Origin of the sequence: Paenibacillus sp. NPDC058898, from assembly GCF_049316025.1 — a bacterium.
In the GTDB taxonomy this organism is placed as follows: Bacteria; Bacillota; Bacilli; order Paenibacillales; family Paenibacillaceae; genus Paenibacillus_AQ.
The window spans coordinates 318,424-376,094 of the sequence record NZ_JBMOSM010000006.1 but is presented as its reverse complement, the minus strand read 5'-3'; the positions used below and the strand labels follow the sequence as shown (position 1 = coordinate 376,094).

Below are 57,671 nucleotides of genomic sequence, written 5' to 3'. Positions count from 1 at the left end.
CTTCCGCCGTTCAGGGGCCTTCTCCATCAGTGCCTTGATTTGGTCCAACGAAAAATCCATTTCCCTGTAAAACAGAATGTGCTGCAATCGCTCTAGTTCGGCAGTACCGTACAAGCGATAACCCGCTTCGCTGATCTCGGCAGGCAAGAGCAGGCCGATTTTATGATAATGATGCAGCGCTTTGATGGTCACCCCGGACAGCTCCGAAACCTCTTTTACCGTGTATAACATACGCTGGTTCCCTCCTTCGACTTCCAGTCTAAGGTCTCCCCTTGGAGGAGAGTCAACCCGCTCATCCGACCGGAATATACCGACTTTCCCGAATCGTTTTTCCGGGAAAATATGATTTTTGCTCATTATTTTGCTAGAATGGTCAATTATGCAGTAGAACAACAGAAAGGATGTTATAGGAACTATGAAAAGGAAATGGTTAAAATACACCATGCTCTTATTATCCGTTGGAATCTTGGGGATTATCTCGTACTATACCTACGCTATTATACAATTCTCAAACCAAATTTCGACCGCTTCGAATTCGGCGGAGCAGGCGGATACTTCGGGCGCCGCGTCGGAGGAAATCATCGAGATACCCAAGTGGGAGGGTAAAGAACGCATTAATATTCTCCTGATTGGAGGAGACTCCCGGGGAGACGATGCCGGCAGATCCGACACCATGCTGGTTGCCTCCATCGATCCTGTTACGAAAAGAGCCCATTTGTTCTCGATTTTGCGAGATACCTATGTGGACATCCCCGGCCATGGCAAAGGACGACTGAATTCGGCATTTGCTTACGGCGGAATCGAGCTGACCAGACAAACCATCAGCGATTTGTTGGACATGCCCATACATAAATATGTTTACACCGATTTTGTCGGATTCATAGCCCTGGTCGACGCCATTGGCGGAGTCGACATTCAGGTTGAGAAAGATATGTATTACACAAGCAAAGCGGACAAGCATATGTACGACATCGATTTAAAGCAAGGGCTGCAGCACCTCGACGGCAAGATGGCGCTGCAATACGTCCGGTTCCGGCACGATGCGAAGTCCGATTTTGCCCGTACGGAACGACAACGGATTCTTATGACGGAAGTCGCCAAAAAGATGCAGACCACAGGCTCTTTGTTCAAGCTGCCCAGCATCCTGGATTCAATTGCGCCATACATCGAAACCGATCTAAGCCCCAAAGAAATGCTGAAGCTGATGGCTCTCGGTTTTGACGTGAATCTGGATAAAATCGACCAGCAGCAGCTTCCGCCGTTCTCGCTGCTGACCAACGAGAAGGCCGGACGGGCACAAGTGCTCGGCGTAGATAAAACGAAACTGCGGCAGTATGTGAAGCAGTTATTCGAAAATGACGCTGCTCAATAACATAACGATCATCAAAGAGGGCATATAGATAGCCCTCTTTTTTTTGCGTTAAATCTCCTATACGGTTCGTGGACGCTCATGCAATAAATCCGAAGGAGCGCTGCCCGTGACTCGTTTATAAATTCTATAGAAATAGGAGAGGTCCTGATATCCGAGAAATACGGCAATCTCCTGTACTGTCAGCTGCGATTCCGTTAACAAATACACTGCCCGTTTGATCCGCTGGGCGTGCACGTACTGGCTGATGGTCTGCCCCGTAACACTCTTAAAGAGTACCGCTGCGTAATTGGGGGTTTTGCCGATGGCATCGCCCAGCTCTTCTTTCGTTATTTTCTCACGGTAATGCCGCTCAATATAAGACTTCATCCGTTCCACATGCAAGTGCTTCTCCGGCGTGATGACGCCCTTGTCCAGCTCACGACTGATATAAATCAACACTTCTGTCAATAATGCTTCTATCATCAAGACATAATAAGATGGGCGTTCCTGCCACTGCTGATGGATCACCTTCAACCGTTCGCGGATCAACTCATAACAGCCGGGTTTATGTTTTAAAGCTTCTTCTCGTTCAATCACCGATAATCCCGTCGATAACTGGTCTGTCCACTCAACGGCGATTTGCGTGTGCGTCACGGTAGGGATGCTTTTGCCATAATACGGAACATCGGCTGGAATAAGCAGCAACTCCCCTTTCTCCATAATCTGCTTATCGCCATTCACCCAATATACACATTTTCCATATGTCACAAGGCTTAAGCGCCATGCTCGCTTCTCATGGTCAGCTTCTTCATACCAATCGACACCGCTAATTTGTTTTACTTCTACCGGAGTGATCATAACCCACCTCAAATACGATACTATAATCCATCCATTGTACTATAGTTCATATCATGATTCGACAAGACAGGCTACAATGTGATCATTAGGGTAGTTTGAATGAGCTCGAATGCTGCAAAAAAGCTGAAGAGTGCAAATACAAAGGAGGAACAAACAGCCATGCTAAAAACCAAAATCATTTGTACGATGGGACCCGCATGCGATTCCATCGAGCTGTTGAAAAACATGATTCAGGAGGGAATGACCGTTGCCCGTTTGAATATGGCACATGGAGAGCCGGAGGATCACGTGACCCGGATTCGGAACGTTCGCCAGGCCGCATCCGAATTAAACACGTATGTACCCATCATGATGGACATTAAAGGACCCGAAGTACGGATCGGCAAGCTGAAAGAGGCTTCCTGCACGCTCAAACCAGGTGAGGAACTGATCCTGACTACCGAAGAAATTCTGGGAGACGCCCAGCGCATCTCGGTTAATTATGCCGAGCTGAATCTAGTCGTGAAACCGGGCGACCGCATCTTGATCGATGACGGCCTCGTGGACCTGAACGTTCTCCGTGTCGACGGACCGGACATTCTTTGCAAAATCATCAGCGGCGGCGTGCTTAAACCGCGTAAAGGCGTCAACCTCCCGGGAATCAAAACGACACTCCCTGGGGTCACCGAACGTGACGTCATGCATATCGGCTTTGGTCTGGAGAACAACATCGAGATCATTGCCGCTTCTTTCGTGCGCCATGGCGATAATATCCGCGAAATCCGCAGCATTCTGAAGGAACGCGGCGCAGAGCATGTGCAGATCATCTCCAAGATCGAGAATGAAGAGGGCATGCAGAACCTGGACGACATCATTGAAGCCTCCGACGGCATCATGGTTGCCCGCGGCGACCTTGGCGTCGAAGTGCCGATCGAAGAAGTGCCTATGATGCAAAAAGAAATGATCGATAAATGCAACCTGGCCGGCAAACCGGTAATCGTCGCAACGCACATGCTGGAATCGATGCAGGTCAATCCCCGTCCAACCCGCTCCGAGGTGAGCGACGTGGCTAACGCGGTGATCCAGGGAGCTGACGTTGTCATGCTCTCGGGGGAATCCGCTGCGGGCAAATATCCGGTAGAATCCGTGCGCACGATGGCCGCAGTCGCCCGCCGTGCCGAAACGATGATCGATTATAAAGACCAATTCGCTTTCAAATCCAGACAGCAAGTAGCCGATATTACCGAGGTTATTAGTCAGGGGGCGGTTAGCTCCTCCCTCGTGCTGAATGCCAAAGCTATCATTACGTCAACGGAGAGCGGATTTACGGCGCGGATGATTTCGAAATATCGGCCACAAGCACCAATTATCGCGGTTACACAGCATGAAGAAGTGCTGGCCAAAATCTGCTTGCTCTCCGGCGTCATTCCGGTAAAAGGCGACAAGGTCACAACGACGGACGAAATGTTCGAATCCGCGACCCGCAATGCCATCAAGACAGGTTACATCGAAAAAGGCGATATTATCGTATTGTCTGCAGGCGTGCCGATCGGTCAATCCGGTAACACGAATCTGATTAAGGTTATGCAAGTGTAACGGGTACTCTGAAAAAAGACCTCTTCGTAAATATTTTCGGTGCCAATCCATCCCTCTGGGCATATAACTAACTCAGAGGAATAAGCGCGAAGGAACAATTTTCGCTGCCGTAATGGATGAACCGAGCATGTTATTGGGAGGTCTTACAAATATGCGTACACCGAATCATTCCATGGAGGGCCAGTGGCAGCAGCCTGCCGCCCCTCATGACAAGCAGGCCCATAGCTATACAAGTCCGTACCAGATCCTCTTCCATTGGAACCGCCTGGACTGGAACTTCCCGAATGCTGCGATGAAGCAGCGATTCGAGGAGCATCAGTATTGGAAGCATTGCATGCCCGCAGGCGTCAAAGTGGACCTAAAGGGACGCTTCTATGTATCGGTTCCGCGCTGGGCGGAAGGGATTCCCGCTACGCTGAACACCATTGTGATGGTGAACGGCAAGCCCGTACTGGAGGCTTTTCCAAGCTGGGAGTGGAATACACCGGGGGATGTGCGAATGCTGCAATCCGTCCTTGGCTACGAAATTGATGAGCATCATCGGATGTGGATTCTGGATCAAGGAAAAATCGCATACGATACTTCGCCCGAAGGCTCGCAAAAGCTGGTCATCTGGGATCTGAACGCTAACCGCCTGCTCGATTCCATTGTCATTCCGGATGATATTGCCCCACCCCGAACGTCGTTCCTGAACGACATCGTGGTGGATAACCGAAACGGCTATGCCTATATCACCGATTCGGGCTCCGGCTGGCCGGACCATCCGCTGTATGGCGGAATTATCGTCTACAATATGAGAACGAAGAAATTTCGGCGCGTCCTCGACAGTCATTACAGTACGCAGGACGTGCCCCGATTCCGGTTTGAGATTGATACCGAGCCGGTATACCGCGACAAGCCGATCCGGATCGGCGCCGACGGCATAGCATTATCCGCGGATCGCGGAACTCTATTCTACTGCCAGGTAACGGGGCGCAATCTGTACGCTATCGATACAGGACTGCTGCGGAATTTCAATATTCCCGATTCGATCATCCGGAATTCCGTTCAGACCCTGGGCAGCAAAGGAACGACAACCGACGGCATGCATGCCGACAATCAAGGCCATATATTCTACACCATGCTCGAAGGCAAGGGGATCGGTTACTATTCACCGTACACGCGCTCGTTCAACAAGCTGCTGTCCGACGACAGGATGCTGTGGGTAGACGGGGTGGCTTTTGATCAATGCGGCTCCATCATCTTCAACAACAACCGCCTGCACCGCATGTTCGAGGAGCCGCAGAACATCGACTGGGACGATCCTTACAATCTGATCATATGGAGAGCCTACCTTGGGCGGGACGTGAAGTCGTACTTATATGGTTGAGGGTTGTGAAAAAAAAGGGTTAGGCAGATCTGGCACTCATGCCCTCTGCCTAACCCTTTTGTATTATAGCTGCAACTGCAACGCCTGCCGCAACCATCATCAGGCGGGAACACGGGCGAACTTGGGCGAGCCGTTCGCTTGGAAGATCTCCTCAGGACGTACAACAGCCCAACTGCGGTCATGGCCGCCCAGGTATCGTTGACCGAACGGACAGCAAAGCTCTGACCCACAGAACAGCCAGCATGCCTAAGTCGTATGCTCCTGCAAGTACATCCGAAGCCTACAGGATCCTCTCAATCGCGGCTGTGCAACAGCCTGCGGTCTCAATTATAGCGGGTTATCCTTTTCTGAAATCCCCCTACTGGGGGATGGACAGGTAGAACAATCAAAAGAAAGCCTGATCCATCCCAGGCTTTCCAAGTGATCGGTTAGAAGAATATTGAAATCCCGACAGCAACCAGCAGAACCCCGCTAATGACGGTCCCGAACTGGCCGAGGGAATAGGAACCGATGCGAATATTTTTGAGACGCAATCCTAAGGCGGTCCCTCCCCATACGCAGATCAGGCTTCCCGCAGCAGCAAGCAGGGAAATGCCTAGCGGTGGAAATCCGAGAAGCCCTGCTCCGACACCATTGGTTAACGCATTGGCCGAAAGCGCAATACCGAGCATGATGGCTTCCCCGATGCCTATACTTGAAGTGATGTTCGGATCGTTCGTGCTTTTGGCCAGAAGCACGATACGCAGACCGATCAAGAACAAGAAAATAGCGCCTAACACGGCCGGCAGCACGCCAGGAAGTATAGAGGACAACCACAGTCCAAAATAGATTCCAGCCATGCTGAAGATAAATCCAATCAACGCAATTCCCATGTTCGTGATAAACGGAATCCGGATGTTCCGGATGCCATAAGCCAGCCCTGCCCCCAAGTTATCGATGCTCGAGGACAACGTTAGAAGGGCAACGATGATCCATGCCGTCATGTTTCGACCACTCTCCCATAATTGTTCTGATTCCATGTATCTATATGAGAGGTGTTGCAAGGATGTGCAACAATATAAATAAAATGATGTTTTTTGTTGCACGCGAAAGCCGCGATTCCGCTATTCCATCGCGATGATCTGATCCAGGGCCAGCTGAATGGCCAGGGCGTCGTCGATGAATCCCAGCGGAAACAGGTTATCGGGGATAATGTCTTTCTCCAAAATAAAATAGAGCAGCGCACTGCCGACTATGGGGGAAGCCTCTGGCGACAGGGAGTTGTTAAGGTATTGCTCATGCATCTGCTCGATTTTCTCAATAAAGGGCCCCTGGCCATTGATCCTCTGCAGTTTGGCTTTCAGCTCCGTTTGAATAATCCGTTCACCCTCCGGTGTCTTGGCGAATTCTCTGTATTCTGCCAGCGTGCTTTCGATTTTCTCTGTCGTGGCCACCCAATTGATGGTTGTGGACGATAGCAGTACCCGGACCATCTTCTCAATCGACTTATAAAATTGCTTAAGCTCATCTTGACCGTACCCTGCTGCGACAAACAAGGTGAGGGGATCGAGCTCCAAATGGAAGGCGATTTGATCCAGGAGCTGCTCTTTCGGTCTCGTTTTCCCATTAATGATTCGAGATATGGTCGCAGGGTCCACATTCGTCAAGGAAGCCAGCTTCCGCATGGATATCCCGCATTCTTGCAAACGACGCGTGAGGATTAAACCTAGTGTGTTTTCTTCCATCTGAACGCTCTCCTTTGTTTTTATATATATGTATGCAAGCCCTCCCTTGTCCCACGTTCAAAGCGATGAAATAAGCCTGAAAAAGAACAAGAAAACCACATCGGATTTTGAACTGCACCCAATTGTCAGACACCATCTAACATTGGAGGTGCGGTTTTTTCTAAGGCTAAGCTTAGTTCATACGATAAAAATGCAAGCAGTTATACGTTATCAAAATGGATCGGAAAACATGAAATCGATTACGAAATCCCTGGGGCTCCATCATACCGCGTGGTTTTCTTCAAAAATGATTAGCATGATTAGAACACCCGGTCTCATGGTTCATCAACATCTTGAGCAGGATTTCTCCTCCAAGATCAAGTCAGGAATGAGAAAGTAACCCACTTAGGCGCCAACCTTAGGAGTGGGTTACTTTCGTTGTTTATCGTTTGTAACATTATATTTTTATCTCTCAGAGAGAGATTTCTTTATTCTAATTGATTTATTAGCTTTTTTAACCCTCTTTATTTCTCCCGCTCCCAGCCTTCCTCAAATTACAATCGCTCCCCTTCACCATGGAAAAAGAATAGCTGTAGCCTGCTTCGGATCTACCTGCGCTTATCAACGTGACCTTATTGGACTCTTCCTCGATGAGGACAAGCGATGAACGGGACCTTATCCTGCATTCGCCCGCCCTGTCGGCGTGAATCTTCACCTCGGTCAGTTCGCTTTCCTCCCAGTGCATGTTGACTACAAAGCCGCCGCGGGCACGTAGCCCCTTCACCTCACCGCTGTTCCACTGCGGGGACAGGGCCGGAAGCAGCCTTAACTCGCCCGTATGCGACTGCAGCAGCATTTCGGCAACGCCGGCAATCCCGCCGAAATTACCGTCGATTTGAAAAGGCGGATGGCAATCCAGCAGATTTGGATAAGTTGAGGAAGCCAGCAGATTCACCAGATGCTCATGCGCTTCCGCGCCCCGCTGCAGCCTGGCATAATAATTGATGATCCAGGCCCGGCTCCAGCCGGTATGGCCGCCGCCATTGGCAAGTCGTCGCTCCAAGGTCTTGTTCGCTGCCTCGGCAAGCTCAGGTGACTGAACGGGATCAATTTGCTCTCCCGGATACAGGGCGAACAGCTGCGAGATGTGCCGGTGTCCGGGATCGGCCTCCTCGTAATCATCCAGCCACTCCATGATCCCTCCATGCCTTCCAATCCGCGGTGCCGGAATTTCTTGCAGCGCCGTTTGAAGCTCTTCAAGGAAGGTGTCCTCATCTCCGACAAGCTGGCCTGCCGCAAGACAGGCCCGAAACAAGGCCGTCGCAATCTGCGCATCCATAGCAGGTCCCATGCAGAGGCTGCCGACGGCTCCGTTCGGAAGCACAAATCGGTTCTCCGGCGAAACGGAAGGTCCGGTTACTTGTCTCCCTTCCTCATCCACAGTCATATAATCCAGCAGGAATATCGCCGCTTCCTTCATGACCGGATACGCTCGTTCCCGCAGGAAATCCGCATCCCGGCCAAACCGGTAATGCTCCCATAGATGAAGGCACAGCCAGGCGGCTCCCATCGGCCATATGGTACAGGTCATCAATATTCCTTCAGGCCGGGTCTCTCCCCAAAGATTTGTATTGTGATGCGCTGCGAAACCACGGCAGCCATACATCTCGCGAGCCGTGTCCCGGCCATTCGGGAGCATGCGGTGAATCAGGTCGAACAGCGGCTCGTGGCATTCCGCCAGGCTCAGCAGCTCTGCCGGCCAATAGTTCATCTGAATATTCACATTGATCGTATACTTCGACTCCCAGGGCGGGGTGAAGCTGTCATTCCATATACCCTGCAGGTTCGCTGCGAGAGATCCGGGTCTGGAGCAGGAGATGAGTAAATACCGCCCGTACTGCACGTATAGGGCAACCAATTCGGGATCTCTATTCTCCGCAGAGGCACCTTCAATCTTCACTCTTTCTTGCAGCAGTTTCAGCCGCTGATCGGTAGGCAGGGATAACAAATCGTCTTCTGCTCGATTTAAAACTTCAACTTGATCTGGACCGACAACGCGATCCATCCCATTCGGAATGTCAACTTCTCTTTCGGTTAAGCCCGCTCTATTCGCATCCTTCTTGCTGGAACCGAGAGTTAGCGAGAACCGCTCAAACTTCTCACGATACTCCTCCAGATGACGGCTTTCCAGCTGTTGGAAAGACATGCCTGCCGCACAATCCAACTGCTCCAGACATACCTGGCCCGGCTGCTGATACCGAAAGCTCGTCTGGGCTGACAGCAGCAGCGTAACCGAGTCCGCGCCTTCAACCGAGAGAAAATCACCGATGGTTCGTACGCTTCCTCCCACAGCGACAGCACGCAGTGCCGTGCAGAAGGAAATGCCGTCTGCGCCGCATTCGCCCTTCATCAGCAAGGTATCGTGCCCTAACGACTCTGTTCCGCTGTCAAAAGGACGGCGCATCAGGTTTGCCGCAAACGTCAGCGCCCCGGGCCGATCGGCAGTTAGGCGAATCACCATCACGCCATCCGGCGCACTGACAAAATACTGCCTGCGATAGCCTATGCCGCTCGAAGAAAAGGATACGGTCACCATGGACCGCTCCAAATCCAGCTCTCGCTCGTAATGCTCCACCGCTTCCTCGGCATCCAGGAATTTGAGAAGCAGATCGCCCAGCGGCTGATAAGGCTGCTCGTATTTCGGGGATGAAGTCATCGCCATCCGGGCTAGATGCTCGGCCTCGGCCTGACGTCCATCCCGCAGCATCTGTCTGATCTCGCTCAAATATTCGGTGGCGTCAGGGTTGGCTCCCCTTCCCGGACCACCATACCAGAGGGAGTCTTCGTTGAGCTGCACCCGCTCAAGCGAGGTCTTGCCAAAAACCATTCCGCCCAAGCGCCCATTCCCGATGGGCAATGCCTCATTCCACTCCGCAGCTGGGGAAGCGTACCATAACCGCAAGCGCCGATTTGCAGATGTGTCAGGCTGCCGCCATGCGGTTTTATCACCTACTGCTTCGATCTTGCCGTACTGCCCTGCACAATCAAGCTCCACATGATGTCTCCCACGAGAACGTTCCGTATCTCTTCCTGTTGTCTCCCTCTCCACCCTCATACACGACTCCTTCTTCGCGAAGAAGGGGACAATCGGCGTTTCCCCTGATAATCCCCTGTTCGCTATATATAATTAAGGCTGCTCCGGTATATCGATCGCACCGCCGCCCACAGGCGTACGGGCCAGATTATCTACCGCTTGCTGACCCAGACGATCCTTCAACTGCTGGACGAATAGGCTCTGGAGCGCTACATACCGGTCGGCGTATTCCCAATAGCCGTCCTCACGCGGTCTTGAATCATAATCATTCGGAACGAGCGGTTTCACGTTCAAACCGTCTTCAGTCGGGATATGGCCGATGACATAGTTTTGTGCCGTTGGAGGCTTCTGCGCAACAAGCCCGCCCTCGGTATTCCACATGACGTAATTCGCTCCCGCCCAGCCATGTCCGCTGCCAAGCCATCCGCGGTCGCGGACGCTGATGCGCGCATTGACGTTGTCGTACAGGCCGCCGGTGGACCAGCGGTGGTGCGGCTCGCTTGTATTGTATTCGCGAGTAGCCTTATTGTCGTACATGACATTCGGTCCTTGTACGCGGCTCTCAATGACATAAGCATGACGTGAAGTTTCCGTATAATTGCGCTGTACCAGATTTAATTGCCCCTGGATGAAAAAGCTGTAACGACGACCGCCCGTAATCACGCTGACCATGTCGTACGTTTCGCTGTCCTGTACGGTGACCCATTTGGCCTGCCGCCCGACCTGCACCAAGGCGTAGGAGAAATGGTAGCCGTCCACCTCGCGCACCCAGGCATTCTTCACGCTGTTCATCATAATGAAGCGCTCCGCGTGTGCCTCATCGGAATAATACGGGGTATCCAGAACATCGTTATCCATCTTGGTATCGGTCTTGCTCGGATCAAAATCGGATATGGCGCGCATGTTCTCGATCCCTACCTGTTCGATTCGAGATTCATCCGTCGCCTTGAACAGCTTGCCTCCACCCCATTGACGTTCAATGGCATTCGCTAATGGAGCATCCACCGTAATCCGGTTGCCGTCGATTGCCGAAATGACGCGGTCAAAATCCAGATTGAACGGGGACCACTGCTGCGTTCCCCCGGTCCCTGGCCGCATGTAGATATGATCCATGCCGATCTCATGAATCCAGCGGTCATTACCAATTCTTCGAACAATGACGGAGTCGCCCACCTGATAACCGGAGGCATTCTGGACATGGAAGGATCGGGAGCCTGCCGGAACGTACAGATCCTGGATGTCCGTCTCCGTCCCGTCAACAACAGCTGCACCGTTGGTTCCACCGACAACAATCAAATTTCTGGCCGTTGTTCCCGTGCCGCGGATGATGGTGCCGTCCTCACTCTTGCCTTCACCCCGCAGCACGACCCCGCTGGACTGAATGTTCAGGGAACCGCCGACCAGATATGTGCCCTTCTTCAGCAGCACTGCCCCCCGGAAGCCGTCCACATCACGAGGCAGCCGCGACACCTCATCAATCGCCGCTTGCAGCATCGCCGTATCGTCCCCGCCGGTCGGCTGTACGGCAATTCTCGCCTGAACGTCGGGCAGTTTTACACCGCCACCCATATAACCGACGTTTGAGAAATCGATGATCCGGTTCCCCTTATAATCGGGAACATACACCATCCTTCCGTCTTTTCCGGTAAAGGCGATTTGACTCTGACCTTCAGGTATTCCTTTCTTGGGCATGACGGTATAAAACAAGCTGTCGAAGTAGGTTCCCCCGTCTGTGGTTTGAAAAGTCATCCGCACCTCGTACGTGCCCGGTACTTTCATCCCACCCGGAAGCATTATCGATTGCGTTACCCCCGCCTGCAGCGCCTTCGTGCCCAGCGAGCCTCTGGATTGATCGTCCTTGAACCATCTGGCCGATACGGTTCCGTTCATATTCGGAACGATCGTTACGACTGGCAGCTCCTTGCCTTCCTCCAAGATCGCCGCCTCGCCAATCTTCTGGACCAACGCCTTATGCGCGAACGAACTGAAGGCAATGTATTTCGCATCCTGGAACTCCTGATCATCCTTCACCACAATCCAGAAATCCGGTGTACGTATCGCTTGACCGTTAATGCTGGTTTCCGCATATAACCGAGTGGCTCCTACCTTGGTCCCGGTTACCGAACCTTCGGAAGTCACCGCGGCGCTGGTTCCCATCGCATGATATTGAACCTGGCCTTGAGGCAGCGAAATCCATACCCCGCTGACCCGTTTGCCACGCGTCTCCACGGCCGATGTGCCTCCAATATCCAAGGTCAGTTCCTCATTGTTGTTATAAGGGGTTCCATCCGGCTTCACGAAGGCCAGCTCCGTTACATCGGACGGAATCCCTTGATCTCCATCCTGCATATAAAGCTCCAACTCCCTTAGCTGAACATTGAGATTTCGGCTTAGCAGCAGCGTTACCCGAATGTGGGAAGCGCTTACGGAATCAAACGTCATCACTTCCTGACCGTCCGCTCGAATGCCCCCATTTTTCGCATAGGCTCTGCTCCAAGACTCACCGTCACGGGAGTAATCGATCTCGATACTTCCCAAATGATCTCCCCGGTTTAAATCCAGGACGACCTGGTTGAAGGACTGCTCACTCCCCAGATCCACCTGTATGTATACACTCATGTCCTCACGGTCTGTGCTCGCCGGCTGCCAGTAGGTATCACGGCTGCCGTCAACGGCCTTCCCGGCTTCACGCCCGCTGATCTCGGAACTGGCAATCGCCTGCTTATTCCATGCCAGGTTGACCCGTTCCATCACATCCGATGCAGCCGTTTCCCCCTGTATTGGCGGATTGCCAAACGAAAACAGCAGAATACCCAATAGCAGTATAATTCCTCCTCTTCTTACCTGCCTGTTACGCTTGCGTACCTGTCTCATCAATCATCACCCATCCTTTGTCATAAGTAGTGATTACGATCCACCCGCGATTACCTGATGCCCTCCTTTCAAACGCCTCTTGATATGCTTCTATGATAAAACAGCCGCTGCTCGCCGGACCATGCCGTAACTTGCGGAATGGCCGTGTTTTTTTATGGAGTAACACAACGTAAGAAAACACAACCCGGAGCGAACGGAGCCGTATGCTAAGCCTCTGCATTGTCCGTTACAATGAGGCTGCAATGGATACGTCATTCTTGGAGCGACAAGGAAGGAGTTTCGTTTATGGATCATGAGCTATTCCAGTCTCTGTCAGCGCCGTTTCATGCACAGCTTCATTCACCTGACGGGAATCTGCATATCACGCTGGAACAGGAGCATAACGGCCCCCTTTTTTACACGGTGATGAACAATCGATATCGCGTTCTTGAAAGGTCGCCGCTCGGGCTGATCACCAACCAATACAAATTTCAGCAAGGCATCTGCATCCAAGGGGTTGAGCACAACACGATCACGGAGCGTTACGAGCTTGTGACCGGCAAGCAAAAATCGCAGTCTTACGAAGCAAACGAGTTGGTTCTTCTGACTTCGGTAGAGAATCATCAGGTGAGAATCCGTTTCCGCGCTTTTCAGGACGGCGTCGCATACCGGTATGAGCTGCAAGGAGAAGGGGATATTCGTTTCGAGAACGAGCTCTCCGGCTTCCATCTGCCGGAGGACCGAATGCTCAATGTCTGGGCTCAGCCATTCATGCGGTGTTATGAACGAACCTATGACCATGCCATGCCGGATCATCTTCGGGGAGGGCATTTCGGTTTCCCGCTGCTGGTCCAATCGGCAGGGGATCATTGGCTGCTACTGACTGAAGCAGCTGTGGACGGGGGTTATGGCGCCAGTCATCTCGCAGCGGATGAGCAAGACGGCCGGAAGCTCCGCATCGCTTACGCCCCGGATCAGGAAACGCCGATTGCCGCCAAGCTTCCGCTCTCGACGCCCTGGCGTGTCATGATCATCGGATCGCTCAGGGATCTGGTGTCTTCATCGGTAACGACTCACTTATGTCCTCCGCCCGTGCTGGAAGACACCTCTTGGATCTCTCCCGGCAGAGCGGCCTGGTCCTGGTACGCGGAAGGCGATTCCTGCGGCGATATGGACATTCAACGGCAGCATGTGGATTTTGCCGCCGAGATGGGATGGGAATACAGCGTTGTGGACGGCGGCTGGGAGGGTGTGCTGGATGCGCCTCAGCTCATCCATTACGCGAAGGCGCGCGGCGTCAGCATCTGGTTGTGGACGCATTATAAAGGGCTGAATACGAAGGAACTCCGTGAGGAGAAGTTACGCCTGTGGGCATCTTGGGGTGCCGTTGGCATCAAGGTCGACTTCTTCGACAGCGACAATCAAGAGACGCTCCAGGTCTATGATACCATTGCGGAATCCGCTGCCAGGCATCGGCTGATGGTCAATTTTCATGGATCCACCAAACCAAGCGGCGAGCACCGGACATGGCCTCACGTGATGACAAGAGAAGGCGTTTACGGTGCGGAATACTACCGGGCACAGAGTGAAGGGCCTAATGCGGTTCATCTCTGTACCTTGCCGTTTACGCGGAACGTGATCGGCTCCATGGATTTTACGCCGGTCACGTTCAGCAGGCGGACCACGACGACCCAAGGGCTTCAGCTGGCCCTGGCCATCCTCTTCGAATCCGGCATCCAGCATTATGCGGATGCGATCTCGGTATACGCCGATCATCCGGGCAAGCCGCTGCTGGCCGCCGTTCCAGCCGTCTGGGATGAAACACGGCTGCTGGAAGGTTATCCGGGTCGATTCGTTACGATAGCAAGACGATCGGGTACGGAATGGTTTGTCGCCTCCATCTGTGCCGCAGGAGGACGAGACGTCTATATTCCGCTGGATTTCCTTGAGGACCACCAAGCCTACCAAGCCGTGATCTATCAGGAACAGGCGGAAGCAGACGAATATCGATATCGTTCCGTTCTTCCTCCCATTGAAGTCCATACGGAAACGTGCTGCGCCAAGGATACCATCAAGATACGCCTCAAGGTGTATGGCGGCATTTCCATCCATCTCATGCCGCAAGTGGAGAACAAGTAAAGTCTATCATTCTTGCGAGAAAAGAAGGGGGAAGTCTCTGAAGGTTAACCTTCATTATCTCTTTAAAAACGTAAGGCCTGACCTCCAATCCGGAAGCAGGCCTTATGCTAAACACGCGGCGGACATGGCATGACCATGCGGATGGTAGTTCCTGTCCCCTCGCCCGTCGAGGTTACACGAAGTCCGTAACTCTCGCCGAATACCAGCTGAATCCGCCGATGCACATTCAGCAGCCCGATGCCTCCGGTACCGCTAAGGTTCAGGGAAGACTCAGGCCCACGATTCACATGGTCGTACTCGTAGGATAACCGTGCCGTAACCTCGCGTAGCTGTTCATCGGTCATGCCGATGCCGTTATCCGTCACGCTGACCCAGAAGGAATCATCATCGCACCCGGCAGCGATCATGATGTACTGCAATGCTTCGATGCCGTCCGGAAAGGCATGCTGGAATGCATTTTCAATTAAAGGCTGGAGCGTTAACCGCACCATTTTATATAGGAGCAGCTCATGGGGAACCTCAACCCGAAGATCAAACTCCAGATCGTGCCGATGCTTCATGATCGTCATGTAGTTCAAAACGTGCTTGAGCTCATTGGCGACCGTGATCTCCTCCAGCGACGTCAGCAAGGAGTACCGCATCATAAAGCCAAGAGAGGACACCATTTCGGTAATCTCCGATGAGCCTTCAACCTCGGCATAACACACGATGGTCTCCAGCGTGTTGTACATGAAATGCGGATTGATCTGGAGCTGAAGCGCCTGGAACTCGGCTTTTTGCCGTTCTATAATCGTCTTCTGCTGCTGCAGCTCGGTCTCGTATACCCGCTCGATTAGCTCCGACAGCCGGGTCACCATCAGATTGTACCGCTGCATCATTTCCGTCAGCTCGTCCTCGCGCTTAGGAAGCTCCAAGGGAATCCACCGCCCCTGCTCCGTCTGGCGCATCCCACGGATAATCGTCTGGATGGGCTGGGTAATGGAACGGGTGAAACGGTAAGCAAGCAGACAAGCAGCAATGAGGCTGATCAAGCCGATCGTCCAAACCGTAGAACGAATGCTGGCAATCGGTTTGCGCCACTCCTCCAGCGGCATCGAAGCAACCAGACGCCATCCGGAATAGGGGGACATCCGCGTCATGAACACCCTCTGCTCTCCATTGGCCGTCGTATATTTGAAGGATTCCTCGTCTGCGCCCATGATGGCGGCGGTCAGCTTCGGATCCTCGGCCGGAGACGAGGCTTCATGCTCCAGTCCCTCAGGCTGGTAGACGACATGGCCGCTGGCATCCGCGATATAGAAGTATCCCCGTTCGCCCAGATCAATTCCTTTCCAGAGGGAGGATAACTCCTGGGAACGCACTTCCATGGCCAGCACGCCTTTTTCCGCTGTGGAGGATAATCCCTTAATCAGTCTCGTCATGCGTACCACGCTGCCGCTGCGTCCAGGTATAATGCTCTCCGTGTGAATCATGAGACCGCTTTCATCTTTTGTGGTATTACGGAGATCCGTCAACTGCTTCGCCTTCTCCTCTGCACTGAATACCGGAGCCGTAAAATCAGAACCGAAGCTGTACGTGGCATTTCCGTTGTAAGACAGGAGATACATGGTCAGCAGCTCGGGCCCCCGGTCCATGAGGGGACGGAATACCGTATCCTTGATCGTTGAGCTGATGTGATAATACTCGTAATGATCCGCCGGGTTAGGCAAATCTACGAATTTCTTCAATTCCCGGTTGGTCAATAAGGAGATCATCGTACGGTCGTAGGATTTAATGTACAGATCGGTATGGTTCAAGGCATTCTGCACGATTTGCGACATATGCCGGTCCAACTGACGGTCCAGCTCAGCTGATGAGCGGGTGTAGGTAACAATGCCGATCAACAAGGAAGTCAGCACAATGATGGATACAAAGTACAGAAACAACTTGCGGTACAGTTTATTTTTCATCCGTTAAAGCCCAGCATCGTCCGATATTCCGTCGGCGTATGTCCCGTTACCTTCTTGAACATTTTCGTAAAATGGGGATAATCCTCGTAACCGACGTTCGCCGCCACGTCGATGATCCGCATATGCGGCAGGGCCAGCAGTTCCTTCGCCCGCTCCATTCGCCGGTGAATCCGGTACCTTACAAAGGTATCGCCCGTCATCTTCTTAAACATCGCGCTAAAATACGTCGGCGTATAACCGGCCATCTCCGCTACTTCCTCCAGGGTGATCTCCTCGGATAGATGCGTGTCGATATACGATTTCACTTCATCCAGCGGATTCTTGAAATTCCCCCACCGCTGCGTCACCAGATCCGCGGTCATCTGCTTGACCCTTAACTCAAATTCGTTCAACAGCTGCTCCTGCACCGTGTGGTGACCGATCGGTTCAATCACCGAAACCTCCATATACCCCTTCGAGACGAGACGACGGAAAATCATGCCCACCGCGTCATCCAGCAGCTGCTGAAGCTGTGGGACGCTGAGTCCCGCCGCTTGCAGATGCGCTCTCCAATCGACCAACAGCCGATCGAGCTGTTCGGTCTGCAGCATCCAGATCTCCTGCCCGATATTTTCAATCCAATCAACATAGGAAGCCAGCGAGACAATGCCTTTATTGCGGTGTTTCACAATCGCGTCAAAGGTTTGGTGCAGCACCACGCCGGTAACCGGCTTTAGCAGATAATGCTTCACCCCGTAAGCCAGACATTGCTGCGCATATTGGAATTCGCCATAACCCGATATGACGATAATTTGAATGTGCCCGTACAACTCATGAAGCTCCTGACACAGCTCCAGTCCGCCCATTCGGGGCATCCGGATATCGGTCAGCAGTACATCCGGCTCGAATTCCTTGATCAGGGAGAGCGCATGCTCACCGTTCACGGCCGTGTCAATGGCATCAAACTGCAGACGGTAGGTCTCCGCCATCTTGACCAGCCCTCTTCGGATTACAGGCTCGTCGTCAGCAATAAGCAACCGCATATCATTTTAGCCTCCTGTATGTAGAAGATTAAGGTATGAGGCAAACATCGAATGGAACAAGAAGGTATCCGCAGCGGATACCTGTGATGGTAAGACCGGCGGATACCTTGATTTTTCATCCTTCGCTCATTTGGGTTAAACGCTTACATATCGGATCTATTGTACACGATATATGGAACAAACAGGAGATGCCCTACTTCCTATCTTGGATATTATCTCGTGCGGTCTACGACGTTCTCCTTGTTCTTCCAACGCTCCGTCGCTTCCTTGATGATCTCATCCCCGCCCTTGGCACGGTATTCCTCCAGCACCTTCGGCCAATCGGAGATCGGCTGCTTGCCATAGATCATCTTCACCATGCTGTCCAGGATGAATTTAGGTCCCGTATCTCCGGTCGAAGCCAGATCCGGGAACTTGGAGAAGCTGTTCAGATTCGCCATGAACGTAATACCGCCGCGGCCTTCATTGCTCAGCACATCGCTGAAAGCCTTGATCACGTCCTGGCCATCCTTGGTAAGGGCCGTCTGCTTCTTATTATAGGTCAGCTCATGAACGAACCACAGCTGGTTGGCTCGGAAGCCCGCTTCATCCACCTCTTGTTTGGTCACTGGCCATTTATAGTTGATATTCCCGTTCTCCATTGTGTAATTCTCGCCTTCAATCCCGAAGGAGAAGAACATATCGGCTTCCTCCGTCAGCATCCAATCCAGGAATTTAATGATTTCGATGGCTTTCTCTTTTCCCACCTTGTTATTGATATAGTACGTGGTCGATACCGAACTGTATAAGCCGAGTCCGCCCTTGCCGTCCGGTCCGGTCGGGGATGGGTAAATATCCACCTTCATCGAAGGATCCACTTCCTTCAGCTTGGTGCGGAACCCGATCAGCCCCTCGCCGTTGGAGGCCCACATCCCGGATTTGCCGGCATTGATATTGCGTCCGTAATCTTCTTGAGAGAGCGAAGCGAAATCCTTCGGGATCAGACCCTCATCGTACATCGTCTTATACGTCTGGAGCGCATTGGTCATGTTCTCGACATCGAAGAATTTCGGTACGACCTCCCCATTCAGCTCCATGAACTGGAACGGCAGCACATCGTATGCCCCAAGGAAAGTATCCGCATATTTAAAACCCTCACGGTACTGGTATGGGTGCTCTACACCCAGCTTCTTAAAGGCACGCAGCATATCCAGGTACTCTTCGACGGTCTTAGGCGCTTCCTTGATGCCGGCCTTCTCCATGAGATCCGTGCGAATGAATGTGGCGCGGCGCGACGGATTTTCCAGCCAGGCCGGGATGCCGTAGATTTTGCCGTTATAGGATACTTCTTCCCACGCGGCTGGGGTGACCATCTTCATCAAATTCGGAGCATGTTCCTTGAGGAGATCATCTAGCGGCATGAACACCCCGGCTTCCACCGAGCCTGACATGGACCCTGTTGTTGGACCTCCCCGCATATTTCCCACAACGTCCGGGATTTCATTGCCTGCAAACATCAGACTCATCTTCTGATCAAATTCCTTGTGGGACATCAAGCGGATATCGAGATCCGTGTTTGTCATCTCTTCCAGCATCAGCACCCATTTGTCCTTATTGATATCGGGTGACGATTCGATGTAGGTGTTGCCGCCCGTGGAGAAAGAAATCGAGAAGGCCAGCTTGCTCGAGTCTGTACCTTGCTTCGTTTCTTCCGGCTTGGGACTGACAGTTCCTTCTTCCGGTTTCCCCCCGCATCCAGCGAGCAGTGACATCATCATGACGCTGATCAGTAAGACCGTCCAATTTTTTTTCATCAACCTCTCCCCTTTTTCACAAAAATAGACAAGTGGCTCATTCATGAGGTAAGCGCTTTCGTTAAATCCATTTCATCGTAGCTCATAACCCTCATATGCAGTATTGGCGTTCTTATTATGGGATTGTGTTCTTTTACGATCAAGATTTGATCGAACCGATGAGCATGCCCTTAATAAAATATTTCTGCAGGAACGGGTAGACCAGGATGATCGGCAGCGTAGCGATCACAATCGTGGCCATCTTAATGCCCTCCGGGGACATATTCGCCAGATTCTCAAACGTGGTGTCCATCTCTCCCATCTGATCGGTAATGACGATCTCTCTCAGACGAACCTGGAGCGGAAACAGCTGACGGCTATTGATATAGTATAGAGCGGACGAGTACGAATTCCAATGCGCAACGGCGTAAAACAATCCCATCGTTGCCATGACCGGCTTGGACAAAGGCAGCACGATGCTCGATATGATCCGCAGCTCCCCGCACCCGTCGATCCGGGCCGAATCAATAATTTCGTTCGGCAGATTCATGAAGAACGAGCGCATAATGAACAGATTGTACGCGCTGATCGCGCCCGGAATAATCAGGGCCCATACCGTATCCAGCATGTTCAGCGATTTAATGAGCAGATAATTCGGAATCAGGGGCGCACTGAAAATAAAGGTGATCAGCACAAGCATGAGAATGACTTTTCGTCCCCGATATTCATTGCGCGACAGCGGATAGGCCAGCGAGGCCGTTGCAATCAGGTTAATCCCGGTCCCCACGATAGTCACGAATACACTGATCAGAAAGGAACGCCATACGGAAGTATCGTTCAAGACGATTGCATAGTTGGAGAGCGTAAACTCAACCGGCCACAGGCCAACGTCTCCCCGTGAAATGGCCACATCACTGCTGAGCGATTGTGCCGCAACGTGCAGAATCGGGAATATCATGGCAGCCGACACAACGGCCAGGAAGATAAAGTTGAAAATTTCGAATACGGATTCACCTTTTGATCTTTTTATCATGTTTTCGGTCACCTGCCTAGTATAAGGAATTTCCGGTCGTTTTGCGGCTTATGGCGTTTCCGCCCACAATGAGCAGCAGCCCGATGAGAGATTTGAACAGCCCGATGGCCGTGGTGTAGCTGTACTGCTGTCCGAGCAGACCGACGCGGTAAATGTATGTATCCAGAATGTCGCCCTTATTCTCGTTCAAGGCATTCAGGAACACAAACACCCGCTCAAACCCGAAATCAAGGAAATTGCCGATGTTCAGCAGGAACAGAATCATAATCGTTGGCAGAATCGACGGAATCGTTATCGCCAGAGTCTGGCGCCACCGGTTTGCGCCGTCTACGCGTGCAGCTTCATACAGGTCCGGATTGATCCCGGCCAGCGCCGCCAGGTAAATGATCGTCCCCCATCCCGCTTCCTTCCAAATGCCGGAGCCGATCAGAATGCTGCGAATATAGCTTTCCTCACCAAGGAAGTAAATCGGTTCGAGTCCCACCCACATCAGAATCTGATTCATGATGCCCGTGGTCGGAGACAGAATGCCTACCGCAATCCCACCGATAATGACCCAGGACAGAAAGTGCGGCATGTAGATAACGGTTTGCAGCACCCGCTTGTACAGGACAAGACGAATCTCGTTCAACAGCAAGGCCAGAATGATCGGGATTGGAAAAGCAAATACGATGCTGTACATCCCGATCAGAAGGGTGTTCCAGAAGATCCGCAGAAACTCTTCGTACTGAAACATGCGATAGAACTGATCCAGCCCCACCCATGGGCTTTCCCATATGCCTTTGAATAAGTTGTACTCCTGAAAAGCCATGGCGCTGCCAAATAAAGGGACATATTTAAATACCAAAAAATAGAGGATGCCCGGAATCGAGATGAGGTATATCGCCTTGTACTTGCGAAAGCTGGATAACCATTCCCGGCTCCGCGCTGACGGTGTTAGCCGCGTGCTTGGGTTGATGTTCGCCATAAGGACCTCCCGTTGTAAGTTTTCCTTCGTATTCATCGTATAAGCGGAGGGCCTTGCCAACAATGGTGGCATTTGTTTGTCGATGTGTTTTTTTACGATTGTGTATAAGATGGGGGATTTGAGGCGGAATAGAGAAAAAAGCCCTTCTGCTAGCATGGTCTATCCGGCCATGGTAAGCGGAAGAGCTATGGGGGAAGTGAGCGAAGAAGTAAAACGCTGCCGTACATGAGAGCATGGGCCGCTGAGAGTAATAGGCATTTCTCACCGCGCGTTCTCCCCATACATGGTGCATGCATTGCATGACGGTGGTCGACCTTCCGTTTTTGGTGCTGTTTATCATGCTTCGAGTCGGATATGGATCGCTCTTATTCGTCGTCGTTCTCCGTAATCTCCCGAATCGGAATCGCCATGTTCCAGGTCTCCGTACAATCGTAAAACCCGCGGCTCCCGTCTGAAGTCGCAGCAAACATCCAAGCCGGACGACCGTCCTCCATGAGCAAAAACGGGCGTTCGAGGTTACCCATCAACCGTTCCGTGCCATCGTCCCACCGTACTCTGCGAGAGTACACGGGTTCCCCTGGTTTGGTTGTCATCTTCCACTGTTCCCCGTTCGCTGACCACGCATGGACTCCGCTATAGCGCTCCCCGCAGATGGAGCCGTCCATGTCCTTGGCAATCATTTCGTACCCGCGTGCCGTACGCCAAATGAAGGGGTCTTCAATATGAATCGCTGGGGGAAACAGCGGTTCAGGCTGACGGGTGTAAGGACCGTACACCGATTCGGCGCAGGCCAAGCCCAACTGCATGTTGCCATAGGAATGCCCTTCATAGGGACGAGATTTATAGATGAGCTTCACCGAACCGTCCTCATGAACACAGGGGGCAGGATTAGACACCAAGAAGCTGTCAAAATGATTCGGACGCGGCAACAGAACCGGATGGTCCCTCCGTGTCCAAGGGCCGGTTATGGAAGGAGCGGTCGCAACCCCGATCCGTTTGTTCGCCCTGGCAACCACGACGAGCGGATCATTCGGAAGCAGCGGCTCCCCTTCTTCAGGGAGGGGAAACGGAAACGTCGTGCCCATGTAATAGAGGACGTATGAGCCCTCAACCTTCACGATATGCGAGTTGTGCACGCTGCATCCGTCCCAATAGGCCGGAGATCTGGCCCCGAGTACCGTCTCCTCGTATACATACGGTCCGGCCGGATGGTCGGAGACCGCACGGACAATTTCCGAGGCCGCAAGCCAGCCGGGATGCATGGGCAAAGATTTCGGCCAGCGCGAAGCAAACATATGGTACCGGCCATCCTCACCCTTGATGACGCTGCCGCACCATATCCAGTAACCCAGCATTCGAAAGCCTCCTGCAACCGGTGCGGGATCAAATACGATTTTCATGAATCATCACACCCTCTCTATTGGCAGTAGCGTAACCTTGCGCAAGTTCATTAAAGAATCAGAAACCAGCAATAGTCCCCGTACTTCAAGACGATGTACGCCTGCCGAGAGAATGGTCAGTTGACCCATTTCAAATTCTCCCCAGCATCCGTCCCCACCCGTATCGTAAGCGGTACAAGTCAGCTTTTGTCCATCCAGAGACAACTCATAACGTCCTCCTGCCTGATCCGCTCCGGCGGCCAAGGTGACGATCACTCGGCACTGGACGGGCACTTCTTCCTCCGAACGGAACGTCCATTGAACAGCTGCATTTGGTGAGGTCCAACCGGTAACACCATCATGACCACGTTTTCCATTATCGTATCGCAGGCCATCGCCCTCGATAATGCCATCATAAGCCCAGAACGTATTCGCCATCTGGGATATGAACCTAGGAGTGAGATTCGTCTCCAGCGCTCCATCCAGCTTCAGCTCAACCACAGTCGAATAGGCGTCCTGAGGTACCGAACGCACATCAATCTGCCAGTCCCACGGCCCAAGCTTTCGGAACGGCAGGTGGCCCACCTTCGCCTTTGCTCCGATAGGCCTCGCATATTGAACTCCGCTAGCGAGACCAGGCAGGATCAAGAAACCGTCCTGAGGCCATTCTCTCACCAGCAGGTACAAGAGATTCTCATCCGGCTTCCATGTGCAATAACCCCACTGTGGCGTACCGATCGGACTGCCGCTCGTGCCGTATATCGCCTCGCCGTTCCGTTCCAAGAAGCTGCCCACCGTCTCCAGCAGGCTTCTCGACGTATCGTCAATCGCTCCGTCTCCGAGCGGCCCGACATTCAGTACCAGATTACCGTTTGTGGCTGCCACGCGCAGCAGCTGTTCGATCAATTCGTCCGGACTCTTCCAATGGTCATCGTCATATCGGAACCCCCAGGAATCATTCAGCGTATGAATCGATTCCCAGTCCCGCTGCACCGGGTGGAACCGGAGCTGGTTATCATGCGGATTGCCGTAATCCGCAAATCGGTCATCCCGCAGCCGCTTGTTAATCAAGCAATCCGGCTGCAGCCGGCGTACCAGATCATAGAACCACACGGCATGCTCGTCGCTGATCTTATGACCGCAATCAAACCACATCAACCCAATCGGGCCATAGTCGGTCAGCAGCTCCTCTACTTGAGGAAGAGCTTTCTCGTGAAGGTAACGTTCGAAGCGTTCCCGCTTATCGTCATCTTCGATCCATTCCTCCAGTTGATCCCATGCGCCGATATTCCCCGGGTAATCCAGCGTGTTCCCCTGCGAATCCGGGTGATGCCAGTCCATGGCATGGGAATAATAGATTCCCAGGCGAATCCCCTCCGCTTCGCAGGCCTCTGCCAGCTCCTTGATCGGATCTCTCGGAAAATGAGCATGACGAGTAATCGAATAATCGCTGACCTTGGAATCGTACATCGCAAACCCATCATGATGCTTGGCCGTCACGATAACATATTTTGCTCCGGACCGCTTGGCCAGCGCAACCCATTCATGCGCATCGAAAGCCTCCGGGTTCATCCCGGCTGCGGCCTCCGCATACTCGGTCACCGGAATCTCTCCCCTTAACTGAATATGCTCCGCATAATTCGCATCCACACGTTCGCCGTTCCACATCCCGCCCAGCATCGAATACGGCCCCCAATGGACAAAAAGCCCAAACCTTGCTTCTCTCCACCATGCTATCCGATGGTTACGATCATGATCGGTTACCCGCTTATCGCTTATGAGAGCATCCGACCTTCCCTGCTCCAGTCCTGCCCCATCCATATATTCATCCCGCTTCATACACGCCCTCCTCACTCGCTTGCCATCGACTGCAAGTTCTTTGCTTTCATTATAGAAGTAACGTCTTGGGGGCCTCTTTGTTTTTTTGAGTTGGGGTTGTGTTTTGTTGAGGTGGGCGGGGCAACCCGGACCCATGAATATGATCCTATCTGGGTGTAAGAACAGTTGGAGAAGCCGCTGAAATAATGAACAGAAAAAAACCAAGCATTTAGGGGGCATTCCCTTTGAATGCTTGGGTTTTATTATCATCCATTCATGTGCTTTTAGTCCAAGCACTCTACTATACCCACCAAATTACCTTATGGGAATTACCAACCGTAAAGACCACGATACTCCAACTGTTCCCATAAATCATTGTATCGTTGCTGAGCTGCATCAGATACTTCTTGTCTGAATTGTTCAAATAATTTTACACATTGCAGTGTCGCATTTTCATTGCGAATTTCAATAGCGGACGCAAGCCCATCTAAAGCACTTTTAGCTCCCTCATCATATCTTCCTTTTATAAAATAATAACGTGACAGTTCAGCCTGCAATCGCACATATCGCTCTGCCCTTACTAAATAATTATATGTACCGTCATTCTTTTGACTTAATGATACAATATGATCTTCAAACTTTAATAAAACATGATCTATATTGAATTGAAAACGATTAGCAGCTTGAACAATCTTGGTTAACGCAGGCAGAATCTCATCTTCTTTCGTTTCAATAAATTCCACATATTCATCAATAATTTCAAAATCACCCATCATTACCTTATATAAATATGTATTCGCTATAGCCCACATTTTAAAATTATCCTTAATTGCAAGTGCTTCTTCCGAGTCCTCTTTAACCCAGCTCAAGTCAGAATATAACGTCACATATCGTAATGCCTGCTCATACTCACCACGCTCATCACAGACAGCTGAACACATCAAATATGAATAAATAATATATAGAAACAATGGCTTTTGGGGTTCTTTATCATGATGATAGCGAATGCCTTCATATTTAAAAGCATATTGAATTTTTGCCTTTCGCCCCATTTCTTTAGCCAACATATCAACCTTACTCCAATGGCGCAGAGAGCAGAATACATTGGCCAAATCTTTTAGTGCATCAAGCTGATCCACTTCATCTAAACGTTCGACAAATTCCTCAAATTTGGTGGCTGCCCGAAGGTTTTTTTCCTGATCATGACCTAACGAGATTGTAAACAATCGGTAATGACATAGAGCTAACCGTTCGGAATGTTGATATTTCTCACATTCAGCTACTGATTCGTAAATAATTGCGGCAGCTGAATTTTTACCCTGATTAAACAAATCCTCTGCTATGTCAAAAAGCATCGGCACATAAGCTAGGTTATCCGTCATGTATCGAACAACCTTCTGAATTAACTCCAGCTTATCCAGTTCGGCACAGCGGTACAAAAACGGCTTTAGTCTTCTCCAATTCAGCGGATAAGCAAAACATTCATCCGCATATAGCTCATAAAAGCTGCCTTCGGGAAGTCCCATGGCCGATACCATTCGATCTAATTGCTGCATAGCAATGGGGCGTACACCCTTAATAATAGTGCTTAACGTCCCTGAGTTTATTTTTGATAGTTCCGCAAATTGATTTATAGTTAATCCCGTCTTTTTCAGGTGAATATCCAATTCTGATCGTATCGTGGTTGTATGTATCAATTCAACAACCTCCAATAAAAATATCCGTATTCGGAACATCCATAATTTAGTATGTCTCTATAGTAATAGTATAAATGAGTCCAACACCTGTCAAATAATGCTTAAAGTTAGTATTGCACACATAACTCACTTTGCTAAAAGAAAATCTTTTGCAATCACCCGCCATACTTGAATATATTTACAATTTAACATATGAAACTTTTAAGGACAATAATTAATATATAATGAAACTTTTAGTGACTCCAATATTAACTACCTTTTGTCTACACTTCTTATATAAGAGGAGTCGATACATATATGGATAAATCGGTTGCAGAGAGATTGGGAATTGCTATACGAGAAATAAGAAAAAACCAGAACTTAACTCAAGAGGAGCTTGCCGAAAAAATCGGGTCCTCGTTTAGCTATATAGGCAGGCTGGAAAGAGGAGAAGGCAATTTCACTATACAAACTCTCGAGAAAATTACAATAGCGCTAAACATCGACTTCTTTGACTTTATGTCATTAGGTAAACAAGATAATGAGATCATACTTGAAATTAATTCGCTGCTATTGCAGCAGGATGAAGATAGCCAATTAAAAGGATTAAACATCCTAAAAGAGTTGTATCGGAAATAAAGAATGAACATTACAAAAGATATCTATCTTCCTATACGATTCTTTTGAGTCAGCATTTCAATGCCATAACTAACTCCTGATTATACGGGAGTTTTTTTATTTGTTTACCGAATTAAATAAATGAACAAAAAGAAAGAGCTTGTTTTGAAAAGGATTGATCAAAACAAGCTCTAATATTCATTGAATCAAATTCTCTAAAACTATTCCGTTTGTTCTATCATTTTTCCCTTCGTTTGTTTGATGCGAAAATTTCCTGACAAGTACAATCCGAAAAGCACAACGATGGTGGCTACGACCGAGTACCACGTAAGCGGTTCACCCAGGATGATGGCTGCTAGGATATAGCCCGCGACAGGATTTAAAAGTAGCCAGTTGTTTGCTTTAACGGCATCTTGTTTCAGTAAATAAAACCAAAGACCCATACTAAAAATGGAGAGACCGAAGACGGACCAGATCAAGTATTCGACTAGATGCGCGTCCACATTGACCGGATTTCCAGACTCTAGGAAGAGAGCCGGAATCATAATAATAATGCCGCCAATGAATACCTGCCAAGCGTTGATCACAAGATTAGGCAACTGAAGATTGGCCTTTTTAAAGACGAGGCTTCCAACAGCCATCGAAACCATAGCCAAAACAAGTAATAAAATGCCGCTTAAGGAGGCATGACTGTTTGCCAATGATGGGTAGGTTGCGATGAATAGACCTATGGCAGAAACAGCCATACCCATCCATTCATTTGCACGAATGTTTTTCCCCATGAAGATTAGGGAAAAAAGCGCAAAAACAAAAGGATTTATAGGTAAAAAGAGATTGAATATCCCGGCGGAAATGGTTCGAAGCGCTAAGTTGCCTAGACCCACAAACAACGAGGTATTTAGCAAACCCAGAAGCAGTAGAACGCCCCACTCTCTTTTGTTAGGTAAAGGGTATTTCCCCTTTCTAAATCCATAAATAAAGACCAGTAGCAGCACCCCGGCGATCAGAAAACGTAATGTCGCTAATGTTAATGGAGACGCTGAGAGCAGACCAATTTTCATGATAATGGCCCCCGAAGAATATAAAACCGTAAAAAGTAACCCAATGAACAACCCTTTCAAATTCATGACTCAACATCCTTCTCTCTGTTCATTTTGTGTCTTTCGAACCTTGCCCAAATGAGTTGAACTTAACATGGGTTTTATAATAGAATATATATAAGCATTTGAGAAGTACGCATAATTTTATTATATAGTATTAATTATTGAACTATTGGGAGGGATAAGGGGTTTGAGCGATCGTAAACATAAGAACCATGTGATTCCAAGTACAGAAGGGTGTCCTGTTGAAACAACTCTGGAAGTTATCGGGGGAAAATGGAAGGGTATTATTCTCTATCACCTCATTGAAGGTCCGAAAAGATTTAGTGAATTCCGCCGTCTCTACCCGGCCATTACGCAGTTCATGCTCACGCTGCAGCTTCGGGAGCTTGAGCGGGATGGCATTATTCATCGCGAAGTATATAAACAGGTACCGCCTAAAGTGGAATATTCGCTTACTGAATTCGGAAAAACATTGGAACCGATCATTTTATCCATGAAGAGTTGGGGAGCAACTTATAAAAATAGAATTGTTGATATTCGTTTACAATCGCAGGATCCTGAAGAGGATGGTCAAAATAGCCAGAGCGATGGCTAAGCGACCTATTAAAAATCCAGAATCAGAAAATACAATTCAAAACCAAGCACCCTTTTCAACAACAGGTCAAGTTCTTCTAGCGATCTAAGGGTCTGCTCACATCTACTCGTTATTGTGGCTGCACTCTATTGTATTGACAGGTATAGCAGCCAATGTTACGATTCAATGTATCATTTATGAGGAGGCTCGTGATCTATGTTACATTCCATGCGTATAAGATAAGTTGGCAATAAAAAAGCGGATTTTCCAACCACAAGTGTGGGCTTTTTTTGAGCTGCTTATTTCCTGCGTATGTAGACATAGATTGCGACATGGTAGCTTTTTTGCTATGCCTTTGTATCGCCATCTTCTCTCGTTATCCATGCAGATTTAAGCCCCATTGTGGACTCGGATCTGTATTTTTTATTGCCAAAAAACAGCCGGACGATAAAAAATACAGAAAATAAATATGAAAAGGGGCAGATCTTATGAGATCCATGCATTGGTACTTCTTTATTTAAACCTCTCTTCTTCAATCGCAGGCGATCCTGCGAACAGAAACTGCGATTTTTGAAGGAGGAAACCATATGGAATTATTGATAAAAGCAAAAGATATGGTCGTGGAATATTCGGGGCGCGATGTTCTGGACATTGATGGACTGGAGCTTTACGACTATGACCGAATCGGTCTGGTTGGTGCGAACGGAGCAGGAAAAAGCACACTGCTAAAAGCCCTGCTGGGGGAAATTCCTTTGTCCCATGGTACAGTCATTCGGGAAGGCAACTTCAGTTATATTCCCCAATTGGATGATGTCATGGTACAAGAGATTCAAGATTACGCTTTAATCGGCAAGCTGGGAATTGAGAGCTGTGAAGCGGAGAATATGAGCGGCGGTGAAGAAACACGGCTAAAAATAGCCCAGGCCCTCTCCGGAGAAGTGCACGGAATTTTTGCCGATGAACCGACGTGTCACCTGGATCGGGATCGCATAGACTTTCTGATCCACCAGCTTAAATATTTTTCCGGCGCCTTGCTCATCATCAGTCACGACCGTTATTTCCTTGACCAAGTCGTCGACAAGATCTGGGAGTTGAATGAGGGGAAAATCACGGAGTACTGGGGCGGATATTCCGATTACTTGCGTCAGAAGGAAGAGGAACGGCATAGCCAGGCTGCAAAATATAAGCAGTTTACTGCGGAACGGGAGCGGCTGGAGAAAGCCATTACTGAAAAGCTTAACCAAGCTCGAAAAGTGGATCAAAAGGCCAAGGGCGCTTCACGAAAAAACAGCTCCGAAAGCGGAGGCCGCCTGGCTCATCAAAAATCGACGGGCAGCAAACAGAAAAAGCTCCATAATGCCGCTAAAAATATGGGGCATCGAATCGAAGCGCTTGGTGAGGTGAAACCCCCTGAAGCCATGCGATCCATCCGTTTTCGGCAAAGCAAAGCCTTGGAGCTTCATCATCCGTTTCCGATTACCGGGAAAGACATCTACAAACAGTTTGAGGGCAAGGAGATTTTCGAGGAGGCCTCCTTCCAGTTTCCATTGGGTGCCAAGATCGCAGTCACCGGTGCGAATGGATCTGGCAAAACGACGCTTCTCAAGATGATACTCCATCGTGAACATGGTATTTCCGTATCCCCTAAAGCGGAAATCGGTTATTTTTCCCAAACGGGGTACAAGTTTGACCGTGATCAGGGGGTTATGGAGTTCATGTTGGAAGACAGTGATTATGAGGTATCGGAAATTCGAGCCGTTCTGGCATCGATGGGATTTTCTCAGCAGGACGTACGCAAGGCATTATCCGTGTTGAGCGGCGGAGAAATCATGAAATTGCAGCTTGCCAAAATGCTGTTAGGACGGTACAACATCCTGCTGATGGATGAACCCAGCAATTTTCTGGATCTTCCTGCGGTGGAAGCGCTAGAACAATTGATGAAGAACTATGCGGGAACGATCATTTTCATTTCGCACGATACCCGTTTGATAGAGAATGTAGCCGATACCGTATATGAAATCGAGGACAAAAAAATCATTCAGAGGGCTTAAGACAGCACTTCGTGATATGATCAAATAGGGCACCCATATGGGTGCCCTATTTCAGTTGCCCCAATGGCCACTGGCGAATCTCAAACAGCCCGTCCTATCCAAGTCCTTCGAAAACATCGCGCAAACTTATGAACCGATTGAATACAACGGTGGTGCGGCTGAGCAGCTTTGCTCAAATGATGGGCAGCCACCTCTCCGACTGTGTTGCTACTTGCCCATCTTTTCGGAAATGGGCAGGCTTCCGCCTGAACTCATATAGATTGCTGGATCCTGACCGTCCGCGATGCAAAGTAGTAATCCGCGCTACATTATTTACGCAGGCTCAGATTTGCTCACGCGGTCCGTGATCACTGCGATTGCTCCATCTCCGGTTACATTACAAGCCGTTCCGAAGCTGTCTTGCGCAATATAGAGGGCGATCATGAGCGACGTCAGCGTTGTATCGAAGCCCAGCATGGACTCCAGCAATCCGAGTGCTGCCATGACGGCACCTCCAGGGACTCCTGGAGCGGCAACCATCGTAATGCCCAGCATCAGAATAAATGGGAACATCATGCCGAGGGAAGTTGGCATCCCCGTCAGCAGCATCACGGCCATCGAGCAGCTTACCAGCGTAATCGTGCTACCGGATAGATGTATGGTTGCGCACAGAGGGATGACAAAATCAGCGACCTTCCCGCTGACCCCGTTCAGCTTGGTTTGACGCAGCGTAACCGGAATGGCAGCGGCAGAAGACTGCGTACCTATCGCCGTAAAATAAGCCGGCAGCATGTTCTTCAGCATGGCAAACGGATTCTTGTGCGCGACTTGCCCCGCAACCAAGTATTGTATGATCAGGAACAGCACATGCAGGATAATGATCATAATGAATACTTTGGCAAAGACCGACAGGATCGTGGTCACTTGCCCGCCATAGGTTAAGTTGGCAAACACGCAGAGGATATGATACGGCAGCAGCGGAATGATGATCGAGGCGATCAGCTTCTCCACAATCTCCCGGAAATCAACCATGACCTTCTGCAAGGTTTGTCCCTTGATTACAGCCGCTCCCAGCCCAAGTGTAAAGGCTAGCAGTAGAGCAGTCATTACCCCGAATACAGGCGGCATGTCAACTTTAAAAAAAGGCTCCAACAGCGCCTCTTCCGGATTGGCGTAGGAATTAACCAGACCACCAACCTCCAACATATACGGATACAATAGCGTCGCTGCCAAGAACGCCAACAGCCCCGCGATAACAGTGGAGAGATAAGCAAGGCCCGTGGTCACGCCCAGCAGGCGACCGGCCCCTCTTCCGAGCTCCCCGATCCCGGGAGCAATGAATCCGATGATAATTAAAGGTATGGCAAAACCAAGAAAGTTTCCAAACAACCCGCTAAAGGTAGCTAATCCGGCAACCAGCCATTGCGGTGAGAACGATCCGATTGCAATGCCGAGCAAAATGGCTATAAGGATTTTCGGCAGCAAACCGAGTTTTTTCATGTTCATGCTGTTATCACCCACAGATCTTATTTTCGTTTTTTGTCCACTCCAAACGGACATAATCCATTGGACATGGAATGAACAAACTTTATCATATTCTGGATATCATTGTCATTATGCAAAATATGACATCGAAACATACCCGTAACAGATCGGATGACAGATATGGACCATAGAAATAATGGAAAGGCGAAATGCCTGCTCCGGTTCAAGCATACACAAAATTGAAGCCAGCCCCGCTCATTACTGTGCGGGGCTGGTCTCATTGGAATGGTTCCATAGAACCCTAATATGATGAGATAACGGCAGGATTAATTCCAACAGATCAGCCATTATCTTTCTGCTATAAGCCAAGCTCTCTGGCTACTGTTGCCCACCCAACCAATGGCTAGGTGAAGTCACTCGGCGGCTTGAATTAATGCACCTGATCGAGCAATTGATAGGCCTCTTCCTTCGTTGTCACCGCCAAGAGCGCTTCTCTGAAATCATCGTCCATCAGCTTGCGGGACAACATTTGCAGCACTTTCAAATGCGCATTCTGTTTACTATTCCGCGGCACGGCAATCATAAAGATCAGTTTGGCTTCGCTTCCGTCCAGACTCTTCCAGTCGACACCATCCTGCTGGATACCAAAGACCACGCTTGGTTTCAGGACAGCATCCGATTTACCATGAGGAATCGCAATATTCATGCCGATGCCTGTGGAGCTTTCTTGTTCCCTGGCTAATATGGCCTGTTTAAAATCTCCATCAGCTCTTACCGCCCCATTCTGCTCCAGTACACCGATCATTTCGTCAATAACAGCATCCTGTGTCGTTCCGGTCAGATTCAGATTAATAAGATCCATTGTTACAATGTCTGTCAATTTCTCGACGCGGATAGCAGGTGCTTCGGTTGCTGTATCGTTATTGGTCACGGTTGAAGTCACTTCCGCTGAGTCCGCAGCTGTGTCTGCTGCCAACTCTTTACGTGCGCCGGCCGGTGTTTCTTTCGCTCCTTCTCCAACAACTGCCGGAGTCACACCTGCAACATCTTTCTTGAGCAGACTCACCATGATAATCGATACGGCTGCGCCGCCTATGACAGCGAGGAAGAACATCAAGACATTATCAACGGCACCGAGTACGGCTACAATCGGTCCGCCATGGGCTACTCTGTCACCGACATTACCAAACATTGCAATCATCGAACCCGTCATCGAGCCGACCATGATACTTGGAATGACGCGTAGAGGATCTTGCGCCGCGAATGGAATCGCTCCTTCGGTAATCCCGAACAGTCCCATTGTAAATGTTGCTTTTCCAGCTTCGCGTTCCGCAGGTGTAAACTTCTTTTTGTTCATCATGGCTGCCAGTCCCATCGCAATCGGAGGAACACAGATGGCAACGGCAATTTGTCCCATGATCACATAATTTCCCTCACCGATCATGGCCGAGCCGAACAGGAACGCAACCTTATTCACGGGACCACCCATGTCAAAAGATATCATCGCGCCCAGAATAAGCGCGAGCAAAATCGAACTTGTGCCCTGCATGCCCGCGAGCCAGACCGTTAACGCTTCAAACAAATTCGCAACTGGAGCACCAACTACAAAGACGAAGATTAACCCTACAACTAGAGAAGCCAGTACCGGAATAACGATAATGGGCATAATCGGCTGCAACGACCGAGGAACCTTGATCTTTTTAATAGCAAGTGCAACATAACCCGCCAGGAAACCGGCAATAATCCCGCCGATGAATCCCGCTCCCGCTTCACTTCCATAAAAGCTGCCGTTCGCAGCAATGAACCCGCCAACCATACCTGGTGCAAGACCCGGTCTGTCTGCAATACTCATGGCGATAAATCCCGCAAGGATCGGAACCATAAAGGTAAACGCAGCCCCGCCGATACTCTCAATCGTTTTCCAGATCGAATCTTCCGGTATAACCAGTCCACCTGGCGTTTTCACACCGCCCATCGTCAGTGCGACTGCGATGAGCAGCCCGCCGATCACGATAAACGGCACCATATAGGATACACCGTTCATCAAGTGACGGTAAATCGGATTTTGTTTAGGTTTGTTCTCTCCTGTCATCTCTTCAGCTGACTTGGACTGTGCCTGATAGACGGGCACATCCCCTTTTATCATCTGTTGGATTAGCTCTTCTGGACGACGGATACCATCCTGCACACCAACGACAAGCAGTTTTTTACCGACAAACCGGTCCTTCACCACCGTTTTATCCGCAGCGATAATAATACCATCGGCTTCACGGATATCCTGCTCCGTAAATTGATTCTCCACGCCAATGGAGCCTTGAGTCTCGATCTTCAACTCAACGCCCAGCTTCGCGCCTGCCTTCTGCAGATTCTCAGCGGCCATATACGTATGTGCAATTCCGTTAGGACATGAAGTAATCGCTAATATTTTCATGATCGTCATTCTCCTTTGCTCTCATGTTCCCGCTTACATTTATAGTGTACACGCTGAAAACGCTGTTATCGGATGAACTTTTTACCGGAACTTCCGGAAAAACAGGTTTATATCGCAATAAAATATCCCCACCAAGTGGAGCCTATGCTGCGTTGCTTATACAAATACTTTACGGGGACCCCAAAAAGAATGTAAAAAGCAGGACGTATACGCCCTGCTTGATCATCAATGTTTCTTAGACTAATATTACCCTTTTAACGTACTCAGCAATCGCATCGCATCCGTCTCCTTAGATAACGCACTGACCAAAGCCGGCTGCTCACTGATATGCGACAATTCTCTGAACAGCTGCCTCATCTCTTCCCGCTCATCGTGCTTAACCGCAAGCAAGAACACAAGCTCTACTTTCTCGGTTCCCCAGGTGATCGGCTGTTTCAGAGTAACAATCACGATGCAGGACTGTTTAACCCACTTCGGGCTGCCATGAGGGATGGCAATGCCCCCGCCAATCGTCGTAGCAGACATATTCTCACGATCCAGCACACTTTCCGTATATCCTGCCTCGACATACCCTTTGTCCTCCAGCATATGCGCAAATTTGGCGATTAACTGTTCTGGGCGCTCTATCTCCTGCTGAGGAAAGACGAGAAAAGGTGTCGTATATTTTAAAAAGACTGATTCCTCAGCCGCCCTGCAATCCGGCTCATCGAGCCGCCGGATCGCTTGCTCCAGCTTACGCTCGTCACTTGCCTCGAGCAGAGGGGAAACGAGGATATGAGGTATTTTTAACTCAGGCAGATCAACGGTCGTAATGACAAGATCTACTTCATGAGCTGCCAGATAATCCTCCACTTCCGCTTTGGACATCGTTGTCTCTACATGCACGGACGGGAATCTCCGTTCCACCTTCGCGAGAAGCAATTGGGACATCCCGACGCCCATATGACACACGATAATGGCCTTCTGAGGATGGCTTTCATTCTGGTGAAGCCGTTCCACAGACGCCTGAAAATGCAGCGTCAAATAGGCGGCTTCCTCTTCGGGAAAATACAGTTGGAGCGCTCCCCCTACCTCTTCCAATGCCATGATGACCCGATCGAACATGTAGGGGTACATCTTTTTGATCTCAGCCAACATCGGATTGGACACAGCCAGACCATAATGAAGACGGTTCATGGTCGTGTATAAATGCACTTTCAACCCGTTCAATAATACCTGGTCCTTGGAGAAAGGGATCATATTCAACTCCGACATCCGCCGAATCAATTGCTCAACCAATTGGGGCAACAGGGGGTGGCTGTCTGCCAGATCACTCCGCCGGGCGCCTTCATCCTCCTGCGTGTATCGGAACTTCCCCCCAAGCAGGTGCAGGGTTAGATAAGCGGTTTCTTCCTTGGAAAAAGGTACGGCGAACAGTTTTTGCAGCTTCTTCAAAAAGTCTATCGCCCATGCAAATTCCGCTTTGTTCTCCAAAAAGGCTATGTCCTGCCCAGAGAGCGAAATCGGCTGTCCCAGCTTGGTCCGTTTGATCATGAGCAGAATATGCAGCATCAGGCTCTCAAAGGTTTCATCGGTGAAGCGGAGCTGATGTTGCTTTTGCAACGTCTTCAACTCATTGTATACGGTTGCAATCTCGTGCGGTTCGTACTGGTTACGCATCATCTGTCCCGTCAACTCCGGACGGTTGATCAACTGGTTCAACCGCGCCAGCGCCATCCGTTTGTTCTTCTCCGAGCCTTCAATCATTAATCCCACGCGCTGCTTAGTCACTAAGTTCAGATCAAAGCTGTGCAGCCAGCCCTCAATCTTCTCCATATCCCGGCGGATAATCGTCTTGTTCACATAAAACAAAGAAGCCAGGTTCTGAATGGTTACGGGCTTTGCGTTCATCAAGAGCCGGTAAGCCAGATGCAGCACCCTTTCCTCATCGGATACATGCTCGGTGGAACTCTCGTTTGAATACAAGCGGTGGAATAAATCAGTCTGATCTGCTTCTCCAATCTCCAGATAAATGCCGAGTCCCGGCCTTTTCACCAGATTACCACTGGAGTGCTTATCTATATATTCATCAATTACCTTCAGATCATTCCGGATCGTCTTCTCCGAGCACTCGGTCTGATCCGCCAGATCCTGAACGAGCCACAGCCGGTTCGGTTCCATTAACAAATTGCGAAAAATCTCTTTTTGCCTATTATTCATTCCGATCTCCTATTCAACTTATTTGGAGAGCTCTCTAAACGTGGAGCAGGTACATTGTCCTACGTATATCATATCTGGGTCTCTATGGCAATCTGATCTGGGATTTACACGAAATTTATAGATTCGAATGGATCAAAAGAATGGCATGTTGACGGAAAAGCTGAGCATATACCGTAATTTAAAATCTGACGCAAACAAAAAAAGAGTGCCGCAGAAGCTTCGACACCCTTGTTCATGATCCGTATTATAATCCTCTTACATCTCAAGAAATTCGTTCGGTTGCACGGCATATCTTTCCTATAAAAGCCTCCACAGCCTCCCGCGCTGACTCCGCTCCCGTCACGGCGGAGATCACCGCGACGCCATCTGCACCCGCTCCCGTGACTTCCTCCACGCGCTCCACGGTGATCCCGCCAATCCCAACGAGCGGCAGATCGATTCCAGCTTCGCGCAGTTCACGGAGGAACGCTGGGCCTTGCACCGCCTTGGCATCATCCTTCGAGCGGGTCGGATAGATCGGTCCGATGCCAAGATAATCAGCGCCGTGGAGGATCGCTCGCCTGGCTTCCTCCACGGTATGGGCGGAGACACCGAGAATCCGGTTGCCGATCCGCTGGCTGACGGAAGCCGCAGATTCGTCGTCCTGACCGATGTGCACGCCATCGGCGTTCAGCTTCAGCGCCAGCTCCACATCGTCATTGACGATGAAGGGTACGCCCGCTTGGCGGCACTGATCCTGGATCCGGCGAGCCAACTGGATCATCGGCACGCCAACAAGCGAGCCATGTCCCTTCTCGCGGAACTGGACCATGGTTGCGCCGCCAGCCAGTGCTTCCTGCACAATCCGGCTTGGCTCTTCGATACAGTTCACGCTGCCGAGTACGAGGTACATCCGTAGATGCTGCCTCATCATCTCGGGTGTCACTCTCCCCGTCATCGCAGCACCTCCTGACGGCGGCGACGATACGCCCAATGATTCGTGGGGCCGTGTCCCTGCCCCAGGTTTAAGCCGTCCTCAATGGCGGCCTGGATGAATAAGCGCCCGCTCTGAATCGCATCGAATGCACTCAAGCCTTTGGCCAGGCCTGCAGTGATGGCGGCAGAGAAAGTACAGCCGGTACCATGCGTATGAACGGTATGAATTCTTTTGCCGTATAGTTCGGAGAAGGCAGTGCCATCGTATACGAGGTCCATGACCGGAGGACTGCCCGGAGGACCGTCGTCCTTGAAAATGGAAGGACGGGGCCTACGCAACTCCCCGGCGGGAATGGCAGTTCTCGTTTGGCCATACGTACTTTCGGACTGCGGCAACGCTTCCTGCTGCGTATCCGCCGCTATATCTGCTCCTCTGTCTCTTTGGTGATCCGAACCTTCACCGGCGACGCCCGGCATTCCCTCGTCATGGCCGCCTTTGATCACAACGATCTTGGGCCCCAGACCATGAATACGTCTCGCCGCTTCCTTCCGATCTTCCATCGTGCGGATACGCATCCCCGCCAATACTTCGGCCTCCGGTATATTGGGGGTGACGATCAACGCCAGCGGCAGCAAGTCTTCTCTTAAAGCCTGCACCGCTTCGCTTTGCAGCAGCTCCGCTCCGCCCTTGGCAATCATCACGGGATCGACAACGACCTTCCCCCAGCCGAATGCCCGAATCCGGTCAGCCACCAGGCGAATGATCTCTGCATTGAACAGCATGCCTGTCTTCAATGCATCTACTCCGAGGTCCGAGCCAACCGCTTCCATCTGCTCGGCTGCTGCCTCTGGGGGAAGCGGATATACGCCGTGAACCCCCAAGGTATTCTGCACCGTGATCGCGGTAATCGCCGACATGCCGTATACACCGAGCTCCTGGAAGGTTTTCAGATCGGCCTGAATGCCGGCGCCGCCGCCGCTGTCGGACCCGGCAATCGTCAGTGCCCGGGGCACGCGAGTCTTGCTCATCGTGCGCCACCAGGGAAGGCCGTTCCCGCTTCCCGGACAGCCGCATATCCCTCCAGCGAACCTGGATGAAGCTTGGCCAGCTCATCCAGGAAAGCGACTTGGAAGCTTCCTGGTCCCTGGTCTGCCGTGCGCTCCGCAGCTTTCGCCGCCGCGGCCCCGTAGAAGGCCAGACCCGCCGTACCTGCAAGCAGCAGGTTCGCTTCCACCGCGGCAAAGGCTCCCAGCACCGAGGTCAGCAGGCAGCCTGCGCCGGTCACCTTCGTAAGCAGCGCATCCCCTCCGGTAATGATGCGCACTTCCGTTCCATCGGTAATCACGTCCTCTTCACCGGTAATGGCCACGATCGTGCCTAACTCGCGCGCAGCCCGCACGGCCAACTCGGCATGATGACTGCCTGCGCTATTGCCTGCGTCTACGCCTTTGATCTCGCGGGCCTCTCCGATAAGATGAGCGACTTCAGCCGCGTTTCCGCGTACGAGCGAAACCTTCACCTCGCTCAGAATCCGCAAGGCCGACTCCGTCCGAAAACGGGTCGCTCCCGCACCGACCGGATCCAGCAGGACCGGGACGCCATGTGCATTGGCCGATTGCCCCGCTATTATCATCGCATCCACCAGCTCGCGGTTCAGCGTGCCGATGTTCAATACGAGCGCGCCCGCGATGGCGGCCATATCCGCCACTTCCTCCGGCGCGTAAGCCATGACCGGCGACGCGCCCAGCGCGTACAAGCCGTTAGCCGTAAAATTCGTCACCACCACGTTCGTCATATTGTGAACGAGGGGGCTCGTCTGCTGTACCTTCGTTAAAAGCGCCGAAACCTCTTTTTCCCATGCATGCATATGAATCGCCTCTCTTATCTAAATTGGAATTTATGTCCTTGTTATGACTCCTTATAGCACCGCAGCCTGCAGCGGCACCGGCCATTCCTCCTGCTTGTAAGCCATGTCCCAAAACATATACTCCAGCTGGCAGCTCAGCATGAAATGCTCCCTCATCCGTTCCCGCTCGGCTGCCGTCGCGCGCTCTGCCCATTCATCGACACGGTTGCAGAACTTGGCTGTCGCGTCTTCCCCACGGTTGCCGTAGAAATAAATCCAGTCATAGAACGGATGGGATGCATCCGGCTTCACTTCATCCAGCAGCTTGCGGCCAATCTCCAGATACGTCCATGGGCAAGGCAGCAATACGGCCATAATCTCGCCCAGACTACCCTCATGCGCCACCGTCAGCATATGTCGGATATAATGATGCGCGGACGGAGCCAGCGGATACCCTTGAAGCTCTTCGTAGGTCACCCCGGCGGCTGCGCACAAATTCTGATGCGGGTGCACCTCGCTGTGCAAGATGAATGATATCTGTTCGTTAAAGGTGGCGGTCTCTTCCCTGCTGGTCGATTTGGATATGGCGATACCGTAAATCCGCATGTAGGCGTTCAAATACTCAAAATCCTGCTTCACATAGTGAATCAGCTGTTCTCGCGCCAGGTTCCCCTCGGCAATGCCTTTTACAAAGGGATGATCAAAGATTGCTTGAAAAATATCTCCCGCGTGCTGACGGAGCGCTTGCGTGAAACTCATTTTTGTCCCCACCTCCAACATATTGAAGAGCAGGAAGTCCGTAAGACACGACTTTTCAGACAACGCTAAAAAGCCGCCCCCGAAAACTGGAGCGGCTTCGTCAACAAGCCCCAGTGCGCCAAAACACGCACCGAGACCTCATATACGAAGGCTCCACTTTCCTACGCTAGTACGAACTAGATCAGGTTCAAAGGGTCCAAGATACGCTCTTGTCTCAGCCGCCAACGGCTCCCCTAGTGGACTTCCTATTCTTTTGTCTAATACTGTACATAGGTTTATGGATGCTGTCAAATGTTAACTGTTCGTGGGCGGAGCCCCACGCTCGAAGCTTTCCCATGAGTGGGGATTAGGATGATGTACGGTGGCGGAGGTCATTCGCAAAAAACGCCGGCGGCCAAAACTTGTTACGGGAACACTGACGCTCGGCTGTCATGTATTCCCCAACATAATGAGTACATAAGCGTTATGCAAATAAATGAAGTTTAAAGGAGCGAGCGTATTTATGACGAACCAACCAAACCAACCGAAAGACGTTAAGCCCATTCCGCAAGGCTACACGTCCGTAACGCCGTGGATCATCTCAAGAAACTCCGCAGCGCTGATCGATTTCCTGCAGCGGGCTTTTCGAGCTGAAGAGTTAGCGCGCGTCTATGTTGGTGATGGTATCATCGGCCATGCCGAGGTCCGAATCGGGGATGCCGTCGTCATGATGTTTGACGCTAAACCGGAATGGCCGGATAGCCCGGCATACCTCCGACTATATGTTGAGGATTGCGAAGATGTGTATCAGCAAGCGCTGGCCGCAGGAGCCGTCTCGGTGACGGAGCCAACGAGCTTGTTCTTCGGTGACAAGGTGGGACGGGTACGGGACCCGTTCGGCAACATATGGTGGGTACAAACACGAATGGAGGACCTCACTCCGGAAGAAGTGGAACAGCGTGCCCAAGACCCGGAATACATCAAAGCGATGACCTATGTTGCCGGTGCGGAGATTGTGGTAAAGATTTCGTAAAAAGGTGGAAGCGAAGCAAAAGCGTCATTACAGGGAGGGCCCAGATGAATATTCGGTGTCCAGGGGTATGCATGGATGGCTGGCATTATAATCGATGTAGGGGCCGGCGGGAACTCAGAGTAGCTATGGTTTAGAGGTAGAAACCGGGGTAACGCAGCGTGTATAGCTGAGGCTGCTGCTGGTCTTGGTGCTTACTGGTCCTTGGTGCTACTGGTTCTTGGTGCTACTGCTAGTCTTGGTGCGACTGCTAATCTTGGTGCTAACGCTGGCCTTGTTGCTACTGCTGATCTTGGCTACTGATGATCTACTGGACTTCGTGCTACTCCTTGAGCGTAACGGATTGAGGATACGTTATTTGGCTGAGTAGGTGTGATTTTGGATAGTTATCGGACACCAGGTACGCTATTCATAGAATATGATGGCAAATGGGCCGGTAATTGTGGTAATAAGGGATCCTGTGTCCGTTAGATTTAAAAATCGGGGGCAATTTGAGAAATAAGGGATCTGGAGTCCGTTGACAGGTGCTCTTGTCGCTACTGCTGGTCTGAGTGCTAATACTGATCTTGTTGCTACCTGCCGTCTTGGTGCTACTACTGTTCTTGTTGCTACTGCTGATCTTGGCTACTACTGATCTTGGTGCTACTACTGGTATTGGTGCTACTACTGGTATTGGTGCTGCTGTTGGCTTGATGCTACTACAGGTCTTGGCTACTGATGATCTACTGACTTGGTACTACTCCTCGAGCGTAACGGACTGAGGATACGTTATTTGGCTGAGTAGATGTGATTTTTGAGAGTTAACGGACACCAGATACGTTATTCATAGAATATGAAGGCAAATAGGCAGTTTATTGTGGTAATAAGGGATCCTGTGTCCGTTAGATTTAAAAATCGGGGGCAATTTGAGAAATACGGGATCTGGAGTCCGTTGACAGGTGGTCTTATCGCTACTGCTGGTCTGAGTGCTACTATTGATCTTGTTGCTACCTGCTGGCTTGGTGCTACTTGCTGGTCTTGGCTACTACTGATCTTGGTGCTACTACTGATCTTGGTGCTACTACTGGTATTGGTGCTGCTGCTGGCTTGGTGCTACTACTGGTCTTGGCTACTGCTGGTCTTGGCTACTGATGATCTACTGGACTTGGTGCTACTCCTCGAGCGTAACGGACTGAGGATACGTTATTTGGCTGAGTAGGTGTGATTTTGGATAGTTATCGGACACCAGGTACGCTATTCATAGAATATGATGGCAAATGGGCCGGTAATTGTGGTAATAAGGGATCCTGTGTCCGTTAGATTTAAAAATCGGGGGCAATTTGAGAAATAAGGGATCTGGAGTCCGATAACAGTCAGGGGCAGCGGCACGAAGTAGGGGACTTGGTTAAGCTGTGCTGGCGTGCGGTGTGGCATGCCTTATAGCGGCAGTACTGGCGATGCTGTGATGCTAAAAAAGGAGGCGTCCCTCAAGATCTGAGATCTTTTGGGATGCCTCCTTTTTTAGCTTTTTCCTTGCATCATCTGCTATACGATAATACTACCCTGTAGCATTCGTCTTCATTCATTACTGAATGCCGTAAAACTCCTGCAGCTGGTCAATCATCAGATTGGCCGCCAGGATGCCGCCTGCTGTATTCCAGATTGCATCATCCACTTTGTGGGCTTGGCCGTTCTTGACAACGTTCAGATTTTTCCATAATGGATCGTTGATCCATTCCTGCTCGGTTTGGTTGGCGCCGCCATCCCCGGTTTCATAAGTGAAGTAGAAGAGTCTGTCGGCATCTGCCTCAGGCAAACGTTCCTTCGTGATCTCGTCAACGAAATCGTCCTTGGCGTTCTTGGTCATGTCGTTGCGGGCGATGCCGATTTTATCGAAAATAACGCCCGAGAACGTATTGGTATGGTACACGCGCGTCTTGCCAGCCATGAAACGGACCACGGAAACGGTCTCGTCCAGCTTGCTTCCGGCCTTCTCTTTGAAATCCTGAATCCGCTTGTCGTATGCAGCCAATAGCTCCTCGCCTTCGGATACCTTGTTCAGCGCCTTGGCATACAGTTCAAAATTGTTCTGCCACTCGCCGCGAAGATCCTCGGCAAAAACGGTCGGCGCGATCGCCTTCAATTGCTCGTATACTTTCTCCTGACGCATCTTGTTGCCGATAATCAGGTCTGGCTGCAGGCCCGCGATCAGTTCGATGTTCGGCTGACTCTCTTCCCCGACAACGGTAACGCCTTCCATCTGGTCTTTAATATGTGGATACCATGGGTCACCTGTCCAGGATCTAACAGCGCCTACTGGCTTCACGCCCAATGCGAGAAGCGCCTCGGTTCCTTCGTTCGTGAGAACCACCACTTTTTGAGGGGTTCCCTTGATTGTTTCCGTACCCATCGCATGTGTAACTTCATAGGATCCGCTTGCTGCGCTACCATTGTTACCACTTGCATTATTCGTCGTGTCGCCGCCGGTATTGTTTGTATTTTCTTTCGCTGGGCTTGCTCCACAACCGGCAAGAATCACGATCATAATGAGAGCCAGCAAGCTAAACTTGAGGCCTCTCGTTGGTTTATTTGCCATTCCTTTTCCCATTCCTATCTGAATCCCCCTTGTGTCATATCCTTCTACTTGAAAATCATTATCAATCACTGATTCAAAACTATAAAGGGTTTCCTGAAAAATATCAAGATATTTATGAGAATGATTATCAAGCTCATTGACAGATGGGGTCCCTTCACCTAAAATTCATATGAACTTAATTTATTCATGGACTTAAGAAAGTGAGCATATATGCGCGTATTCGGACTATTCATATCGCTATTGGCGCTGGCTGCTGCCGTCATGGGCAGCATCGCATTCGGAGTAACAAACGTACCTCTTCATCAGGTATTGGAATCGTTCACTCACTTCAACGGGAGCAACGAGCATCTGATCATTCTCACAGCAAGACTGCCCCGGGCGCTCATTGCACTTGCTGTAGGAGCAAGCCTAGCTGTTGCGGGTGCTCTCATGCAGGTCATCACGCGCAATCCGATTGCATCACCCAGCACGCTGGGCGTGAACTCCGGTGCAGCCTTCTTCATTATTATGTCAGCGGGTTGGCTGGGTATAAGTGGACTCCAATCTCTTACCTGGGTCGCGCTGATCGGAGCCGCGGTAAGCGGCGGTATCGTGTTTTTCCTAGGCAGCATCGGCAGGGACGGCATGACGCCAGTAAAAATCACCCTCGCGGGTGCCTCCATAGCCGCCTTCTTCCATTCCTTAACGCAGGGATTCATGCTCTCTGACGGCAAAATGTTCGATCAGGTGCTGGTATGGCTTGTCGGCTCGGTAGCCGGACGCGATTTGAACCAACTTGCAGCCGTGTGGCCGTATATGACCGTCGGCATGCTGGTTGCACTCCTGCTGGGCCGCCATCTGAACGCCCTCTCCATGGGTGATGACATCGCCCAGAGCCTCGGGCAAAAAACAGCCCTCATCAAGTTGTTAGCGGCAGCGGCTGTTATTTTGCTGGCCGGAGGTTCCGTTGCCGCTGCGGGCCCCATCGCATTCGTCGGGATTATCATCCCGCATATCGTTCGGCATTTAATAGGAAATGATTATCGCTGGATTCTGCCTTACAGCGCGGTGCTCGGTGCACTTCTGCTGGTGACGGCCGATCTCGGCTCCCGATATATTGCCATGCCGAAGGAAGTCCCGGTCGGCGTGATGACCGCAATCATTGGTGTGCCGTTCTTCGTGTACATAGCCAGGAAAGGAAGACGAGCACAATGAATAAACACCGCATATTCCGCTCCAGGAACGCTAAAGTATCGTTTATGCTGGAGAGAAGAACACTATGGGTATGTCTGATCCTATTCGTGCTTTGCATCGCCGCCATGATTATTAGCACAGGCACAGGAAGCCAGTTTGTTTCGCCGCTTCATGTCATGAAGGCATTGTTCGGTAACGCTCCGCCCATGGAGCAGGTTATCGTTATGCAGCTAAGGCTGCCCCGAATTATTATCGCCGTGCTGATCGGCGCCGCTCTCGCCGTGGCGGGGGCTATTCTGCAGGGCGTCATCCGCAACCCCCTGGCCTCCCCCGACGTCATCGGTATAACGGAGGGAGCATCACTTGGAGCGGTTCTCTTCATCTTCATATTCACAGGCACCGTATCGATCCATTGGATGCCGCTATTCGCCATCCTTGGTGCTTTTTTCATAACCGGACTGCTGTACGTGCTTGCTTGGAAAAATGGCGTATCGCCGCTGCGGCTAGTCTTGATCGGAATCGGAGTATCGGCTGCAATCAAATCGATCTCCTATATGCTGATCATATCCGGACCGCTGCAGTTGGCCGACCGCTCCCTTACTTTCATGGCAGGCAGCATTTACGGCATGTCATGGGATAAGGACGTTTTGACCCTGCTGCCTTGGATAGCTGTACTTCTACCGCTTACCTGGCTGCAGGCCCGCAATGTGAACATCCAAGCCTTGGGCGACGACGTTGCCAGCAGCACGGGCGCCCAGGTTCAGAAACAGCGCCTGATCCTAATCGGACTCAGCGTCGCTCTGGCCGGAGCAGCCATCTCGATCGGCGGCGCCATCGCCTTCATCGGTCTGATGGCACCGCATATGGCCCGCAGGCTGGTGGGTCCCTCCTTCGGGAGCGTCCTGCCGGTAAGCGCACTGATCGGTGCGATTCTGCTCCTTGTCGCGGACTTGGTAGCTCGGACGGCATTTCTGCCGCGCGACGTTCCGGCAGGCGTATTCACCGCCGCAATCGGCGCGCCGTTCTTCCTCTACTTGCTGTATCGTAACCGCAATCGATTCTAGAACCGAAAGGAGCTGGCGTCATGAATACGCTGGAAGCAAAGGGATTGGGTCTGTCCTATGGGGGAGACTTTATATTCGAAAATCTGGATTTAACTGTGCCTATAGGTAAAATCACCGTGTTTATCGGCAGCAACGGCTGCGGCAAGTCCACTTTGCTGCGCTCCATGGCCAGGCTGCTGAAACCGCAGCGCGGCTCGGTTGTACTGAACGGGGCCGACATCGCAGGCTTGTCCACCAAGGACGTGGCGCGTAAGCTCGCCATTTTGCCTCAAGGGCCTACCGCCCCGGAAGGATTAACGGTGATGCAGCTGGTAAAGCAAGGACGCTATCCGTACCAGAGCTGGCTCCGTCAATGGTCACGCGAGGATGAGGAAGCAGTCAAAGCGGCGCTGACCTCCACAGGTTTGACCGAACTGGCTGACCGTACGGTTGACTCGCTATCCGGCGGTCAGCGCCAGCGGGCCTGGATTGCGATGACGCTGGCACAAGAAACGCCAATCATTCTGCTTGATGAACCGACCACCTATCTGGATTTGACGCACCAGATCGAAGTGCTGGATCTGCTGTATGAATTAAATGTTCAAGAACAACGGACCATCGTCATGGTGCTGCATGATATCAATCTGGCCTGCCGTTATGCCGATCATATCGTTGCTATTCGCGACGGAAGCATCAAGGCAAAGGGCAAACCGGGAGATATCATCGATTCCGAGCTGATGCAGACCGTGTTCCAGCTGCCGTGCGAGATTATTCCGGACCCGCTGTACGGAACCCCGATGTGCGTCCCGCGCGGGAAGGGCATACGCCGGCCTTTAGCCGTCAAGCCGGAACCAGCGGAACCCAAACAACCAACAACGCCGACTCCAGCTCCTGAGCTGGCACCCGTGTAGCATAAATTGCAATCAAGCCGACTCCCTTTCGCATTCAAGCGGTGGGAGCCGGCCTTTTTTATGTGGGCTTGACGCGAAGAGACAAAAGACCCCCATGCAGTGAGACATGGAGAGAGACATGGAGAGAGACATGAAGAGAGACATGAAGAGGAGACATGAAGAGGACACACAAAGAAGACCACCCCAAAACCATGAGGGTAGCCTTTGTATTTGTAATAAACGCCATAAACATAAGTTTTGTCTTCCATTGCTCACATGCTGTTCCACTGACGGTTCTGTTAACGACAACCTATGACCATTTACCTATACGCGGGGCTTTATTCCTTTGTCGAAGCGGAAGTCCTTTGAACAGTTTGGACTTTTCACGCTTCCGTTGTTCCAGCAGGTTCTTTACCCCTCGCATCAACATTCGGTACCGCATCTCATCCTCGTGGCCGTATTTTCGCATTTCATCAAAATACTCGTCTGTCATCCTATCACTCCAGCTGTATAAGTCTATAGAACTAGAGTATAGGACCGAACTATACAATTTCTAAACAAGACTCGGTTACATGCTAAGCCGTCGACTCTGACATGGATGAGCTGCCGGCGTCTCCACCCGCCGTCTTCGCCGAAGGAGAAGAGCCAAAGGGATGGCCAATGCCACCAGCCCGCTTGCCCTCAGAAACACATCATCGATGCTCCGTGTGTAAACCATCCGATGCAGCCACTCAGCGATTTCTCCGGAAGTGCCGCTGCTGAAAATCCACAGCCACACTCTGACTTCATCTTTCCAATGAGTATAGACGGAATTAAGTTGTTGATTACTCTATCACCCAGCATTCTCTTCTACAAGACCATATAGAGAAGTTCTTTCCTCGCTTCTTGATTCTCTATTAGAGCCCTTACCCCTCAGTAATCATGGCAGCGCAAAAACCACGATCCACGGATTCGGATCGTGGCTGCTGCATCTCAAGATCGCCGTTTGTCTTGGAAAATTAGGCGTCAGACCGCCTGCCCCTGCCGCTCCGACGGCACAGCCGAATATCGGGCCAGCTCTGATTGCAGCTCGTTTAGCGCGTCATCCAGGCGTTCTCTCAGTTGCTCCGTGATGTCGTAACCGCCCAGTTCGAGGCAGGTGATCCACTGATCTACGGCAAACACCCCGTTGAGAATATTGGTTCCTCCGAGTGCGGATATTACTGGCTTCAACGCATAATCCACCGCGAGCAAATGCGCGATGGTGCCGCCAATGAATAGCGGGAGCACGACTTTGCCTTGGAAACCTTTTTGGGGAAGAAGATCCAAAATCGTTTTCAACGCCCCTGAATAAGAAGCTTTATACACCGGGCTGGCAATGATTACGGCAGCGGCTCCTTCAACCGCCGCTATGGCCTGCTTGATAGCCGGACTATTGAAATCGGCCCGCAGCAAATCCTCAGCCGGTAGATCCGCTGCCGAGATGAAGTCGATCTCGTAGCCAGCAATGATCAGGCGATCCTCTACATATTGCGTTAATCCGAACAAACGGGACCCTTGCGTCGGGCTTCCTGCTATAAAAGCGATTTTCGTCATTGGTTTTCCTCCTTATTCGTAAACGTCATGTAGGGCTAGGCGCACCCATATTCGAGTCCCATGCACCAGGACATCTTCATCCAGATCGAATCGGGGCTGGTGAATCGCATGCACGATCCCCCGATCCGGATTCCCGCAGCCGATGAATCCAAAAGCGCCCGGGACCTGATCCAGGTACCAACCGAAATCCTCGCCAGTCAGGCTGGGTGGATGGAGCACATATACCTTTTCCTTGCCCAGCACTTGCCCTGCGGCTTGCTTCATACGACGCAGCGCGGCTCCGTCGTTGACCACTGCCATCCCTTCACGAAGCTCCAGCTTATAGCTGCCGCCTGCTTGGTCCGCAATGGACGCGGCCAGACGCCTTAAGCCCTCCGTAATCACCGCCACGGTATCCTTCTGAAACGTCCGGAAGGTTCCCACAAGCTCGCTTTGCGCAGCGATGACATTGATGGCGCTGCCTGCCGTTCCTTGAAACGTGCCGATGACCCCCATCCCGAAATGTTTGCCCACCTTCCGCCTGACCTCAATCCCCCACGACTCCATGAGATCTGCCAACAGCTTCGAGGTACGGGAAACATCGTACAATAGCTCGGGATGTTGATGGAGATCCCGCCTGATTGGGGAGAGCTCTCCACAAAGCTCCCCAGCAAACTCCATCATCTGATCCAGTTCCACAACCGCCGTCAATCCCACCGCTCCCTATTAGGAACGGACAGCAACTGCCTGATCCTTGCTGTACCGGTTCTCGGGCACCGGCAATCCCAAATTGCCGCGCAGCGTGTCGCTCTCGTACTCGGTTCTGTAGATGCCTCTCTCCTGCAGAAGCGGGACGACATGGTCCACAAAATCCTCCAGACCGTTCGGCACCGCCGCAGTAATCATGAAGCCGTCGGCTGCGCCTGCTTCGAACCAAGCCTGGATCTTGTCTGCCACCTGCTCCGGCGTGCCGATAAACCCGCCGCGAGGCGTGGCCGACTGCAGTGCCACTTGCCGGAGCGTCAGCCCCTTCTCTTTAGCGTCCCTTTTGATTTTGTCGGTACCGCTTTGGAAGCTGTTCTTGCCCAGGTCGCCCAGCTCAGGGAACGGCTCATCCAGCGGATACTGCGAGAAATCGTGATGCTCGAAGAAGCGGCCGAGATAATCCAGGGCATTCTCGATGGTCACCAGACTGGCTATCTCCTCATATTTGCGCTCGGCCTCTTCGGCCGTGCTGCCGATAATCGGGCTGATGCCGGGAAAGATCAGCACTTCATCCGGATTCCGGCCGAAACCAGCCGCCCGCGACTTCACGTCCTGATAAAAGGCTGCCGCATCCTCCACAGACTCATGACCGGTGAATACCGCATCAGCTTCCTTTGAGGCATAGTTCTTGCCGACCTCGGACGATCCCGCTTGAAAGATGACCGGCTGTCCCTGCTTGGAACGGGCGATGTTCAGCGGCCCCTTCACGGAGAAGAACTCGCCTTCGTGATTCAGCGTGTGCATTTTCTCGGGATCGAAAAAGACGCCCGTCTCCTTATTCCGCACGAAGGCATCATCCTCCCAGGAATCCCATAATCCCCGGGCAACCTCCAAATACTCCGTTGCAATCCGGTATCGCTTATCGTGCTCCGGATGCTCCTTCTTGCCGTAATTCAGGGCTGAGCCCTCCAGCGGAGAGGTGACGATGTTCCAGCCTGCGCGTCCGTTGCTGATCTTGTCGAGCGACGCGAACTGACGGGCCACGGTGAACGGCTCGCTGTACGAGGTGGATAACGTACCGACAAGACCGATGTTTTGGCTGACGGCAGCCAGGGCGCTCAGTATGGTGATCGGCTCAAAGCGGTTCAGAAAATGCGGGATCGATTTTTCGTTGATATACAAGCCGTCCGCAATGAAGATCAGATCGAATTTGCCTTCCTCGGCTTTTAGAACCCACTGCTTATACAGCTCAAAATTAACGCTTGCGTCAGGCTGCGCATCCGGATGCCGCCACATGGAGGTTCCTCCGCCCACGCCGTGTAGGAGCGCCCCTAATTTCAATAGTCTTTGCTTTGCCATATTCCATTCCTCCTTATCGATCTTAGCGTCATCTGCTCACACGGGAGCTGCAGCCAGTTTAATGCGTTCGATCTGTCCGAGATGATTCTGTACGTGGCGGGTAAACCCGCTGACGATATCCGAAACGCTGACGGTCTCCCCTTTGAAATTGATGCCGGTTTTGATCGTATCGGCTGCGCTCAAGCGGCGAAGCAGCAAGCTGTTGTAGTGCAGCAGCGCCCGGAATGCTTCCAAAATATCCGCGGCTCTGCCTTCGTTCGAATATTGGCCGTTGACCCAGGCATCCTGATTGAACGCAGGCAGTTGGACCGTTGTCCCGGCCAGAATGTCCCGAATCCGGAACGAGATCACGATGCTGTGATCCACCAGATGGGAGAGCACCTCCTGTACGCTCCATATATGCGGTGCCTGCTTCCATTGGAGTTGATCCTCACTAAGGCCAGCAACGGCGGCCAGCAGCTGATCATGCGTATTAACAAAGGCTTCGATAGGGAACTCACTCATTCGATCTCCTCCAATACAAACTCGATAATGACTCTCCCGATATAAACAACAACAAGAAGCTGCCCTTCACATCGCGCTGCGGTTCATGTTCGGGGCCTCATAACGATAATGCTTGAAACATGAATCGATGCTTCCTTTCGAATGACAGCGACAGAAGGAACTCCTTAAGGCGATGGCGATGGTGATGGTGATAACAATAGCGAAGTCTCCCCGCCGGAGTTGTAATGCCTAAGTGCCCGCTCCGCCAGCCTCGTGAAGAAATCGATGCTGACCTGAATCGCCCGCTCATCCAGATCAAACGCCGGATGGTGCCACTCCTGCGTGCCTGCCGTCCCCATGAAAACAAACAACCCGGGAACCTCACGCTGGTACACCGCAAAATCCTCACCGGCCGGCGAAGGAACCGGTATCACCGCCTCATATCCCGCTTCGGCAGCAGCGACATAACCGAGCTCCGCCAGCTTGCGGTCATTATGGACCAGCGGCGGTCCCTCGATCCAGCGTACGGCAGCCGTCGTTCCGAAAGCTGCGGCTACGCCTTGAACCACCTGGCCGAATCGTTCAAGCACCTGCAGTCTGACGTCGTCATCGAAGGTGCGTATGGTCCCTTCCAGCAGCGCTTTATCCGGGATCACATTCCAGGCGGTCCCGCTGTGCAGCTTCGTGACACTGATGACGGCGCTCTTCAGAGGGCTCACATTCCGGCTTATGATCGACTGGAGCGCCGTAATGATATGCGATGCGGTCACGATCGGGTCAAGGCCCGCTTCCGGCACGGCCGCATGGGACCCCTTGCCCGCCACTTCAACCACGAAGCCGTCGGCGGCGGCCATCAGCGGGCCCTCCTTAATGCCGATGGTCCCGACAGGCAGGTCCGGCTTGTTATGCATGCCGAAGATCGCCTGCACGCCTTCGAGTGCCCCGCTGTCGATGACCTGCCTCGCTCCCTTGGCTTTCTCCTCGGCCGGCTGAAAGATCAGCCGCACTGTTCCTTTCAGCTCCTGCTCCCGCTTCTTCAGGGCATACGCCGTCCCGATTAGGGCAGCGGTGTGAAAATCGTGCCCGCAGGCATGCATTTTACCGGGAATCGTCGAGGCATACGGAAGCCCTGTCTCTTCCTGGACCGGCAGAGCGTCGATATCCGCCCGCAGCGCAATGATCGGCCCCTCTTGAAGTCCACCGACCTCGGCGATTACGCCTGTGGCGAGCGGAAACTCCGTGACCCGTATCCCGGCTTCCTCGAGCCAGCCCATAATCAGCCGCGTCGTTTCGAACTCCTCGTTCGACAGCTCCGGGTACCGGTGCAGATGGCGCCGGATCTCAATAAATCGATGGATGTCTATATCCGTGGATAAAACATGGCTTGGCATTCGTAAAACCTCCTAAATAGTCACGTACCTATGACCGATTCCATTACGCTTCGGCAGGAACCTCAGCCAACGCCTCGCTCAGCAGCTCGAATGAGCGGATTCGCTTGGCAAAGGGCTGGATATTACTGGTGACGATGATTTCATCAACGCCCGAAGCCTGTTGAAGCCGGAGCAGCTGTTCACGCACGGTCTCCTTCGTACCTTTGGTGATGAACGGCTCCTGTTCCTCGATCGTGTACGGCTCACCTGCCTGGCGTCCGAATTCTTCGGCCTGTTCCCTTGTCCCCAGTGCCAGCGTCCGGCCGCTGGCCAAATGAATCTTCACCAGCTTCAGCGCCCCTGCCAGCTCCGCCGCTTCCGCCTCCGTATCAGCCACGATTACGGACAGTGCAACAAGAATTTTCGGTTCCCTGCCATGGGAGTAGTCAAACGTGCTTCGGTAAACACGAATGGCTTCCAACGCCGCGGATTCCTCCCCGTTGATGAAGAGGGAGAACACATAGGGCAGGCCGAGTCCGGCCGTAATTTCCGCGCTGCCTGCGCTGGCCCCCAGCACGTACAGCTCGGGGGCGGTCTCCGGCAGCGGAGCGGCACGCAGCCCGACGAGCGGATGATCCTCTTCCAGCGTGTTATGCACAAATTGGCTAAGCTCGACGATCTTATCGGTTAACGACTCCTGCTCCTGCACGCCCCGCTGCAGCGCCTGCGTGCTGCGCGGCAACCCGCCAGGCGCGCGCCCGATGCCCAGATCCACGCGTCCCGGCGCGAGTGCGGCCAGCACGTTGAAATTCTCCGCTACCTTATAAGGACTGTAATGCTGCAGCATGACGCCGCCGGATCCCACGCGAATGGTTTGGGTTTTAGCTAACAGGTAAGAAATGAGCACTTCCGGCGAAGAGCCTGCTACTTGGTCCGAATCGTGGTGCTCGGATACCCAGAAGCGCCGGAAGCCGAGCTCCTCTGACTTTTGAGCAAGCTGCACGGTATGCGTGAACGCCTCCGCTGCCGTTTCGCCCGGATATATTGGACTTTGGTCAAGCACGCTTATCGTAATCCCCATATTGGTTGACCTCCTAAATGCTGTAGTTAAGCTCAGGCGTGATCCGCTTCAGGAACTGCTTGGTTCGTTCTTCCCGCGGATGATGGAACAGCTCGGACGGAGTCCCCTGCTCCACAATCACGCCTTCGTCCATGAACACGACGTGATTCGCCACATCCCTCGCGAAGCCCATCTCATGCGTCACCACGATCATGGTGATCCCTTCCTTCGCGATTTTGCGAATCACCGCAAGCACCTCGCCCACCAGCTCCGGGTCGAGCGCCGACGTCGGCTCATCGAACAGGATCACCTCCGGCTCCAGGGCCAATGCCCTGGCAATGCCCACCCGCTGCTGCTGCCCGCCCGAGAGCTGACTCGGATAGGCATCCAGCTTATCGGCCAGACCGACCTTTTCGAGCAGGGCGATACTTCTCTCCCTCGCCTCGGCCTTCGGCATTTTTTTGACGACGACCAGGCCTTCCATCACGTTCTCGATCGCGGTCTTGTGTTTGAACAGATTGTACTGCTGAAACACCATGGCTGATCGCTGGCGGAGGTCATGAATTTCCTTCTTCGTGGCCCGCTTGCAATCGAGGCGGTAATCACCGATGGCAATCTCGCCGCCATTCGGCTTCTCGAGATAATTCACGCAGCGCAGCAGCGTGGTTTTGCCCGAACCGCTCGGCCCCAGGATCACCACCACTTCCCCTTTGTTTACCGTCAGATCAATCGATTTCAGCACCGCGTTCTTGCCGTAGGACTTTGAAATATCGGTCAGTTGAATCATGCGACGCCCCCCCGATTGTAGAGATTGATTCGTTTCTCGATGACTACGGTCAGTCTTTCGATGAGGAGTGTAAGCCCCCAGAAAATAGCTGCCGCGGCCAGGTAGGATTCGAAGAACTTCCAATTGGTCGATGCCACGATCTGTGCCTGCGCGTTAATGTCCACAACCGACACGGTAAATGCCAAGGTCGAGCCGTGAAGCATGCCGATGACCGAATTGGACAGGTTTGGTAGGCTGACGGCCAAGGCTTGGGGGAATACGATCCTGCGCAGCGCCTGCCACGTCGTCATGCCGATTGAATAAGCTGCCTCCAGCTGCCCCCGGTTTACCGCGAGCAGGCCCGAGCGGATCACTTCCGACATATAGGCGCCTGCCGTAATCGAGAACGATAGGAACGCGAACCAGATCATCGGAATGGAGGATGACTTAAAGCCCCAGCCCATCTGTGCGGACAGCGCATCCACCAGCACCGGCAGCCCGAAATAGATCAGCAGCAGATGCGTCAGCATGGGAGTACCCCGGATAAAGGTCACGTAGGCTGCAGCGATCTGGCTGAGCACCGGCACGTTATAGATCCTGACAAACGCCGCGATCAGCCCGATCATAAATCCTGCCGTAACCGATACGGCGGTGATCAACAGTGTTGTCGGGATCGCGGACAGCAAGTTTACGAATGCCGTCCATATGAAGGATGGATCGATTTTCACAGCTCCGCTCCTCCTTTATCAGGTCTCATTCCGGCGATGATGCGGCGGTAGGCCCCTTTCTTTTGCATACGGAATCTTTCACGGGCTGCCGACTCCGGTACCTCATGGCGCATCAGACGCCATTCCGCACGCAGCAGCAGTTTCTCCAGCGTAAAGCTGATGACAAGATAGATGAAAGCCAGCGCCAGATAGGCCTCGATAAAATGCTGGGTGATATTGCCTAGAGTTTGCGCTTTTCCCGTCATCTCCATAAGCCCGAGGGTGAACGCCAGTGAAGTATCTTTCAGCAGGGCAATCACCATATTCGAAAATACTGGAACGGCGATCGCGAGCGCCTGGGGGAGGACGATCCGAAGGAAGGCTTGATGTCCTTTCATCCCCATGGCATACGCCGCCTCTACCTGACCTCTGTCCACCGCCGTTACCGAGGCCCGGATCATCTCCGACATGAAGGCTCCGGTATGAAGCCCGTAGGTCAAGATCACGAATACCATGACAGGCGCCCGGGACATGTCGATATGAACAAGCTTCAGGATCTCCGGCAGACCATAATAGAACAAGAAGAGCTGGATCAGGATCGGCGTTCCCCTGAAGAACGAAATGTACACCTTGGCAAACGCGTTCAGCACCGGAATCCGGTACAGGCGGGGAAGGGCAACCAGAAATCCGACAACGATCCCCACCAGCAGAGAGCCTGCCACGATCAGCAGCGTGACGCCTAAGGTCGACAAGAGTTTAGGCAAAAAGCTAAGCACATACGAGAAATCGAACGGTGCACCCATGAATCCTTCTCCCTTCTTGCATGGTTATCTCATCATGGATTCGACGACGTAAAGTCGTCTCCCAGCCATTCCTTGCTCAGCTTAGTCAGCGTTCCATCCGATTTAAGCTCCCTGATCGCATCGTCAACCGCATCCGACAGCTTCTGGCTGTCCGGGTCGTCTTTGCGGAATACGAACAGAATATCGGCCTCCGACAGGTGATCACCCGTTGTTTTCAGCTTTCCTTGCGGATCGATCAGCGGCAGCGTAAAGTCCGCCCCAACGGTTGCAACCACCCGGCCTGTCGTAATCTGGCTTACGGTATCATTCGCCGCACCGTTCTGATAGACAATATCGATCGCATCGTTATTGTTCTTGTTGTAGTTTTCCAGAATCTGTGCAGCCGCACTGGTTGCACCGGTCAGCACCTTTTTCCCCTTCAAATCATCCAGCGATTGAATGGAGTCGTTCTCCTTAGAGACGATGATTTTATTTCGCCAATGGGCGTACGGCTCTTTATTGAACAGGTACTTTTCCGTTCGCTCCGGATTCTTCTCCATCTGGTGAGCTACAAAATCAATTTTCCTCGTTTCCAGGCTCAGCAGCAGATTGGAGAACTCCTGGGTCTGCAGCTCGAACTCATATTCCGGCAAACGTTTATCGATCTCCCGCACCAGCTCAACGTCAAAGCCGGTCAGCTTACCATTCTCGTCAATAAAGCAAATTCTCGGGAAGGCCGTGCCCGTGCCGACAACAACCTTCGTTACTTTTCCTTCCGCTGCGTTCACCTTGCTGTCCTTCTTCGCTTCTCCGCTCTTCGTGTCTGCTCCGCATCCGACGATCACCCCTGCCAATGCGATGACAACAGCTGCTACGATTGATTTCTTCACGACCTCATCCCCTTTCGATCTTGTCCCCATCCACAAATAAATAATTCCTATAGATTTAGTAAGAATTATGTTGTCACTAACTTTACCGCGATTTGGGGAACGCGTCTAATAGAGTTTTTCTATTCATCCATGCAAATCATCAATAGGACAATTCCCGACCGAGCTCCAGCAAAGAATCCAGAAACTCATTATTCTGTCCGTTCAAGGAGATGAGATGGGTTTGCAGGGAAATGCCTGCCGTTTCGGCTATATCCACGGGAATCAGGCTTCCCTCGGCTACCTCCTGCTGAGCGCAAAGGCCCGGTAGAAAGCAGATCCCCGCCCGCCCCAGCACGAGCTTCTTCGCCGTCTCGGAATTATCCACCTGAAACACGATGTTCGGCGGCTGTTCCAGACTCTCGAATACCCGTTGAATCCGCAACCAGTCCAATGAACCGCACTCGAAGAAGACCAGCGTCTCGCGCCGGATATCCCGAATGGAGGCTCTCCCGGCAGCAGCGAGCGGATGATCCTTATATACATACAAGCGGATGGGGTCCTCGAAAAAGGGATAGGATTGAAACGCCGGATTCATCAGCTTGCGGACGAAAGCCAGATCGATATCCTTGGACGAGAGCTTGCCGGCCAGCTCTTCCGTCGGACCTGTTGTCAACTTGAAGTTCATCTCGGGAAACCGGCGGTTGAGCACCATAAGCAGATAAGGCATTAAGTAATTGGATACCGAAACGGTGCTTCCGATTCTGAGCTCATTGGGCATGGAAGCTTTCGATTGAAGATGGTGCTTTC

Annotated in this window: 47 protein-coding genes and 1 riboswitch (2 of these 48 only partly in view); of the genes, 12 read left to right on the top strand and 35 right to left on the bottom strand. The window is 51.7% G+C overall.

The annotated features are described in order from the left end of the window. On the bottom strand, positions 1-231 hold the start of the coding sequence (locus tag ACOZB4_RS18920; RefSeq protein WP_379412487.1) for a MerR family transcriptional regulator. 519 nt of this gene lie to the left of the window's left edge; only the first 231 of its 750 coding nucleotides appear in the window; its start codon is at positions 229-231; the stop codon falls past the left edge of the window. 184 nt (positions 232-415) lie between these two features. On the opposite strand from ACOZB4_RS18920, the gene ACOZB4_RS18915 reads away from it, so the two are divergent. Then, positions 416-1,372, top strand: a complete 957-nt coding sequence (locus ACOZB4_RS18915) for an LCP family protein (protein ID WP_379412483.1) — start codon at positions 416-418, stop codon at positions 1,370-1,372. Positions 1,373-1,429: 57 nt separating this feature from the next. On the opposite strand, the gene ACOZB4_RS18910 is transcribed toward ACOZB4_RS18915, so the two are convergent. Then, a complete protein-coding gene (locus tag ACOZB4_RS18910) occupies positions 1,430-2,209 on the bottom strand; it encodes a helix-turn-helix transcriptional regulator (RefSeq protein ID WP_379412481.1) in 780 nt (259 codons plus the stop codon). Between the two features lie 159 nt (positions 2,210-2,368). Here ACOZB4_RS18910 and pyk point away from each other — a divergent pair, with 159 nt between their 5' ends. Both pyk and ACOZB4_RS18900 read left to right on the top strand, forming a co-directional pair. Beyond that, complete coding sequence (pyk, locus tag ACOZB4_RS18905) at positions 2,369-3,784, top strand: pyruvate kinase (RefSeq protein WP_379412478.1); 1,416 nt, start codon at positions 2,369-2,371, stop codon at positions 3,782-3,784. A 151-nt stretch (positions 3,785-3,935) separates the two neighbouring features. Continuing rightward, the gene (locus ACOZB4_RS18900) at positions 3,936-5,153 is read left to right on the top strand and encodes an L-dopachrome tautomerase-related protein (protein WP_379412475.1); all 1,218 of its coding nucleotides are present in this window, start codon (positions 3,936-3,938) and stop codon (positions 5,151-5,153) included. A gap of 428 nt (positions 5,154-5,581) precedes the next feature. Here the strand turns inward: ACOZB4_RS18900 and ACOZB4_RS18895 are convergent, their stop codons facing one another. The 4 genes from ACOZB4_RS18895 to ACOZB4_RS18880 all read right to left on the bottom strand — a co-directional run bounded on the left by ACOZB4_RS18895 (position 5,582) and on the right by ACOZB4_RS18880 (position 12,824). Further along, the gene (locus ACOZB4_RS18895) at positions 5,582-6,136 is read right to left on the bottom strand and encodes a manganese efflux pump (protein ID WP_379412471.1); all 555 of its coding nucleotides are present in this window, start codon (positions 6,134-6,136) and stop codon (positions 5,582-5,584) included. A 120-nt stretch (positions 6,137-6,256) separates the two neighbouring features. Then, complete coding sequence (locus ACOZB4_RS18890; RefSeq protein WP_379412468.1) at positions 6,257-6,877, bottom strand: helix-turn-helix domain-containing protein; 621 nt, start codon at positions 6,875-6,877, stop codon at positions 6,257-6,259. Between the two features lie 493 nt (positions 6,878-7,370). Next, entirely contained in the window at positions 7,371-9,911 is a 2,541-nt protein-coding gene (locus ACOZB4_RS18885) for a glycoside hydrolase family 95 protein (RefSeq protein WP_379412466.1), read from the bottom strand. 132 nt (positions 9,912-10,043) lie between these two features. Then, positions 10,044-12,824, bottom strand: coding sequence for a discoidin domain-containing protein (locus tag ACOZB4_RS18880; protein WP_379412463.1), 2,781 nt, complete (start codon positions 12,822-12,824; stop codon positions 10,044-10,046). Positions 12,825-13,109: 285 nt separating this feature from the next. Here ACOZB4_RS18880 and ACOZB4_RS18875 point away from each other — a divergent pair, with 285 nt between their 5' ends. After that, a complete protein-coding gene (locus ACOZB4_RS18875) occupies positions 13,110-14,942 on the top strand; it encodes a glycoside hydrolase family 97 protein (RefSeq protein ID WP_379412459.1) in 1,833 nt (610 codons plus the stop codon). A 107-nt stretch (positions 14,943-15,049) separates the two neighbouring features. Here the strand turns inward: ACOZB4_RS18875 and ACOZB4_RS18870 are convergent, their stop codons facing one another. The 8 genes from ACOZB4_RS18870 to ACOZB4_RS18835 form a co-directional block, all read right to left on the bottom strand. Continuing rightward, the gene (locus tag ACOZB4_RS18870) at positions 15,050-16,891 is read right to left on the bottom strand and encodes a cache domain-containing sensor histidine kinase (protein ID WP_379412456.1); all 1,842 of its coding nucleotides are present in this window, start codon (positions 16,889-16,891) and stop codon (positions 15,050-15,052) included. Beyond that, positions 16,888-17,913, bottom strand: coding sequence for a response regulator (locus tag ACOZB4_RS18865; RefSeq protein ID WP_100540505.1), 1,026 nt, complete (start codon positions 17,911-17,913; stop codon positions 16,888-16,890). The genes ACOZB4_RS18870 and ACOZB4_RS18865 overlap by 4 nt, the downstream gene beginning before the upstream one ends. A 212-nt stretch (positions 17,914-18,125) precedes the next feature. Then, on the bottom strand, positions 18,126-19,706 hold the full coding sequence (locus tag ACOZB4_RS18860; protein ID WP_379412450.1) for an extracellular solute-binding protein: 1,581 nt from the start codon (positions 19,704-19,706) through the stop codon (positions 18,126-18,128). 139 nt (positions 19,707-19,845) lie between these two features. Beyond that, positions 19,846-20,718 carry a carbohydrate ABC transporter permease gene (locus ACOZB4_RS18855; protein ID WP_379412447.1) on the bottom strand — a complete coding sequence of 291 codons (873 nt, stop codon included), beginning with the start codon at positions 20,716-20,718 and terminating at the stop codon, positions 19,846-19,848. A 16-nt stretch (positions 20,719-20,734) separates the two neighbouring features. Beyond that, positions 20,735-21,685 carry an ABC transporter permease gene (locus ACOZB4_RS18850; RefSeq protein ID WP_098742239.1) on the bottom strand — a complete coding sequence of 317 codons (951 nt, stop codon included), beginning with the start codon at positions 21,683-21,685 and terminating at the stop codon, positions 20,735-20,737. Between the two features lie 365 nt (positions 21,686-22,050). After that, complete coding sequence (locus ACOZB4_RS18845; protein ID WP_379412443.1) at positions 22,051-23,085, bottom strand: glycoside hydrolase family protein; 1,035 nt, start codon at positions 23,083-23,085, stop codon at positions 22,051-22,053. 6 nt (positions 23,086-23,091) lie between these two features. Continuing rightward, positions 23,092-24,903, bottom strand: a complete 1,812-nt coding sequence (locus tag ACOZB4_RS18840) for an alpha-L-fucosidase (protein ID WP_379412440.1) — start codon at positions 24,901-24,903, stop codon at positions 23,092-23,094. 308 nt (positions 24,904-25,211) lie between these two features. Then, complete coding sequence (locus ACOZB4_RS18835; protein ID WP_379412438.1) at positions 25,212-26,579, bottom strand: helix-turn-helix domain-containing protein; 1,368 nt, start codon at positions 26,577-26,579, stop codon at positions 25,212-25,214. A 297-nt stretch (positions 26,580-26,876) separates the two neighbouring features. Here ACOZB4_RS18835 and ACOZB4_RS18830 point away from each other — a divergent pair, with 297 nt between their 5' ends. Further along, positions 26,877-27,197: a helix-turn-helix domain-containing protein gene (locus ACOZB4_RS18830; protein WP_213645805.1), complete on the top strand. Its 321-nt coding sequence runs from the start codon at positions 26,877-26,879 to the stop codon at positions 27,195-27,197. 200 nt (positions 27,198-27,397) lie between these two features. Here ACOZB4_RS18830 and ACOZB4_RS18825 read toward each other — a convergent pair whose 3' ends face one another. Then, on the bottom strand, positions 27,398-28,303 hold the full coding sequence (locus ACOZB4_RS18825) for a DMT family transporter (protein WP_379412434.1): 906 nt from the start codon (positions 28,301-28,303) through the stop codon (positions 27,398-27,400). A 163-nt stretch (positions 28,304-28,466) separates the two neighbouring features. Here ACOZB4_RS18825 and ACOZB4_RS18820 point away from each other — a divergent pair, with 163 nt between their 5' ends. Then, positions 28,467-28,874 (top strand): winged helix-turn-helix transcriptional regulator, encoded by a 408-nt coding sequence (locus tag ACOZB4_RS18820; protein ID WP_076322785.1) that lies wholly within the window; start codon positions 28,467-28,469, stop codon positions 28,872-28,874. Between the two features lie 566 nt (positions 28,875-29,440). Beyond that, positions 29,441-30,904 carry an Msr family ABC-F type ribosomal protection protein gene (locus ACOZB4_RS18815; RefSeq protein WP_379412428.1) on the top strand — a complete coding sequence of 488 codons (1,464 nt, stop codon included), beginning with the start codon at positions 29,441-29,443 and terminating at the stop codon, positions 30,902-30,904. A 312-nt stretch (positions 30,905-31,216) separates the two neighbouring features. Here the strand turns inward: ACOZB4_RS18815 and ACOZB4_RS18810 are convergent, their stop codons facing one another. The 7 genes from ACOZB4_RS18810 to tenA all read right to left on the bottom strand — a co-directional run bounded on the left by ACOZB4_RS18810 (position 31,217) and on the right by tenA (position 40,519). After that, positions 31,217-32,383, bottom strand: coding sequence for a dicarboxylate/amino acid:cation symporter (locus ACOZB4_RS18810; RefSeq protein WP_379412525.1), 1,167 nt, complete (start codon positions 32,381-32,383; stop codon positions 31,217-31,219). 415 nt (positions 32,384-32,798) lie between these two features. Beyond that, positions 32,799-34,799: a fructose-specific PTS transporter subunit EIIC gene (locus tag ACOZB4_RS18805; RefSeq protein WP_379412425.1), complete on the bottom strand. Its 2,001-nt coding sequence runs from the start codon at positions 34,797-34,799 to the stop codon at positions 32,799-32,801. 246 nt (positions 34,800-35,045) lie between these two features. Beyond that, the gene (locus ACOZB4_RS18800; RefSeq protein WP_379412421.1) at positions 35,046-36,998 is read right to left on the bottom strand and encodes a BglG family transcription antiterminator; all 1,953 of its coding nucleotides are present in this window, start codon (positions 36,996-36,998) and stop codon (positions 35,046-35,048) included. A gap of 262 nt (positions 36,999-37,260) precedes the next feature. Beyond that, a complete protein-coding gene (gene thiE, locus ACOZB4_RS18795) occupies positions 37,261-37,935 on the bottom strand; it encodes a thiamine phosphate synthase (RefSeq protein ID WP_379412419.1) in 675 nt (224 codons plus the stop codon). Then, the gene (gene thiD, locus ACOZB4_RS18790) at positions 37,932-38,942 is read right to left on the bottom strand and encodes a bifunctional hydroxymethylpyrimidine kinase/phosphomethylpyrimidine kinase (protein WP_379412416.1); all 1,011 of its coding nucleotides are present in this window, start codon (positions 38,940-38,942) and stop codon (positions 37,932-37,934) included. The genes thiE and thiD overlap by 4 nt, the downstream gene beginning before the upstream one ends. After that, positions 38,939-39,781: a hydroxyethylthiazole kinase gene (gene thiM, locus ACOZB4_RS18785; RefSeq protein WP_379412413.1), complete on the bottom strand. Its 843-nt coding sequence runs from the start codon at positions 39,779-39,781 to the stop codon at positions 38,939-38,941. The genes thiD and thiM overlap by 4 nt, the downstream gene beginning before the upstream one ends. A 51-nt stretch (positions 39,782-39,832) precedes the next feature. Beyond that, positions 39,833-40,519, bottom strand: a complete 687-nt coding sequence (tenA, locus tag ACOZB4_RS18780; RefSeq protein ID WP_379412408.1) for a thiaminase II — start codon at positions 40,517-40,519, stop codon at positions 39,833-39,835. 141 nt (positions 40,520-40,660) lie between these two features. Beyond that, positions 40,661-40,764: riboswitch (TPP riboswitch) on the bottom strand. Positions 40,765-41,021: 257 nt separating this feature from the next. Here tenA and ACOZB4_RS18775 point away from each other — a divergent pair. Then, positions 41,022-41,531, top strand: a complete 510-nt coding sequence (locus ACOZB4_RS18775) for a VOC family protein (RefSeq protein WP_379412405.1) — start codon at positions 41,022-41,024, stop codon at positions 41,529-41,531. 1,048 nt (positions 41,532-42,579) lie between these two features. Further along, positions 42,580-42,726 (top strand): hypothetical protein, encoded by a 147-nt coding sequence (locus ACOZB4_RS18770; protein ID WP_379412402.1) that lies wholly within the window; start codon positions 42,580-42,582, stop codon positions 42,724-42,726. Positions 42,727-43,092: 366 nt separating this feature from the next. Here the strand turns inward: ACOZB4_RS18770 and ACOZB4_RS18765 are convergent, their stop codons facing one another. Then, a complete protein-coding gene (locus ACOZB4_RS18765; RefSeq protein ID WP_379412399.1) occupies positions 43,093-44,115 on the bottom strand; it encodes an ABC transporter substrate-binding protein in 1,023 nt (340 codons plus the stop codon). Positions 44,116-44,313: 198 nt separating this feature from the next. On the opposite strand from ACOZB4_RS18765, the gene ACOZB4_RS18760 reads away from it, so the two are divergent. Genes ACOZB4_RS18760 through ACOZB4_RS18750 form a run of 3 tightly spaced genes read left to right on the top strand, consistent with a single transcriptional unit; the run spans position 44,314 to position 47,230 of the window. Further along, complete coding sequence (locus tag ACOZB4_RS18760; protein WP_076322772.1) at positions 44,314-45,297, top strand: FecCD family ABC transporter permease; 984 nt, start codon at positions 44,314-44,316, stop codon at positions 45,295-45,297. After that, positions 45,294-46,340, top strand: coding sequence for a FecCD family ABC transporter permease (locus ACOZB4_RS18755; protein WP_076322771.1), 1,047 nt, complete (start codon positions 45,294-45,296; stop codon positions 46,338-46,340). Before ACOZB4_RS18760 ends, ACOZB4_RS18755 begins: the two co-directional genes overlap by 4 nt. A gap of 20 nt (positions 46,341-46,360) precedes the next feature. Further along, complete coding sequence (locus ACOZB4_RS18750) at positions 46,361-47,230, top strand: ABC transporter ATP-binding protein (RefSeq protein WP_379412395.1); 870 nt, start codon at positions 46,361-46,363, stop codon at positions 47,228-47,230. 547 nt (positions 47,231-47,777) lie between these two features. On the opposite strand, the gene ACOZB4_RS18745 is transcribed toward ACOZB4_RS18750, so the two are convergent. From ACOZB4_RS18745 to ACOZB4_RS18690, 12 genes are all read right to left on the bottom strand, one after another. After that, on the bottom strand, positions 47,778-47,987 hold the full coding sequence (locus ACOZB4_RS18745) for a hypothetical protein (RefSeq protein ID WP_379412391.1): 210 nt from the start codon (positions 47,985-47,987) through the stop codon (positions 47,778-47,780). Between the two features lie 227 nt (positions 47,988-48,214). Continuing rightward, a complete protein-coding gene (ssuE, locus tag ACOZB4_RS18740; RefSeq protein WP_379412389.1) occupies positions 48,215-48,784 on the bottom strand; it encodes an NADPH-dependent FMN reductase in 570 nt (189 codons plus the stop codon). A gap of 12 nt (positions 48,785-48,796) precedes the next feature. Further along, positions 48,797-49,474, bottom strand: coding sequence for a M20/M25/M40 family metallo-hydrolase (locus ACOZB4_RS18735; RefSeq protein ID WP_379412385.1), 678 nt, complete (start codon positions 49,472-49,474; stop codon positions 48,797-48,799). A gap of 15 nt (positions 49,475-49,489) precedes the next feature. After that, a complete protein-coding gene (locus tag ACOZB4_RS18730; protein WP_379412383.1) occupies positions 49,490-50,827 on the bottom strand; it encodes an LLM class flavin-dependent oxidoreductase in 1,338 nt (445 codons plus the stop codon). Positions 50,828-50,863: 36 nt separating this feature from the next. Beyond that, a complete protein-coding gene (locus ACOZB4_RS18725; protein WP_076322764.1) occupies positions 50,864-51,331 on the bottom strand; it encodes a DinB family protein in 468 nt (155 codons plus the stop codon). Between the two features lie 164 nt (positions 51,332-51,495). Then, on the bottom strand, positions 51,496-52,701 hold the full coding sequence (locus ACOZB4_RS18720; protein ID WP_379412378.1) for a M20 peptidase aminoacylase family protein: 1,206 nt from the start codon (positions 52,699-52,701) through the stop codon (positions 51,496-51,498). Between the two features lie 43 nt (positions 52,702-52,744). Further along, positions 52,745-53,761 (bottom strand): LLM class flavin-dependent oxidoreductase, encoded by a 1,017-nt coding sequence (locus ACOZB4_RS18715; protein ID WP_379412375.1) that lies wholly within the window; start codon positions 53,759-53,761, stop codon positions 52,745-52,747. Between the two features lie 13 nt (positions 53,762-53,774). Continuing rightward, positions 53,775-54,527, bottom strand: a complete 753-nt coding sequence (locus ACOZB4_RS18710; RefSeq protein ID WP_076322761.1) for an amino acid ABC transporter ATP-binding protein — start codon at positions 54,525-54,527, stop codon at positions 53,775-53,777. Beyond that, the gene (locus tag ACOZB4_RS18705) at positions 54,524-55,234 is read right to left on the bottom strand and encodes an amino acid ABC transporter permease (protein ID WP_379412371.1); all 711 of its coding nucleotides are present in this window, start codon (positions 55,232-55,234) and stop codon (positions 54,524-54,526) included. Before ACOZB4_RS18705 ends, ACOZB4_RS18710 begins: the two co-directional genes overlap by 4 nt. Then, positions 55,231-56,016 (bottom strand): amino acid ABC transporter permease, encoded by a 786-nt coding sequence (locus ACOZB4_RS18700; protein ID WP_379412367.1) that lies wholly within the window; start codon positions 56,014-56,016, stop codon positions 55,231-55,233. Before ACOZB4_RS18700 ends, ACOZB4_RS18705 begins: the two co-directional genes overlap by 4 nt. A gap of 32 nt (positions 56,017-56,048) precedes the next feature. Continuing rightward, entirely contained in the window at positions 56,049-56,885 is an 837-nt protein-coding gene (locus ACOZB4_RS18695; RefSeq protein ID WP_379412364.1) for a transporter substrate-binding domain-containing protein, read from the bottom strand. Between the two features lie 139 nt (positions 56,886-57,024). Further along, positions 57,025-57,671: the 3' portion of a LysR family transcriptional regulator gene (locus ACOZB4_RS18690; RefSeq protein WP_339270866.1), read on the bottom strand. It continues 232 nt past the right edge of the window; 647 of the gene's 879 nt are visible here — the last part of the coding sequence; its start codon lies beyond the right edge, outside the window; its stop codon occupies positions 57,025-57,027.

Coding starts and splice junctions, on each gene's coding strand:
- ACOZB4_RS18915 (WP_379412483.1), top strand. CDS start 416: ATGAAAAGGAAATGGTTAAAATACACCATGCTCTTATTATCCGTTGGA.
- ACOZB4_RS18910 (WP_379412481.1), bottom strand. CDS start 2,209: ATGATCACTCCGGTAGAAGTAAAACAAATTAGCGGTGTCGATTGGTAT.
- pyk (WP_379412478.1), top strand. CDS start 2,369: ATGCTAAAAACCAAAATCATTTGTACGATGGGACCCGCATGCGATTCC.
- ACOZB4_RS18900 (WP_379412475.1), top strand. CDS start 3,936: ATGCGTACACCGAATCATTCCATGGAGGGCCAGTGGCAGCAGCCTGCC.
- ACOZB4_RS18895 (WP_379412471.1), bottom strand. CDS start 6,136: ATGACGGCATGGATCATCGTTGCCCTTCTAACGTTGTCCTCGAGCATC.
- ACOZB4_RS18890 (WP_379412468.1), bottom strand. CDS start 6,877: ATGGAAGAAAACACACTAGGTTTAATCCTCACGCGTCGTTTGCAAGAA.
- ACOZB4_RS18880 (WP_379412463.1), bottom strand. CDS start 12,824: ATGAGACAGGTACGCAAGCGTAACAGGCAGGTAAGAAGAGGAGGAATT.
- ACOZB4_RS18875 (WP_379412459.1), top strand. CDS start 13,110: ATGGATCATGAGCTATTCCAGTCTCTGTCAGCGCCGTTTCATGCACAG.
- ACOZB4_RS18870 (WP_379412456.1), bottom strand. CDS start 16,891: ATGAAAAATAAACTGTACCGCAAGTTGTTTCTGTACTTTGTATCCATC.
- ACOZB4_RS18865 (WP_100540505.1), bottom strand. CDS start 17,913: ATGCGGTTGCTTATTGCTGACGACGAGCCTGTAATCCGAAGAGGGCTG.
- ACOZB4_RS18860 (WP_379412450.1), bottom strand. CDS start 19,706: ATGAAAAAAAATTGGACGGTCTTACTGATCAGCGTCATGATGATGTCA.
- ACOZB4_RS18855 (WP_379412447.1), bottom strand. CDS start 20,718: ATGATAAAAAGATCAAAAGGTGAATCCGTATTCGAAATTTTCAACTTT.
- ACOZB4_RS18850 (WP_098742239.1), bottom strand. CDS start 21,685: ATGGCGAACATCAACCCAAGCACGCGGCTAACACCGTCAGCGCGGAGC.
- ACOZB4_RS18845 (WP_379412443.1), bottom strand. CDS start 23,085: ATGAAAATCGTATTTGATCCCGCACCGGTTGCAGGAGGCTTTCGAATG.
- ACOZB4_RS18840 (WP_379412440.1), bottom strand. CDS start 24,903: ATGAAGCGGGATGAATATATGGATGGGGCAGGACTGGAGCAGGGAAGG.
- ACOZB4_RS18830 (WP_213645805.1), top strand. CDS start 26,877: ATGGATAAATCGGTTGCAGAGAGATTGGGAATTGCTATACGAGAAATA.
- ACOZB4_RS18825 (WP_379412434.1), bottom strand. CDS start 28,303: ATGAATTTGAAAGGGTTGTTCATTGGGTTACTTTTTACGGTTTTATAT.
- ACOZB4_RS18815 (WP_379412428.1), top strand. CDS start 29,441: ATGGAATTATTGATAAAAGCAAAAGATATGGTCGTGGAATATTCGGGG.
- ACOZB4_RS18810 (WP_379412525.1), bottom strand. CDS start 32,383: ATGAAAAAACTCGGTTTGCTGCCGAAAATCCTTATAGCCATTTTGCTC.
- ACOZB4_RS18805 (WP_379412425.1), bottom strand. CDS start 34,799: ATGAAAATATTAGCGATTACTTCATGTCCTAACGGAATTGCACATACG.
- ACOZB4_RS18800 (WP_379412421.1), bottom strand. CDS start 36,998: ATGAATAATAGGCAAAAAGAGATTTTTCGCAATTTGTTAATGGAACCG.
- thiE (WP_379412419.1), bottom strand. CDS start 37,935: ATGACGGGGAGAGTGACACCCGAGATGATGAGGCAGCATCTACGGATG.
- thiD (WP_379412416.1), bottom strand. CDS start 38,942: ATGAGCAAGACTCGCGTGCCCCGGGCACTGACGATTGCCGGGTCCGAC.
- thiM (WP_379412413.1), bottom strand. CDS start 39,781: ATGCATGCATGGGAAAAAGAGGTTTCGGCGCTTTTAACGAAGGTACAG.
- tenA (WP_379412408.1), bottom strand. CDS start 40,519: ATGAGTTTCACGCAAGCGCTCCGTCAGCACGCGGGAGATATTTTTCAA.
- ACOZB4_RS18775 (WP_379412405.1), top strand. CDS start 41,022: ATGACGAACCAACCAAACCAACCGAAAGACGTTAAGCCCATTCCGCAA.
- ACOZB4_RS18765 (WP_379412399.1), bottom strand. CDS start 44,115: ATGGGAAAAGGAATGGCAAATAAACCAACGAGAGGCCTCAAGTTTAGC.
- ACOZB4_RS18760 (WP_076322772.1), top strand. CDS start 44,314: ATGCGCGTATTCGGACTATTCATATCGCTATTGGCGCTGGCTGCTGCC.
- ACOZB4_RS18755 (WP_076322771.1), top strand. CDS start 45,294: ATGAATAAACACCGCATATTCCGCTCCAGGAACGCTAAAGTATCGTTT.
- ACOZB4_RS18750 (WP_379412395.1), top strand. CDS start 46,361: ATGAATACGCTGGAAGCAAAGGGATTGGGTCTGTCCTATGGGGGAGAC.
- ssuE (WP_379412389.1), bottom strand. CDS start 48,784: ATGACGAAAATCGCTTTTATAGCAGGAAGCCCGACGCAAGGGTCCCGT.
- ACOZB4_RS18730 (WP_379412383.1), bottom strand. CDS start 50,827: ATGGCAAAGCAAAGACTATTGAAATTAGGGGCGCTCCTACACGGCGTG.
- ACOZB4_RS18725 (WP_076322764.1), bottom strand. CDS start 51,331: ATGAGTGAGTTCCCTATCGAAGCCTTTGTTAATACGCATGATCAGCTG.
- ACOZB4_RS18720 (WP_379412378.1), bottom strand. CDS start 52,701: ATGCCAAGCCATGTTTTATCCACGGATATAGACATCCATCGATTTATT.
- ACOZB4_RS18715 (WP_379412375.1), bottom strand. CDS start 53,761: ATGGGGATTACGATAAGCGTGCTTGACCAAAGTCCAATATATCCGGGC.
- ACOZB4_RS18710 (WP_076322761.1), bottom strand. CDS start 54,527: ATGATTCAACTGACCGATATTTCAAAGTCCTACGGCAAGAACGCGGTG.
- ACOZB4_RS18700 (WP_379412367.1), bottom strand. CDS start 56,016: ATGGGTGCACCGTTCGATTTCTCGTATGTGCTTAGCTTTTTGCCTAAA.